The 45654-nt window shown below is 66.3% G+C and carries 42 protein-coding genes; 11 read left to right on the forward strand and 31 right to left on the reverse strand.

Annotation, left to right across the window (positions count from 1 at the left end):
* From SX243_07970 to SX243_08005, 8 genes are all read right to left on the reverse strand, one after another.
* A partial coding sequence (locus tag SX243_07970) for a hypothetical protein (protein ID MDY7092892.1) occupies positions 1-1115 on the reverse strand: 1115 nt, incomplete at its 3' end.
* Positions 1116-1325: 210 nt separating this feature from the next.
* Complete coding sequence (locus SX243_07975) at positions 1326-2318, reverse strand: MBL fold metallo-hydrolase (GenBank protein MDY7092893.1); 993 nt, start codon at positions 2316-2318, stop codon at positions 1326-1328.
* Positions 2319-2861: 543 nt separating this feature from the next.
* Positions 2862-4760, reverse strand: a complete 1899-nt coding sequence (locus SX243_07980; GenBank protein MDY7092894.1) for an alkaline phosphatase family protein — start codon at positions 4758-4760, stop codon at positions 2862-2864.
* A 65-nt stretch (positions 4761-4825) separates the two neighbouring features.
* On the reverse strand, positions 4826-5734 hold the full coding sequence (locus SX243_07985) for a farnesyl diphosphate synthase (protein MDY7092895.1): 909 nt from the start codon (positions 5732-5734) through the stop codon (positions 4826-4828).
* A gap of 64 nt (positions 5735-5798) precedes the next feature.
* Positions 5799-6140 carry an STAS domain-containing protein gene (locus SX243_07990; protein ID MDY7092896.1) on the reverse strand — a complete coding sequence of 114 codons (342 nt, stop codon included), beginning with the start codon at positions 6138-6140 and terminating at the stop codon, positions 5799-5801.
* On the reverse strand, positions 6137-6604 hold the full coding sequence (locus SX243_07995) for an ATP-binding protein (GenBank protein MDY7092897.1): 468 nt from the start codon (positions 6602-6604) through the stop codon (positions 6137-6139). Before SX243_07995 ends, SX243_07990 begins: the two co-directional genes overlap by 4 nt.
* Before the next feature lie 45 nt (positions 6605-6649).
* Positions 6650-7519, reverse strand: a complete 870-nt coding sequence (locus SX243_08000) for a CPBP family intramembrane glutamic endopeptidase (GenBank protein MDY7092898.1) — start codon at positions 7517-7519, stop codon at positions 6650-6652.
* A gap of 235 nt (positions 7520-7754) precedes the next feature.
* Positions 7755-8042, reverse strand: coding sequence for a hypothetical protein (locus tag SX243_08005; protein ID MDY7092899.1), 288 nt, complete (start codon positions 8040-8042; stop codon positions 7755-7757).
* A 112-nt stretch (positions 8043-8154) separates the two neighbouring features.
* Here SX243_08005 and SX243_08010 point away from each other — a divergent pair, with 112 nt between their 5' ends.
* The 4 genes from SX243_08010 (at position 8155) to SX243_08025 (ending at position 12380) form a co-directional block, all read left to right on the forward strand.
* Positions 8155-9393 carry an acyl-CoA dehydrogenase family protein gene (locus SX243_08010; GenBank protein ID MDY7092900.1) on the forward strand — a complete coding sequence of 413 codons (1239 nt, stop codon included), beginning with the start codon at positions 8155-8157 and terminating at the stop codon, positions 9391-9393.
* The gene (gene glpX / locus SX243_08015; GenBank protein MDY7092901.1) at positions 9393-10376 is read left to right on the forward strand and encodes a class II fructose-bisphosphatase; all 984 of its coding nucleotides are present in this window, start codon (positions 9393-9395) and stop codon (positions 10374-10376) included. The genes SX243_08010 and glpX overlap by 1 nt, the downstream gene beginning before the upstream one ends.
* Before the next feature lie 87 nt (positions 10377-10463).
* Complete coding sequence (gene dcd, locus SX243_08020) at positions 10464-10952, forward strand: dCTP deaminase (GenBank protein MDY7092902.1); 489 nt, start codon at positions 10464-10466, stop codon at positions 10950-10952.
* A gap of 36 nt (positions 10953-10988) precedes the next feature.
* Positions 10989-12380: a DUF4388 domain-containing protein gene (locus tag SX243_08025; protein MDY7092903.1), complete on the forward strand. Its 1392-nt coding sequence runs from the start codon at positions 10989-10991 to the stop codon at positions 12378-12380.
* A gap of 16 nt (positions 12381-12396) precedes the next feature.
* Here SX243_08025 and SX243_08030 read toward each other — a convergent pair whose 3' ends face one another.
* The 3 genes from SX243_08030 to dacB form a co-directional block, all read right to left on the reverse strand.
* The gene (locus tag SX243_08030) at positions 12397-12777 is read right to left on the reverse strand and encodes a helix-turn-helix transcriptional regulator (GenBank protein MDY7092904.1); all 381 of its coding nucleotides are present in this window, start codon (positions 12775-12777) and stop codon (positions 12397-12399) included.
* A gap of 53 nt (positions 12778-12830) precedes the next feature.
* A complete protein-coding gene (locus SX243_08035; protein ID MDY7092905.1) occupies positions 12831-14090 on the reverse strand; it encodes a PP2C family protein-serine/threonine phosphatase in 1260 nt (419 codons plus the stop codon).
* Between the two features lie 114 nt (positions 14091-14204).
* On the reverse strand, positions 14205-15773 hold the full coding sequence (gene dacB, locus SX243_08040; protein ID MDY7092906.1) for a D-alanyl-D-alanine carboxypeptidase/D-alanyl-D-alanine-endopeptidase: 1569 nt from the start codon (positions 15771-15773) through the stop codon (positions 14205-14207).
* 133 nt (positions 15774-15906) lie between these two features.
* On the opposite strand from dacB, the gene SX243_08045 reads away from it, so the two are divergent.
* Together SX243_08045 and SX243_08050 are read left to right on the forward strand one after the other, a co-directional pair.
* A complete protein-coding gene (locus SX243_08045; protein MDY7092907.1) occupies positions 15907-16881 on the forward strand; it encodes an alpha/beta hydrolase in 975 nt (324 codons plus the stop codon).
* Between the two features lie 128 nt (positions 16882-17009).
* Positions 17010-18707 carry a nucleoside transporter C-terminal domain-containing protein gene (locus SX243_08050; GenBank protein MDY7092908.1) on the forward strand — a complete coding sequence of 566 codons (1698 nt, stop codon included), beginning with the start codon at positions 17010-17012 and terminating at the stop codon, positions 18705-18707.
* Here the strand turns inward: SX243_08050 and SX243_08055 are convergent.
* The 3 genes from SX243_08055 to SX243_08065 form a co-directional block, all read right to left on the reverse strand.
* A complete protein-coding gene (locus SX243_08055) occupies positions 18676-19698 on the reverse strand; it encodes a serine hydrolase domain-containing protein (GenBank protein MDY7092909.1) in 1023 nt (340 codons plus the stop codon). The genes SX243_08050 and SX243_08055 overlap by 32 nt on opposite strands.
* 174 nt (positions 19699-19872) lie before the next feature.
* Positions 19873-20136, reverse strand: a complete 264-nt coding sequence (locus tag SX243_08060) for a hypothetical protein (protein ID MDY7092910.1) — start codon at positions 20134-20136, stop codon at positions 19873-19875.
* An 88-nt stretch (positions 20137-20224) separates the two neighbouring features.
* Positions 20225-20722 carry a GNAT family N-acetyltransferase gene (locus tag SX243_08065; protein MDY7092911.1) on the reverse strand — a complete coding sequence of 166 codons (498 nt, stop codon included), beginning with the start codon at positions 20720-20722 and terminating at the stop codon, positions 20225-20227.
* 724 nt (positions 20723-21446) lie between these two features.
* On the opposite strand from SX243_08065, the gene SX243_08070 reads away from it, so the two are divergent.
* Together SX243_08070 and SX243_08075 are read left to right on the forward strand one after the other, a co-directional pair.
* Positions 21447-21791 (forward strand): hypothetical protein, encoded by a 345-nt coding sequence (locus tag SX243_08070; GenBank protein ID MDY7092912.1) that lies wholly within the window; start codon positions 21447-21449, stop codon positions 21789-21791.
* A 189-nt stretch (positions 21792-21980) separates the two neighbouring features.
* A complete protein-coding gene (locus SX243_08075) occupies positions 21981-22475 on the forward strand; it encodes a hypothetical protein (GenBank protein MDY7092913.1) in 495 nt (164 codons plus the stop codon).
* Positions 22476-22530: 55 nt separating this feature from the next.
* On the opposite strand, the gene SX243_08080 is transcribed toward SX243_08075, so the two are convergent.
* From SX243_08080 to SX243_08155, 16 genes are all read right to left on the reverse strand, one after another.
* Positions 22531-22656, reverse strand: a complete 126-nt coding sequence (locus SX243_08080) for a hypothetical protein (protein ID MDY7092914.1) — start codon at positions 22654-22656, stop codon at positions 22531-22533.
* A 104-nt stretch (positions 22657-22760) separates the two neighbouring features.
* Positions 22761-24185, reverse strand: a complete 1425-nt coding sequence (gene ccoG, locus SX243_08085; GenBank protein MDY7092915.1) for a cytochrome c oxidase accessory protein CcoG — start codon at positions 24183-24185, stop codon at positions 22761-22763.
* A gap of 242 nt (positions 24186-24427) precedes the next feature.
* Positions 24428-25117, reverse strand: a complete 690-nt coding sequence (locus tag SX243_08090; GenBank protein ID MDY7092916.1) for a cbb3-type cytochrome c oxidase N-terminal domain-containing protein — start codon at positions 25115-25117, stop codon at positions 24428-24430.
* Complete coding sequence (locus SX243_08095; protein MDY7092917.1) at positions 25110-25313, reverse strand: CcoQ/FixQ family Cbb3-type cytochrome c oxidase assembly chaperone; 204 nt, start codon at positions 25311-25313, stop codon at positions 25110-25112. Before SX243_08095 ends, SX243_08090 begins: the two co-directional genes overlap by 8 nt.
* A 1-nt stretch (position 25314) precedes the next feature.
* The gene (gene ccoN / locus SX243_08100) at positions 25315-27750 is read right to left on the reverse strand and encodes a cytochrome-c oxidase, cbb3-type subunit I (protein MDY7092918.1); all 2436 of its coding nucleotides are present in this window, start codon (positions 27748-27750) and stop codon (positions 25315-25317) included.
* 62 nt (positions 27751-27812) lie between these two features.
* The gene (locus SX243_08105) at positions 27813-28007 is read right to left on the reverse strand and encodes a cytochrome oxidase (GenBank protein MDY7092919.1); all 195 of its coding nucleotides are present in this window, start codon (positions 28005-28007) and stop codon (positions 27813-27815) included.
* Positions 27995-30544, reverse strand: a complete 2550-nt coding sequence (locus tag SX243_08110; GenBank protein MDY7092920.1) for a heavy metal translocating P-type ATPase metal-binding domain-containing protein — start codon at positions 30542-30544, stop codon at positions 27995-27997. Before SX243_08110 ends, SX243_08105 begins: the two co-directional genes overlap by 13 nt.
* Positions 30541-32139 carry a cbb3-type cytochrome c oxidase subunit I gene (locus SX243_08115; GenBank protein MDY7092921.1) on the reverse strand — a complete coding sequence of 533 codons (1599 nt, stop codon included), beginning with the start codon at positions 32137-32139 and terminating at the stop codon, positions 30541-30543. The genes SX243_08110 and SX243_08115 overlap by 4 nt, the downstream gene beginning before the upstream one ends.
* Positions 32139-33164 carry a c-type cytochrome gene (locus SX243_08120; GenBank protein MDY7092922.1) on the reverse strand — a complete coding sequence of 342 codons (1026 nt, stop codon included), beginning with the start codon at positions 33162-33164 and terminating at the stop codon, positions 32139-32141. The genes SX243_08115 and SX243_08120 overlap by 1 nt, the downstream gene beginning before the upstream one ends.
* Positions 33161-33553 (reverse strand): hypothetical protein, encoded by a 393-nt coding sequence (locus SX243_08125; protein ID MDY7092923.1) that lies wholly within the window; start codon positions 33551-33553, stop codon positions 33161-33163. The genes SX243_08120 and SX243_08125 overlap by 4 nt, the downstream gene beginning before the upstream one ends.
* A gap of 10 nt (positions 33554-33563) precedes the next feature.
* A complete protein-coding gene (locus SX243_08130; GenBank protein ID MDY7092924.1) occupies positions 33564-34784 on the reverse strand; it encodes a quinol:cytochrome C oxidoreductase in 1221 nt (406 codons plus the stop codon).
* Between the two features lie 6 nt (positions 34785-34790).
* Positions 34791-35447: a cytochrome c gene (locus SX243_08135; GenBank protein MDY7092925.1), complete on the reverse strand. Its 657-nt coding sequence runs from the start codon at positions 35445-35447 to the stop codon at positions 34791-34793.
* 2 nt (positions 35448-35449) lie between these two features.
* Positions 35450-36004, reverse strand: coding sequence for a DUF3341 domain-containing protein (locus SX243_08140; GenBank protein MDY7092926.1), 555 nt, complete (start codon positions 36002-36004; stop codon positions 35450-35452).
* On the reverse strand, positions 36001-37473 hold the full coding sequence (gene nrfD / locus SX243_08145) for an NrfD/PsrC family molybdoenzyme membrane anchor subunit (GenBank protein MDY7092927.1): 1473 nt from the start codon (positions 37471-37473) through the stop codon (positions 36001-36003). The genes SX243_08140 and nrfD overlap by 4 nt, the downstream gene beginning before the upstream one ends.
* 2 nt (positions 37474-37475) lie before the next feature.
* Entirely contained in the window at positions 37476-40739 is a 3264-nt protein-coding gene (locus tag SX243_08150; GenBank protein ID MDY7092928.1) for a TAT-variant-translocated molybdopterin oxidoreductase, read from the reverse strand.
* Positions 40740-40803: 64 nt separating this feature from the next.
* On the reverse strand, positions 40804-41484 hold the full coding sequence (locus SX243_08155) for a cytochrome c3 family protein (GenBank protein MDY7092929.1): 681 nt from the start codon (positions 41482-41484) through the stop codon (positions 40804-40806).
* Positions 41485-41847: 363 nt separating this feature from the next.
* On the opposite strand from SX243_08155, the gene SX243_08160 reads away from it, so the two are divergent.
* The 3 genes from SX243_08160 (at position 41848) to SX243_08170 (ending at position 44020) form a co-directional block, all read left to right on the forward strand.
* Positions 41848-42309 (forward strand): hypothetical protein, encoded by a 462-nt coding sequence (locus SX243_08160; GenBank protein MDY7092930.1) that lies wholly within the window; start codon positions 41848-41850, stop codon positions 42307-42309.
* The gene (locus SX243_08165) at positions 42296-42961 is read left to right on the forward strand and encodes a sulfite exporter TauE/SafE family protein (GenBank protein MDY7092931.1); all 666 of its coding nucleotides are present in this window, start codon (positions 42296-42298) and stop codon (positions 42959-42961) included. Before SX243_08160 ends, SX243_08165 begins: the two co-directional genes overlap by 14 nt.
* A gap of 105 nt (positions 42962-43066) precedes the next feature.
* Positions 43067-44020 (forward strand): restriction endonuclease, encoded by a 954-nt coding sequence (locus tag SX243_08170; GenBank protein ID MDY7092932.1) that lies wholly within the window; start codon positions 43067-43069, stop codon positions 44018-44020.
* A 66-nt stretch (positions 44021-44086) separates the two neighbouring features.
* Here the strand turns inward: SX243_08170 and SX243_08175 are convergent, their stop codons facing one another.
* Entirely contained in the window at positions 44087-44959 is an 873-nt protein-coding gene (locus tag SX243_08175; GenBank protein MDY7092933.1) for a hypothetical protein, read from the reverse strand.
* Positions 44960-45654 lie beyond the last annotated feature (695 nt).

Genomic DNA, 45654 nt, shown 5'->3' on the forward strand with positions numbered 1-45654 from the left:
ATCGACGGAGTTGCAGTGGAGAGATCGATCTCCTCGGTGAACTCGACTTCAAGGACCGCGTCCCGGTACGCGACCTCATAGACCTCCGGGGTGCCGGTATCGAGAATGACGGCATCTTCGGATGGCCAAGTGAACGGAACGACTAGTGCCTCCGCGAGCTTGTTGTGGAAGCTGTCGAGAATCGCATCGGGTTCCACATGAAGCGTGACCGAAGTACCGGTTGCTGGGGGAGAGGAAAGCTCAAGCTCCACCCGGTGCCGCTTGGCATGGAGAACGGTCGTATCGAGCGACAGGGAGATGGTCTCCGGCGCCGCCTCCAAGCGAGCAGCTCCATTCTCGAGCGCGGTAGTGAGAGCTTGGCTGCTTACCAGATCTGAGATCTCCAGCCAGAGCTCACCTTGGACTACCCGAACCTGCTCGACTCGGGGAGGCGTGAGGTCGGCGTAGATCTTCCTTTCGCCATACGGTGAGTAGGAGTAGCGCTCGATGGGCTTGCCGTCCGTGCCCGTGACCAGCGCGAGGTTGCCGGAACTGTCGTAGATCGGCGTGTAGCGCTGCTCCAATACGCCGTCCCCGTCGGCGTCGTGCTCGATGCGAACGATCTCATCCAGCCCCGGGCCGTAGGTCCGTCGGGATTGAAGCGTGCCGTTGACGGAGGTCTCGATGGCGCGCTGGCCGGACCAGGCGGTTTGCACAACGTCCGTCCCAAGGCGCTGCTCGACCCGCCGGTTGAAGGCGTCGTAACCGTAGCTCGCCAGGACTGTTCCCTGAGTGTTCCGAACCTCCGTAAGCCGGTTGCGGAAGTCGTAGGCGAAGTGGAGGTCGCCCTTGCGCGTCAGGTTGCCGTTGGCGTCCCACGCCAGGGGCACATCACCGACGGACGAGGGTCGGTTGCGGCCCGAGCCGTCGAGGGGCAGAGCCTGCTCGGTGGCCACGCCGTCGCGGACGGCGGTGCGGGACAGGAGGTTGTCGGCGCTGTCGTAGGCGAAGCGGTGTTCGTCGGCCTCTTCTTGGACCTGCGCGGGCTGGCTGTGAGCAGATTGGCTTTCCGCTGGTTGCGCCAGGGGAAGGGTCACGAGTAGCGCTATTGCCAGGATCTGTTTGAGGCTCAGCATGGTCTCCTCCGAGAAAGGTCTCCCGAGAAAGTAACACGGTGACTGCTGGAATTCTGACGCAGCCCTCCGGTGTACCCGCAGGGTTGGCCGAGCCCAACCCCGGGATCCTTGCGAAGGTTCCGGAGGGTGAGAGGCTTCATTCCGCGAAACCCTCCTGGATTCCAAAAACCCGTTCATCAAACGGCCTCTCCACGGTCAAAAGCCAGCCCCTCACAACCCCACCACATCCCCCTCCCGAGCCACCTCAAAGCCCCTCTCCCTCACTTCTTCAGCAGCCTCACTCTCCGGATCGAGCAGAGGATTGGTGTGGTTGAAGTGGATGAAGTGAACTTTGGCCTTGTCTTCCGGCGGGAGGGATTGGAGGAGGGCCATGGTTTCGGGGACGTAGGGGTGAGGGATTTCGGACATGTCGCGGCCGGGGAGCTCGTCGGGGTGGTAGAAGGTGGCGTCGATGTAGGCGCGGTCGATGCGGTCGAGGAGGAGGGGGAGGGAGCCGCCCCAGCGGGACCATTTGTCAATGTCGGGGAGGAAGACCACGGTGCGGTGGGGGCCGTGGATCTCGAAGGCGACGGTTTCGGAGAATTCGTCGCGGTGGGGGACGAGGAAGGGGCGGACGACGAGATCCTCGCCGAGGGTCACGTTGGCCAGCACGGCGAGCTTCTCCAGCCGGATGTTGCCCAGCTCCACCAGCTGGCTCCAGGGACCGTTGTTGCGCAGAAAGTCGGCCATGCGGGGCATGGCGTAGACCGGAGCGCCTTGAGCACCCAGGGCCTCCCGCCCGAGGTACATGAGTCCGGTGTAATGGCCGATGTGGGCGTGGGTGAGGAAGACGCCGCCGAAGGTGCTGCCGGGCGGGGCGAGGGAGCGGAGGCGGTCGTATTGGGCAGGGAAGTCCGGGGTGGCTTCGAAGAGCCAGAAGCGCTTGGAGGCTGGATCCACCATTCCCAGACTCACCACGGAGCGGGATTCCCGCTGGCCGGCGCGAACGGCGCGGCAGCAGTCACGGTCACAGCCCAGCTGCGGGTAGCCGGCATCCTGGGCAACGCCGAGGACGACCAGGTAGGGGTCCGAGCCCGGTGGGGTCTCGTAGTCGGCGCCGGTGAAGGGCTCGGGGACAGGCGCGGGAGCGTCTTGGGCGTGGGCGCCAGCGAAGGCGCAGAGCGCGGCTGTGATCAGCAGCGAAACGAAAGGATGGAGCTTCATGATGCTTTGAAGCTAGTCCACGCTGGTGTGTGCTGGCAAGGGCTCAGGCTGGGGATCCAACTCCGGGGGGCTGTGATCACGAACCCCACCAGAGCCGGCTGGAAGCCGGCGCTCCCAGGCTCGCTGGTTCCCACGGTCCACCGTGGGAACCCAGGGGAGACGCTCCAGCGTCGGGGGTGGGGGTGAAAGGGCGGCACCGGGATCGTGCTTGACAACGCCAACCTGCCCCGCTGGAGCGGGGCCTCAGTCTCGGCGCGCGGCTCGACGTAGTTGGTTCCCACGCTGAAGCGTAGGAACCAGATGTAGTAGTTGACGACCGGGGCCCAGGCAACTCCGCCCGGGGATCCAATCCCCGGGCTACCCAGGGGCCGCCAGCTCCGCTGGCTCCGGAGGGACGGTCGTGACTGAACACATTCAGGGAGCCGGATTCATCCGGCGGTGGTCTTGGTAGCCCCGGGATTGATCCCGGGGCGAGGGCGGGGGCGCTCCCAGGGGGGGAGGCCGATGGAGTGGGCGAACCTTGACCGATGAGGAGATCGGAAATCAGAGATAGCCGAGGGAGCGCAGATTCCTCAGGTATTCCTCGCTGTCCAGGGCCGCCGGGGGCGGGAGGGGGCGGCGGCGGCCGAAGGAGGGGATGTGGTCCCGGGCCGCGGGCCAGGCGCAGACCGCCGGGGGGGCGGGGAGCTCTTCGCTGGCGGGCAAGCCCAACGCCAGCGACAGCCCGGCCGTCACGGCCTGGGGACTGAGGGCCTCGGAGGCCTCAGCGGCCTCGGAGGCCTCGGAGGAAAGTCCCGCGGCCCGGCAGCCGCCTTCACGGCGCCAGAGGAGAACTCGGCCCGCGACGCCGCCGCGACGCTCCGGAGCCGCACCGCGGCGGCCGGGGTCGAGGAAGAGGGCGACGGTGCCGAAGTCTCTGGCGTGGGCGGCGAGGAGGGCGTCCACTTCCTGGAGATGGGCTCGCACCAGATCGCTGAGGGCGATGTCGCCTCCCGGCCAGCCGTCCGCCGCCAGGTCCGGCGCCGGCAAGTAGAGGGCGGCAACCCGCGGCTCAAAAGTCAGGCTGTGCTCCAAAGCCTGGAGGTAGAAGCGGTCCGGCAGCACCGCTTTGTCGAGCACGGTTTGGCGACTCTCCGCGGGCAAGGCGGCCTGCACGATACTTTCCATGGAGCTGGGTTTTTCCTTGGAGCCTGGCCGCACTGGCGAATCCGCGATCGCCTTGCGCCCAGCTGCAGCCCATTCGATCAGGTCCGGCCGCGACTCGCTGGCCACGGCGTCGTGAGCTTCGTCCTGGAGCAGTTGGTAGGCGCCGTGGGCCACCACCAGTCCCGGCAGCGGCTCCGCCGGGTAGGTGGACCACCAATTCACCGCGCTCACCGGGCGGCCGCCGCGGGCGGCGAGCTCCCAGAGGGTGAAGGCGTGGCGGCGGTTGGCGAGCACCGGGCGGTATTCGGTCAGCCCCAGAGGCACCGAAACCCAGCGCCAGTAGAAGCGCAGCGGCCCGGTGCGCGCCAGCGGGGTGGCGACGCCGGCGGGGCGGAAACTGTCCACCGAGGTGACGCCGTGGCCGCCGGCGTCGAGCCCCGTGGCCACGGTGGTCCAGAACACCGCCGGCGCCGCCGGCGGCCGGCGGTAGGGCTCGAGCACCCCGCCGTCGTCGAGCAGGGCGGCCATCGCCGGCAGCGCGCCGCGGGCGAGGAGGTAGTCGAGCTCCGCGGCGAGCACTCCGTCGACCCCCACAAGCAGCACTCGCTCGCCGCCAGCGGTGGGCAGGTGGGCGGGTTCCTGTCGTTCGTGGCCGCGCACCGAAAGCACCACCGGCAGGGTGATGAGGGCCAGCGCCACCAGCACCGTGGCGGCGATCCAGCGGCGGGAGAAGCTGCGCACCCGGGGAGTGAGCTCGGTGAGGCGGATGGCCAGGGTCAGCAGCCCCGTCTCCACCAAGCGGATCAGGGCGTAGACCGCCAGCGGCAGCACCAGGGAGAAGATCAACGCCGTCCAGCGCTCGCTGCCGGACCACAGCTCCAGCAGGCGCCAGGAAGCCACCGCCGCCACCAGCAGGCCGGAGAGAAGAGCGACCCCGAAGCTCAGGACCTCGATGCGGCGCACCGGGTAGAAGCGCAGCACCAGCACCAGCAGCGCACACAGCAGCAGGAAGCCGAGACCGATGGCGCCGCCGGTGGCGGGAAGCAGGTGCAGGAAGAGAGCGATGAGATCGAAAGGGGAGGCGACGAGGTTGCCGTTCACCGCCGCCAGGGCGAAGGCCAGTACCAGAGCAAAGAGGGTGCCGCCGGCCAGCGCCACCTTGAGGGTCAGCTGGCCGAGGGTGCGCAGCGGCTGGCGCGGCCGCAGCGCGTCCTGGAGCAGGTAGCGGTCGTAGCTGTGGCTGAGGTATCCGAGGCGGCGCAGCTCGGAGCGGACCTGCTGGAGATCCTGAGTCACTGGAGGTCCTGAGTCACTGGAGATCCTCGGTCACTAGAAGTACTGAGTCACTGGAGGCTGGACCCTCAGCGTTCCCGATGGCGCACGAAGAGGGCGAGCTGGCGCAGAGGCTCTGCCCGCCGGCCCAGGGGCGCCAGGGAGGCGACGGCGAAGTCCAGAAGCTCTTCCTCCAGATGCCGTGCCCCGTCGATGCCGAGGAGCTTGACGAAGGTCACTTTGTCGCTGTCCTTCTGGGAGTCCTTGCCGGTCTGGGCACTGGTGGCGGTGGCGTCGAGGAGGTCGTCGGAGATCTGGAACGCCAGCCCCAGATTCTTGGCGAAACGGCTGATGGTTTCCAGGTGGCGCCGGCGGGTGTCCGCCGCCATCGCCCCCAACTCGCCGGCGGCGAGGAAGAGAGCGCCGGTTTTGTGGCTGTGAATGTACTCCAGCAGCTCGAGGTCGAGATCCTCCGGCGTGCTCTCCAGGTCCAGCGCCTGACCGCCGATCAGACCGCCGGAGCCGATGGCCGCCGCCAGGTGATGCACCATGTCCTCGGTGCTGTAGCGCCGCTGGGGCAGCCGCTGGCCGCTGGCCGCCACCAGGGCGAAGGCGCGGTTGAGCAGACCGAAGGAAGCGAGGAGGGCGATGTCCTCGCCGAACTTGCGGTGGGTGGTGGGACGGCCGCGGCGCAGGGTCGCGTCGTCCATGCAGGGCAGGTCGTCGAGGATCAGCGAGGCGGCGTGGACCATCTCCACGGCGCAGGCGAGGTCGAGCACCGGCTCGGACCGCTCACCGAAGATCTCCGCCACCACCAGGGTGAGCACCGGCCGCAGCCGCTTGCCCGGGCTGGTGAGAGCGTAGGCCATGGCCCGGTGCACCGACTCCGGGCGCTCCACGGCAGGGGGCAGAAGCTCCGGAAGGCGCTTCTCCACCGCCTGACCGAGCTCTCGGAGGCGTCCTCCAAGACGCGCCTGGGTGGTCTGGGCTTTGGCCATCGGGGAGATCACCACCCGCCGCGGACCGCCGGCGACGGCCGTCCGCGGCGACTGCTCGTCAACGTTACGGCTTCAGCGCTTCGACGGCTTCGGCCTCGTTGTCGTAGACGTCGAAAACGGTGATCAGCTGGGTGATCTGCAGGATGTCCGTGACCTTGGCGGGGAGATTCATCAGCGCGAGCCTGCCGCCGCGGTTGGTCACCGTGGTGTAGGCGGAGACCATCTCGCCGATGCCGGAGGAATCGATGGTGGTCACCCCCTCCAGATTGAGCAGGAGACGGCGCGCCCCGGCCTCCATGGCCTCGTGCACCGCCGAGCGGAGCGCCACGTCTCCGGCCCCGATGGTGATCTTGCCCGTGGGCTCGAGGATCGTCACACCTTCCTTCTGCCTGACTGCGATCTTCATGAATCGGATTCCTCCTGTAACTGCCCCTCGCCCTCCGGCTTGCGCTGGATCCGCTTCCTCAGCGTCACCACCGTGCCACCGTCGGAGCAAGGCCCACAGTCGATAGCGTCCATGCTGTTGCGCATGTACAAGAGTCCACGGCCTCCGGGGCGCAGAAGATTCTCCGCCGCCAGCGGATCCGGGACCTCCTCCGGGATAAAGCCTTCACCCTCGTCCTGTACGCGGATGACCACCTCGTCCCCGTCGAGCTCGAAATCTACGTCTACCTTCTTGGCCGGATCCTGCTGATTGCCGTGACGGATGGCGTTGGCCACCGCCTCGCGCACCGCCAGATCCACCCAATGCAGTGTGTCCTCCGAAACGTTCAGATTTTCCAGGGCATCCTGGAGCACCACCTGAACCAAATCGATGTTCTCGAATCGGCTCGCGATGGTGACGTGAAATCTATGTTGCTCCGGATTCATGCCGGTCTTGGCTTCGGGGAACACCGCGCGGGGAAGTCTAGCAGATCACGGCGCCATCCCCAGCAAGGCCGCGGCAGCATTCGCCGCAGGCTGGGGGGCACCGGCGACTTGCCAAGGAATCAACCACAGCAGCTGCACCGCGTCGAAGAGGGTGTGGGCGATGATCGCCGGCCAGACGCTGCCCCGCAGCTGGGTCATGCGGGCAAAGCCGAGGGAGAGCAGGGCCACCCCCAGGAGCATGAAGGGCTGGTCATAGCTGGCGTGGGCGAGCACGAAGAGCAGGCCGGAGATGGCGATCCCCACCCGGGGTTGGAGAAAGCCGCGGAAGAAGATCTCCTCCACCACGCCGGCGGACAAGCTCAGCCCCACCCGCACCAACACCGGCAGACCGGCCATGTAGACCACCAGCGGGGGCGCCTCGGTGGGCACCAGGCTCTCCCCCTTGCCCAAGCTGAGGAGGGCCGCCACCGCCATCATCATCGCCAGCACCGCGCCCCACAGGAGCAAGCCCCCGCCGACGCCGACGCGCAGATCCGTCGCCGGATCCTGGGAGCGTAGACCGCACTGACGCACAAGCTCCGTGAGGGGTCCCCCTTGGGAGGTCTCCCGGGAGCCGTAGCCGAGGACGAACCACAGCAGCAGGGTCACCAGGATGACCACGTGAAGAGCGAAGAGCTCCGGCGTGGTGAGGGCGGAGGGGTCCATTTCCCCGGCCTGGTCGAGCCAGGCCAGGGGCGAGAACAAGCCGATGTAGAAGAGCAGCGCCAGCAACGCCGTCATGGCGCTGCGGCGCAGCGGCAGATAGTAGCCCGGCGGCGTGAGCCCGCGGCGCACGGTGGCAAGGTCCACCAACATCGCCACCGCCAGCGCGGGGATCATGGGCAGAGCGGTGCGCAGGAGTAGATCGAAGGACATCACGGTGGGCTTGGAGGTAGAGGAGACTTGGAGGTGGTGGCGACGGGGAGGTGTCGGACTCGATCGAGCTCTCGAAGTCGGTGCTGGCAGTCGGCGCTGGCAGTCGGCGCTGGCAGTCGGCGCCGGGAATCAGTACCGCAGGTCGGCGCCGGAAGTCTGCAATCGGGCTAGTGGGTACGGCGCAGAGACCGTAGAACGCTCCCCACACCAGCCCGGTCCGGCATGAGGGGAAGGCTCAAGTCTTGAAGCGGATCCGGAATTGTTGAAGCATCATGCGCGCGCCGGTGAGCCGCTGGAGGCTGCGGTTGCGCATCTGCACCGCCTTGGCGTCCTCAGAGTCCGGCTGCTCCCCCCGGACGTGGCGGATATGACGTTCGAGCTCGTGGCTGATGCGGTCCAGGTCGCCGCGCTGGAAGCGCCGGAAAGTGCGCTCGTTGACCTGCAGAAATCCTCCCGCAATCTCGCGCACCATGGTGTAGGGACTACCCCCCGGGAAGCTCGCCATGGCCGCATGATACCCCATCCCCCCGTGCTATCATGGCGGTTCGTTTCCCGCGCGGAAACGAACCATCGAGCTTGATTCATCCACGCAGCCTTCTCGACCCTGCCGCTGCTCGCTGATAAGGAGGTTCGTCTTGAACCGTTTCTCTGGCGTTGATTTTATGGATATCGATCCCCTGCTCTCGGAAGACGAGCGCATGGTGCGCGACACCGTTCGGGCGTTCGTCGATGACCGGGTGATGCCGATCATCGAGGAGTGCCACCGGGACGGCCGTTTCCCCATGGAGCTGGTGCCGGAGATGGCCGCCCTCAACCTCTTCGGCGCGACCATCGACGAGTATGGCCTGCCGGGGCTGAGCAATGTCGCCTACGGCCTGACCATGCAGGAGCTGGAGCGCGGCGACTCGGGCATTCGCAGCTTCGTCTCGGTGCAGAGCGCTCTGGTCATGTACCCCATCTACGCCTTTGGCTCCCAGGCCCAGAAGGATCGCTGGATCCCTGCCCTGGCCTCCGGCGAAGCCATCGGCTGCTTCGGCCTCACCGAGCCGGACTTCGGCTCCAATCCCGGCGGCATGCGCACCAACGCCCGCCGCGACGGCGACGGCTGGATTCTCAACGGCTCCAAGCAGTGGATCACCAACGGCACCCTGGCGGACGTGGCGGTGGTCTGGGCCCACACCGAGGACGGCGTCCGCGGCTTCCTGGTGGAAAAGGGCACCGAGGGCTTCACCTCCTCGGACCAGCACGGCAAATTCTCCCTCCGCGCCTCCGTCACCTCCGAGCTCGGCTTCACCGACTGCCGCATCCCGGCGGACGCCATCCTGCCCAAGACCACCGGCCTCAAGAATGCCCTCATGTGCCTCAACCAGGCGCGCTACGGCATTGCCTGGGGCGGCCTGGGCTCGGCCATGGAGAGCTACCGCACCGCCCTCGAGTACTCCCAAGAGCGGATTCAATTCTCCGGCCAGCCCATCGCCTGCCACCAGCTGGTGCAGGAGAAGCTGGTGTGGATGGTGAGCGAGATCAGCAAGGGTCAGCTGCTGGCCCTGCGCCTGGGGCAGCTCAAGGACGCCGGCAAGCTGCGCCATCACCAGATTTCCCTGGGCAAGCGCAACAACGTGTGGGTGGCCCGGGAATCCGCCCGCCTGGCGCGGGAGATCCTCGGCGCCAACGGCATCGTCGACGACTACCCGGTGATCCGCCACATGCTCAACATCGAGTCGGTCTTCACCTACGAGGGGACCCACGACATTCACGGCCTGATCATCGGCGAGAAGATCACCGGCATCCCCGCCTTCAACGCCCCGGAACGCCCGGTGAAGGCGGCGAAGGCGGCTCCCGTCGCCGCGGCGGTGGGCAAGGGGAACGGCTGATGGCCTTGGCGGAGCTCGAACAGGGCCTGCTGCGGGTGACCGAGCTCGCCGCCGTCGCCGCCGCCCAGACCATGGGCTTCGGCGATGGTCACCACTCGGACCAGATGGCGGTGGAGTCCATGCGCAAGGAGCTCGACCTCCTGCCCATGGACGGTCGCATCGTCATCGGCGAGGGTGAGCGGGACAAGGCTCCCATGCTCTTCATCGGTGAAGAGCTGGGAGCTTTCAAGGAGCAGGACGATCCAGCGGAGGAGATCGACATCGCCGTCGATCCCCTGGAGGGTACCGCCCTCTGCGCCACCGGCGCTCCCGGCGCGGTGGCGGTGCTGGCGGCGGCGGAGCGCGGCGGTTTGCTGCAGGCCCCCGACGTCTACATGGAGAAGATCATCGTCGGCCCCACCGCCCGCGGCAGCGTGCACCTGGAGGCCCCGGTGGCGGAGAATCTGCGCAGCATCGCCAAGGCCTTCAAGCGCGACGTCGGTGAGCTGACGGTGGTGGTCCTCGAACGCGACCGTCACCAGCAGCTCATCGCCGACATCCGCAAGGCCGGCGCACGCATCCGGCTGATCGGCGACGGCGACCTGTCGGCGGGCATCTCCGCGGCGGTGCGGGGCACCGGCGTGCACGCCGTGATGGGCACCGGCGGAGCTCCGGAAGGAGTCATCACCGCCGCCGCCATGCGCTGCTTGGGAGGCGAGATCCAAGGCCGCCTCACCGCCCTCAACTCCGCTCAGGAACAGCGCCTGGCGGACATGGGCATCGACAACCTGCAGCACGTCTACAGTACCGAAGAGCTGGCTCCCGGCGAGAACATCATGTTCAGCTGTACCGGAGTCACCGACGGCGAGCTGCTGCGCGGCGCCCGCTTCTTCGGTGGGGGCACTCGGACCTCGACTCTCTTCATGTCTTTAGCAGCACGCAAAATCCAATTTGTCGATACCATTCACCGGGAGAAGCTCACCACGCCGGTGATCTTCCAGTAGAGTGAAGGGCGCGGAACGCTCGACAACTCATCCCTCCCAGGGCCCCGGTGGGTCCCGGGGAAATACCCGACCGTTCCCGAGAAGGCCATGATCAAGCCCGACCATTGGATCCGCAGCTGGGGCGAAGACGGCGGTGTCGACCCGTTCGACCCCGCCCAGGTCAACTCCGCCAGCTATGACGTGCGGCTCAGCGACCACTGGATCTGCCCGACCCGTGATCCGGAGGAGTTCACCTCCGACGCCGTCAAGCTCTTCCCCGGCGAGGTCGTCCTCGCTTCGACGCTGGAGTACGTGCGCATCCCGCGCAGCGTCGCCTGTGATCTGAAGCTCAAATCGACCCTCGGACGACTGTGGATCAACCACTCCATGGCCGGCTGGTGCGATCCCGGCTTCCAGGGGAATATCACCCTCGAGCTGCAGAACCTCGGCCCCCAGCCCTTCGTCCTCGACGCTGGCCGACGCATCGCCCAGCTGATCTTCATCACCATGGAATCGGAGCCGGAGATCGCCTACGGTGAGCCAGGCTCCTCCAGCCACTACCAGGGCCAAGAGGGCACCACTCGCGCCCGCAGCTGATCGGATCTCCTCCGCTCTGCCCGCCCCCCCTCTCTTATGAGCATCGCCGGCAATCTCAAGACCATGGACTTGGCGGAGCTGCTGCAGTGGCTCTCCCAAGCACAGAAGACCGGCACGCTGGTAATCCACAACGGCAAGGTGGAGAAACGCCTCTTTCTACAGGACGGCAAGATCGTCTCCTCGGCGTCGACGGATCCCCGGGAGTACCTCGGCCACTTCCTGGTCAGCCAGGGCCTGATCACCGAGCAGCAACTCTCCCAGGCCATCTCCCGCCAGGCCAACGAGAAGATGCTCCTGGGCAAGATCCTGCTCACCAACGGCGTCGTCACCGAGGAGGACCTGCAGCGCCTGCTGCGCCTCAAGGCCGAAGAGGGCATCTACGACATCTTCACCTGGCAGAAGGGTGAGTTCCGCTTTCTCAACGGCGAGTTGCCGGAGCACACCTTCGTCCCTCTGCGGCTGGATCTCACCGGCATCCTCATGGAAGGAGCCCGGCGAGTCGACGAGTGGAAGCGCATCCGCGAGCACATTCCCTCCAAGGACGTGGTGGCAGTGGGCTTCGGCAAGCTCGACGACCCCACCGCCAGCCCCGGCGCCCGGCGCATCCTCTCGATGATCAACGACGACCGCACGGTGGAGGAGATCCAGCTCCAAACCCACTCCAGCGAATTCTTCGTCTGCAGCGTGCTCTTCGACAAGATCCAGAAGGGCCAGGTGAAGGTGGTGCGGCCCCGGGTGGTGCGGGTGGAAGTGCCGGTCCCCGGTCCGCCAGCCCAAGGTCCGGCGCCGCAGGGCCAAGCCGCCCAACCCGCCCAGCAGCCGGCCTCGGGACAGGCTGCACCGGCGCAGGGCCAGCAGGGCGGAGGCTTCACACCGCCCAACCCTGCAGCGGCTCAAGCACCGGCGGGCCAGGCTCCAGCCGCCCGCCCCCAGGCCGGAGTCCCGCTCCAAGGAGCTCCCCCGGCGGCCCCGGCCCAGCCCGCGGCCAGGCCGACGACCGGTGCGGCGGGAGGCGGCCCGGGAGAAGGCGACGGCGACAGCTTCAGCCAGCTGGATCCCGACGCCTTGATGACCGCCGCAGCGCAGATGGTGCAAAAGGGGGATTTCGAGCGCGCTCTACGCTATCTGCGGGCCGCCCGCAGCCTTCGCCCCGACGACCGCAATCTGGAAGGAGCGGTGGCCTCCGCCGAGCAGCAGATCCGGCGGTCCTTGGAGCGGGGCGGCCTCACCGTCGACAAGGTGCCCAAGCTGGCGGTGCCCATGGAAGAGCTCACCAGCCTCAACGTCTCCGCCCAGGAAGGCTTCCTGCTCACCCGCATCGACGGTCGCTACGACATCAAGTCGATCCTCAAGATCAGCCCGATGCCGGAAATCGATGCGCTGGTGCTCTTCTTCCGCTTGATGAGGGCGGGGCATATCCGCTTCTGAGAAGCTGGAGCCCTGGCTACCGGCGGCGGCGAATCGCCATGAGCCGGCAGATCCCGCGCAGCATCTCGAGGTAGGCTCCCCGCTCCTCGGCGCTCAAGTCCGTCAGCCCCAGACGCTCCAACGCCGTCGCCTCCGGCTCCCGCGGCTGCAAGGGACGCAGGTCCCGGGGCGGCCGGTCGTTGACCTCCTCCAAAGCCTCCAACAGGTCGAAGCGATCCCGCCCTAGGGCCTGGAGAATGCTGTCGAGACTGGGAATCTGGGGCACGACCTTCCCGTGCTCGTAGTTGCTGATCATCGGAGCCGTCAGCCCGGAGCGCCGGGCCAACTGTTGTTGGCTCAGCCCGGCCTGCATGCGCAGCACCTTGAGCGCCTTGCCGATGCCTTTGAACTCTCCCATGACCTCAATCTACCAGCTCACTCGTACCTGCGAACCCCTCCCATCGCTGCGGCTCAACCTTCCTCCGCCGCCATCTGCTCCGAAGGCCGTTCCGGGAAGGAGATGACCACCACCGTGCGGTCGTCCATCACCTGGCGCCCCGCCGCGAATTTCTCCACCCCGGCGAAGACCGCATCCACCACCTCTCGCGCCGAACGCCCTCGATGGCGGCGGACCACTTCCAGAAGCCGGCGGGAACCGAATTCCTCATCGGCGTCCTCATCCCCGTCGCCATAGCTCTCCACAATTCCGTCGGTGTAGAGGATCAGCATATCCCCCGGGGCGACCCGCACAAAGCCTCTTTCGTACGAGGCTTCCGGTAACGGGCCGAGCACCGGCCCGCCCTCGCGCAGCCAGCGGTGGCGGCCGTCGGCCTTGAGGTGGATCGGCGGCGGGTGGCCGGCGTTGACGTAAATGAAGTTGCCGTTGACCTCCAGCTCCCCATAAACCAGCGAGACGAAGCGGCTGGTGAGGGTACTGCGATGGATGATGCGGTTGAGCCGCTCGATGGTGCGCACCATCTTGAAATCGCGCTCCGCGCCCATGCGCAGGCCGGTGTAGACATCCCGCACCTGCAGCGCCGCCGGCAGCCCGTGGCCGGAGACGTCGGCGATGGCGACGCCCATGATCTTGGAGGAGATGGAGATGTAGTCGAAGTAGTCGCCGCCGACGCTCTTCATCGGCTCGTTGCGGCCGTAGACGTCGTACTCGCCATAGCGGGGCGCCTTGCGCGGCAGCAGGGAGGCTTGGATCTTGCGCGCTTCCCGGAAGATCTCCTGCAGCCGCTGGTGGCGGATCTGCTGGCTGATGGCGTGGCGCAGGATGCCCAGGGAGAAGAGGATGTCCTCCCGGTTGTAGCCGGGAGCGACGTTGAAGGCCAGCACGTACTCCTCGTCCCCCACCTCGACGCAAGCGAACTCGTGCACCCCCAGGGTGGTCTCCAGCTCCGGATCCAGCGACGGATCGTCAGCGTCCATGAACGCCGTCCCCCGCAGGCAGCAGAGCTCCAGCGGCGGATAGGTGCTGGGCACCCGCAGCCCCGGCGCCAGCGGCTTGGCATCCCCGAAGGTGCGGCGCAGCACATAGCTACCGTTCTCCCGCTGGTACAGCCGGCCGCCGTAGATGCCCAACTCGTCGCGGAACTCGGCGATCAACTGCTCCGCCAACCGATGCACGGTCTTGAGCAAATCGTCGGTCTCGCCGATGGTGGCGACGGCCCGCTCGACTTTCTTCATCAGCATCCGCGGGTCTGCGCTGGTGGTGGCTGGGGTCACGGGGGGAGGCTCCGAAAGGGAAAAGGTGGGGTGGGTGCAGGGTGCGTCCGACCATCGCCGGACTATAGGAAGATTACCACGGCCGGGGCCTCCAAGCCCCTCCCCTCCCCCGACCTACCCGTGATCGATGAGCGCCCGGAGGATGGCGTCCTGGGCGCGCTTGGCGTGCCAGCTGCCGCGGGTGCCGTTGCACAGGATGGAGAACGCATACAGCCGGCCGGAGGCGCCCTTGGCGTAACCGCTGAGGGTGGAGACGCCGTTGAGGGTGCCGGTCTTGGCGAAAACATTGCCCCGATACGGCGGCTCCGCCAGCCGCTTGCGCCAGCTCAGATCAGCCTCGCCGCTGTAGGGCAGGGTGGCCACATACTCCCGGCCCCAGGGGTGGAAGAACATGTGCCGCAGCAAATCCGTCATCAACTTCGGCGTCGCCTGATTCTGCCGGCTCATGCCCGATCCGTCCGCCAGCTGCACGGCGTCGAGATCCAACCCGGCGGACCACAGGAACTCCTCCACCGCCGTCACGCCCCCCTGCCAATCTCCCTGCTGGCAGCGCTTCGCCCCGAGGGTCTTGAGCAACGCCTCGGCATAGAAATTCTGGCTCCGCTTGTTGATCACTTCGAGGGTGGTGAGCAGCGAGCTCTGGTGCTCCGCCACCTCGTTCCAACGCCCCGATGGCAGGCGATCGGCGGCGAAGACCTTGCCGGTGACCCGTACCCCCTCGTCGCCCAGGGCCTGGAGCAGCGCGGAGGCGAAATATTGCTTCGGGTCGTGCACCGAGACCCACTTCTCCACCGGCCACGGTCCCCGCCGCACCGTCCCCCGCACCGTCAGCACATTGGTGCCCCAGTTGCGGTCGATGTGCACCGTCCCCCGATTGCGTCCGCTGGCGGTGCGGGCGCTGTTCTCGACCTCGAAGATGCCCAGATCCGGCACCACCTCGACCCGCGCCGGCCCGCCGGGCCGCGCCGACGGCCACACCCGCACCAGGACGCAGTTGTCATTGAAGGAGAGGGAATGCACCGGCGCCTCGTACCAGCGGGTGAGCTGATCCCGCGGCCAATCCGGATGCACCAAGGTGTCATCGAAGAGGCCGTCGATGAGATAGAGGTTGCCGTCCACGGTCCGGACGCCGCTAGCGCGCAGGGCCCGGCCCCAGGAGCGGAAGACCGCCAGGGGATCGCCGAAGTGCTGGCGGCCGGAGATATTCGGGTCTCCCGCCCCCACCACCGCCAGGTCCCCCTCCAGGCGCCCCGCCCGACGCTCGCCGCGGGCCAGAAACGGCGTGCGGTGAACGAAGCTCGGCCCCAGCTGATCGAGGGCGGCGGCGGTGGTAAAGAGCTTGGTGTTGGAGGCGACGATGTACTTGCGGTCCGCCCGGTAGGTGTAGACCGGCTCGCCGGTGGCCAGGTCGACGATGTGCACCCCCACCTGCTGGGCGGCGCTGCGGGAAGCCCGGACCTTCGAGTTGAGCCCGGCCTTGAGCGCCGGCGTAGGCACCGGCGGCACCGCCGACGGCGGGGGCGGAGTACCCGCCGAAAGCACCGGCGGCGCCGCCGGTGCCGCCGCCCCGGGACCAGCCCAGAGGCCACCGGCGAGGAGTGCGACGGCGAGGAGAACCTGGAGAGAAGTAGGGATTCGCAAGCGAGGAAAGGGACGAAAGATGTGAGAGTTGACCGCGCGCATCGATACCTTTGTGATGATAAACTGAAGTGTCCACTGGCCGCCACCGATTGTTCGGGCCAGCTCATTCCACATCGCCCGGAGCCCACCTCCCGGCCACACTCTTTCGAACCGCTCCATGCGACGAATCCTTCCCATGCTTGCCAAATCCGACGCCTTCCCTCGGCTGATCCTGCTCTTCTGCCTTGCCGCCCTCTGCCTCCTCGGCGCTAGCGGCTGCGTCTCCCTCCAGCCCTACGAGGCCGTGGTCGAGGACCTGCCGGCGTCGAATCTGCTGTCCATCGACGGCCATCGAGTCTACGTCGAGGCCCAGGGCAGCGGCGAGCCGCTGGTGATGATCCACGGCTTCGGCGGCTCTACCTACAGCTGGCGTCAGGTACTGCCGGAGCTGGCCCGGAGCTACCGGGTCATCGCCCTCGACCTGCGGGGCTTCGGCTTCACCGAGCGCCCCGAAGACCTGGAGCTCTACACCCGCGACGCCCAGGTGCATTTGATCCTCCGCGTGCTCGATGAGCTAGGCATCGATCGCGCGCACCTCATGGCCCACTCCTACGGCGGCGGCCTGGCCATGACCCTGTCGGTGCGCCATCCCGAGCGCGTGCGCTCGCTGGTGCTGGCGGACAGCACCGCCCCCGACTACGCCCTCCGCCGGCGCAAGCCGGTGGCGGCGCTCCCGCCGGTGACCTGGCTCTTCACCCGCATCTACGCCCTGCGACCGCCAACGGTGCGCCGGGTCCTGGAGCGGGCCTGGTACGACGACCAGGCGGTGAGTCCGGAGGTGGTGGACGAATACCTGGAACGCCTGCGCATCGAGGGCGCCGCCCGCGCCTACCGCGGCCTCTCCACCCCCCTGGTGCACGAGCAGGAGAAGGCCCCCATCACCTACGAGGACCTCACCGTCCCGGTGCTGGTGATCTGGGGGGAAGAGGACCAGCTGATCAGCGTCGAGGCCGGCCGCTCCGCCACCGAGCGCATGCCCCGAGCCCGCTTCGTGGCCCTCCCCGACTGCGGCCACTCCCCCATGGAAGAACAGCCCGAGGCCTTTCTCCGCGCCGTCGAGCCCTTCCTCGCCGCCCCGGACCGCTCCGTGGCTTCGGCTACCGCGCGCTGAGAGCCTTTGGCTGCCGGGCCTCGTCATTCCCGCCGTCGCGAGAGCGATGGTAAAGTCAGCCGCCGAACGCCCGTGAACTCGCGACCTGCCACCTTCGCCTTCCGGCGATTGGGCTCGGGGGAACTACCATGAGCTGGATTAGCCTCGTCGGCCTCGTGACCTTGCTCGGCATCGCCTGGCTGATGTCCTACCACCGCCGCGATCTGCCGGTGCGGATCCTCGTTTGGGGTCTGGGCCTGCAATTCCTCTTCGCTCTGATCATCCTGCGGGAAGACTTCTGGAGCTTCGTCGGCATGGGCGTCTTCGCCGCCCTCCTGGTGGCCTACCTGCTGCGCGACCGCGAGCCGGAGGCAGCGGAGGCCGCCCGGAGCGCGGCGGCGGACGGCGAGGAGGCTCCCCAAGCTCCTCCCGCTCCCCCCTCCCGCCGCCTGAGCCCGGCCCTGGTGATCCAGCTGACCCTCTTCCTCGGCGTCGGCGCCGGCCTCACCGCGATTCCGAGCAACTGGATCGGCTTCCTCATGGCCGGCCTGCTGCTCTTCCTGCTGGTCAACAGCCGCTGGCGCTTCGCTGCCGGCGCCCAGCGCTACGCCGGGGCCCTGCTCATCGTCTGCGGCACCTCGTGGCTCATCGTTTCCGGTCTCTACGGCGAGCTCATCTTCGAGCGCATCAGCGGCAAGGTCGCCGAATTCCTCAATCTCTCGGACTACGGCGCCGCCTTCCTCTTCGGCAATCTCGCCGATCCGCAATACTTCTTCCCCGGCGAGGGCAGCGCCTGGCCCGGCTTCGGTTTCCTCTTCGCCTTCAAGGTGCTCCCCACCATCGTCTTCTTCGGCGGCTTCATGGCGGTGCTCTACTACCTGGGCCTGATGCAGAAAGTCATCGAGGCGGTGAGCCACTTCATGCGCTGGACCATCGGCACCAGCGGCGCCGAGACCCTCTCCTGCTCCGCCAACATCTTCGTCGGCCAGACCGAGGCGCCGCTGCTCATCAAGCCCTTCCTCGACGACATGACCGACAGCGAGCTGCTGACCATCATGGTCGGCGGCTTCGCCACCATCGCCGGCGGCGTGCTGGCGGGCTACATCGCCATGGGCGTCCCCGCCGGCCACCTCATCGCCGCCAGCGTCATGTCCGCCCCGGCGGCGCTGGTGGTGGGCAAGATCATCTTCCCGGAGAAGGAGCACTCCCAAACCGCCGGCGACGTCCGCCTGCCGGACATCGAAGCCGGCGGCAACGTCATCGAGGCGGCCTCCAACGGCATCACCGACGGCCTCAAGCTGGCGGTCAACGTCGGCGCCATGCTCCTCGGCTTCATCGCCCTCATCGCGGTGGCGGACGTGCTCCTCAACTGGCTCGACAGCCTCATCGACGGCCGCCTCCTGGGCGGCGAGTACATCGCCTACGCCACCGCCGGCATGTCCCCCGCGGTCGGGGAGTTCGCCGGCATTTTCCCCGGCTCGCTGCAAACTTTCTTCGGCACCGTCCTGCGTCCCCTGGCCTTCCTCATGGGCGTGCCCTGGCAGGACGCCGCCCAGGTCGGCAATCTTCTCGGCATCAAGCTCTCCCTCAACGAATTTGTCGCCTTCGGCACCCTCGGCACCTACATCCAGGAAGGCACCCTCGGCGACCGCGGCACCATCATCGCCACCTACGCCCTCTGCGGCTTCGCCAACTTCTCCTCCATCGGCATCCAGATCGGCGGCATCGCCGCCATCGCCCCGAACCGCAAGAAGGACCTGGCCCGGGTGGGCTTGAAGGCGATGTTCGGTGGAGCGATTGCCTCGTGGCTGACGGCTACGATTGCGGGGTTGTTGATTGGGGGGTGATCTCCGGGTCCTCTCCAAGAGCCAGAGCCCGTTGGGAGATTCGCTCAACGGGGGCCATGAACTCGTTCGATAGAAGGGTCAGGTTCGTCTCCTCCTTCACATATCGTCCCACCAGGACCGTCGAGCTCGTCCAGCTGCCTCCGTGGCCGCACCAGACCCGCCCGTCGTCGCTCCGCTCGACCTGCAGTCCCAGCCCGTAGTCGAAGGCCTCGCCGGAATCCAAGTGCCCGGGGGTTTGCATCAGCTTCAAGGAAGCCTCGCTCACCAGCTCACCCTTCCACAGAGCCGATTGCCAGGCCATCAGATCCCGCAGAGAGCTGAAGACGCCGCCGTCCCCCACGGTATCCAGAGCGAGTTCCTCCGAGAGCTCGAAGAGCGGCAGGCCGTAGCCGAAGTTTCGATATCCCTTGGCGATCCCTTTCGATTCGCTTCTACCACCCGCCACGAAGGTGTCGCGAAGGCCCAGAGGAGCGAATAGATGGGCCTTCAAAAATTCCGAGTAGGAGCAACCCGCAGCGGCTTCTAGAACCTTCGAGAGCAGGAAGTAGTTGGTGTTGGAGTAGCTGTGGCTCACCCCAGGCCGGGCCTCCCGCATCCACGCCGGCAGTTGTTGGTCCACGAACTCCGCGGAAGCCTCTTCAGGCGGCGTGTACATGCCGTCCTGCAGATAGTCCTGCAGGCCGGAGGTGTGCCAGAGGAGATCCCTCACCGTGATGGGCCGACCAACGCCCGAATGCTCGAGCTGCGGCAGAACCTCGACAACCGGCGTCGCCAAGTCCAGGCGGCCCTCCTCGGCCAGCAAGACAACCCCCGTTGCCGTGAACATCTTGCTGGCGCTAGCCAAGTCGAAGACCGTCTCCGGAGTGATCTCGACACCGGCTTCCCTATCTGCCAAGCCATAGCACTCGACCTGCGCCACCAGCCCGTCCGGCACCACCGCCAGCGCCGCCCCGGGGCCGTTGGTGCTGAAGTAGTGGGGGAGGATCTTCATGGGGTGGTCTTGGGTTGACTAGTCGGCGCTCCTACCTCGCGCGAGAGAGCTACCGGGGAAGATCCTAGTCGACATCTATCCAACGGTGCAGCAACTCGATGACCGCGACGCCCAGAAAGCCCGAGAACGGCAGCAGCGCCAGGGCAGTTGCCACCGACATCCACCCGATGCGCATCAATAACCAGCGTCGTCGGAGGCCCAACCAAGGGCTCGCTCCATGAGATCCGGCTCAATCCAGCGCGGTGCCAATCGGAGAGCCAGCGCTCGCTCGTCGGCGTCCGGGTGTCGGCGACGAATACTGATTAGCGCCAGCTCCTGCACGACCCTGGTGAGCTGGCGCACCCGCTCCGAATTCTGGGTAACCGACATGGCTCGGTATCCCTCAATCAGCATGGTCTCGGTGGCGGGATCTGTGTCGTTGGGAAGCTCGGATTTCACGGAAAACTCGTAGCACGGCGAAGATGGCCGGAGCCGCAGACACAAGCCGACAGTAAGAGTCCAACGACTCCGTGGTCAAGGGCCAAGGCTACCGCCTCCGATCCCTCCGCAGCAGGCGGTACCGGTTGAACGGCTCTTCGCCAATCAGGGCTTGGCCGTCCTCCCGGAAGCCGAGACGCCGCAGAGCAGCGACTCGCGTTCGGCTGGTGGGAAGTAGCGCGATCACGGACTCCAGTCCCAGCTCCCTGAAGGCATAGTCCAGAATCCGTTCGTAGAGAACCCTGCCCGCCCCCCAATGGGCCCGATGCAGCACCATCCCCACGTCCGCATCGTCCCCCTCCGGCTGCAAACCACCCCAGCCTACGAGCTCCCCCTCGAGAACAAACGCCCAGGGCCCATACCCCGCTTCTTTCCACATCTGCTCTTTCGCAGCTACAAAGCGCTCACAATCGGACACTCCAAAGTGTCCTCGGGCTAGCGGCAGATGCCGGCGGACGTCGGGATCGTTCATCAGCGCGATGAGAGCGTCCGGGCTGACCTCGGGGAGGCGCTGGAAGGTGATTTGGGTGTAGTCGGGGGCGGGCATGGTGGCGGCAACTACCCTGACACAAGCGGAGAGCGTGACCGGACCGGCAGAGACAAGAATCCGCCCTTTCGACACGGCGGAGCCCCGGAGGGGCGCAGGCATCTAGCCCGGGGCGAAACGGTTCGCAACCCGAAGACCCTCTAGCCCCGGAGGGGCGCAGGCATCTAGCCCGGGGCGCAAGCCCCGGGTACCCGCCCCGAAGGAACCCCAAGCCCCGGAGGGGCGACAGGAACCCTCGCTTCTCCTCGGAGCTCCAACACCCTTCGATCTTCTCCCGGCCTCACTTCCAGATACGGTCCTTATCGTAGTCGATGTCGTTCAACTCGAGCAGCTCCACGAGCTCCTTTTGCAACGTCCGCCACCGATGATGATGCGCTTGGTTCCGAATAGAGTGCTGTCGCCCCTCCGGGGCTTTCGTTTCTGATACTCCCAAACCCGGGGCTCGCGCCCCGGGCTAGATGCCTTCGCCCCTCCGGGGCTGGTTGGAGTTGCCTGAAATTCTACTACTGCATTTGAAGAAATAAAATACTGCTTAATTTGACTGGGAAATATCCTGCCCCGCGGTACGGGCGAGCTCCTAGCTGGCGGTGGCCCAGGGCAACGCAGTCGCAAGACGCTCCGTCGTCGAAGGCGGGGAGGCCTGCCATCGCATCCAGCCCCCAATACTCTACGAAGTTCCACGTGCTATAAATGCAGGAACATCTCAACTCTTGGAGGAAATCCTATGAAGCACCTCCCGCTGATCCTGCTCGCCTGCGCCCTCGTGGCCGTCTGCTGGAGTACCCCGGCCGTTGCCGAAGCCGAGACCACCACCGTCCTGCCCGACGCAACCCAGGTTCTCCCTGACCAGACCGCCGCAGCCGTGGGTCAAACCGCGTCCTGGGAGCTGAGCAGCAGCTTTGGGACCTTGCTCCAGGAGCAGCTCCCGGTCTCCGCACGGCCCTGCTCGACCACCTTCGGGTGCCTGTGCTCCCACGACTGCTCGGCGTGCAATGACAACTTCGATTGTCAGCAGGGGGGCTTCATCTACCAGTGCACGCAGATTCCGCTCTGCCGGCTGGGGATGTAGAGGCCTGGGCAGGCACCAGGCCTGCCGCTACTGTCTCGTCGAAAGAACCCGCCCTCAAGAACGGTGATTTGCCCGGTAGGGGCGATCCTCGGGGTCGCCTCGCCTGCTAAAATCCCCACCACAATGCCCACTCTCTCCCCAGGTGCTAGAGACGATCCCCGGCCAGCTTCTCTCGACCGGCGGGCGCATTTGCGACCGCGGTTCGAGCTGACGACGGAGCTGCCGTTGGGGGCGGTGCTGGAGCGGCTGCGGAAGCGGGTCGACGGGAGTGAGGATGTGTTGGGGTTGGTGCTCGACTCGGGGCGGATCGAGCTGACCTTGAACGAGAAGAAGATTCGCTTCTGGGCGCCGCAGTTGACCATCGATGCGGAAGCGCAGGAGGAGGGGGACGGGACGGTGCTGCGGGCTCGGTTCGGTCCTCATCCCCATGTCTGGACCCTCTACCTCGCCCTCTACGCCACCAGCGTGGCGCTGGCCATCGGCTGCGCCATGTTCGGGATCTCCCAGTGGATGGTGGACTCCGAGCCTTGGGGGCTCTACCTGATCCCCGTCGGAGTGGTCTTCAGCGCCCTGGTTTACGGCGCGTCCTATGTGGGACAGGGGCTCGGAGCTCTGCAGATGCAGGAGTTGCGGAGCCTGGTGGAGCGGGCCATCGCCAGGGACGACGACGCGCAGGGATCCTGAGCCCTCCGCCCAGTCAAGACCCGGACAGAGAACTCGGACTCTCTTCTATTGCGAACTACTTCGCGATCTCTTCCAGCGGCAGATCCAGGGCGATCTTCACGAAGATGATGTCGCCGAGGATGAAGAGTGCCATCAGAATCACAATCCAGATCCAGGGGTTCTTTCGCAGCCACGCTCGCATAAGGGGAAGTCCTCGGGAGATCAGGTCTTCGGAAGGTTACGGCTTCCGGAAGGTTACGGCTTCCGGAAAGTCACGGCTTCCGGAAAGTCATGGGCCTCGGAAGGTCATGGGCCTCGGAAGGTCACCGTGAGGTGTTTGCTCTCCCCCGTCTCCGGATCCGTCACGACGAGCTCCAGGGGGAAGGAGCTGTCGAAATCTTCCCGGCCTAGATAGACGAAAACCGGAGCTTCGTGATCCTCCAGAGGCTGCAGCGCGACGCTGGGCTGGGGGATGAGGAACTCGATGCTCGGCTTGGCGGTGGTGTCGCCCTCGATCTCCAGGGTCAAGGGCTCGTCGGTCTTGTTCTGGAGGTGGATCGAGTAGAGATTGCGGATGCGCTCGCCCTCGAGGGTGTAGGGCACGCCGCGGGCTCTCAGGACGTTGGCCTGGAAGGGATCGCGGCCGGCGATGGTGACGGTGGCCACCGCCACGCCGATGAGGGCGAGAATGGCGTAGAGAAAGACCCGCGGCCGCGCCAGCGAGGCTTTGGGGCCGCCCTCGAACGCGCGCTGGGAGTCGTAGCGCACCAGGCCTTCGGGCTTGCCGACCTTGCGCATGATGTCGTCGCAGGCGTCGATGCAGCGGGTGCAGCCGAGGCATTCCATCTGTAGACCGTTGCGGATGTCGATGCCGGTGGGGCAGACGGCGACGCAGCGGAAGCAGTCGATGCAGTCTCCCCCCTCGTTCTTCTTTTTGGACCGCGGCTCGCCGCGCTCGGCGTCGTAGCCGACGATGATGGTGTCCTCGTCGATGAGGGCGGATTGCAGCCGGCCGTAGGGGCAGATGATCAGGCAGGTCTGCTCCCGAAACCAGGCGAAATCGATGAAGAAGATGAGGGTGAAGAACATCGTCCAGCCGAAGGCGAGCATATGTTCGCCGGGGTGGCGCTGGACCACCCCGAGGAGCTCGCGGATGGGGATGAAGTAGGACAGGAAGATGTGGGCCACCAGGTAGGCGATGAGCAGGAAGACCACGTTCTTGGTGATCTTGCGCCAGGCCTTGTCGAAGGTCCAGGGCCCCTCATTGCGCCGGATGCGGGTGGTGCGGGGGCCTTCGATCCAGCGCTCGATCTTGCGGATCACGCCCTCCATGAACACCGTCTGGGGGCAGGCAAAGCCGCACCACACCCGGCCGAAGAGAGCGGTGGTGACGAAGAGGGCGAAGCCGCCGCCGGTGACCAGGAAGAACATCAGGAAGAAATCCTGATTGGTGAAGGTCAGGCCGAAGAGGTAGGCGTGGCGCGCCGCCAGGTCGATGTGGATGGCGGGGTGGCCGCCGATGGTGATCCAGGGCAGCCCGGCGTAGATCGCGATGAGCACCGCCCAGATGTAGGTCTGGCGTTTCTGCCAACGGCCGGAAACATCCGCGGGGTGCAGGTAGTTCCGCGATCCGTCGGCGTTGATGGAGTACAGGGTATCCAGGTCCGGGCGCCGCTGCGCCGCTGCGCCGCTGGATGGCTTTCCGCTGGCTGATGGGCCGGTCGCTGACATCGGTCTCGTCCTTTCGGTCGCCGGGGCCTTCTCGAGCTAGGAATCCAAGGTGCGAATCCGGCCGCGGCGACAGCGAGAATCTCTCGCGTTGAATCGAGGTGAGAACTGCAGGTGATGGAAGGATCACCGACGTTCGACGACGAAAAACCGAGCCCCTCGCAAGAGCAAGAGGGCTCAGGTCTGATCCCAGTGTTCTAGATATTGGGTGGTCTAAGAACTGGGTGTTCTAGGTACTGGGTGTTTTAGGTGCTGGCCGCCTCCCCTTCCACGACATCTTGGGTTTCCCCATCTGGGGTGTCGGCGCCTTCGTCCGAGGAATCGACGGCTTCGCCGCCGGCGACGTCGCCCTCGGCCTCTTGCTCCGACACCTCGCCTCCCGGCACATAGAGATCGCCTTCCGGCGGGCGGCCCTCCACGTGGGTGTTGCGAATGGTCAGCAGATAGGCCACCGCCTGCTCGACGCGGCGCGGCCCGAGCTGGCCGCCCCAGGCGGCCATGCCCTTGGAGGGAACGCCCTCCATGATCGTCTGCCGAATCTCCATCGGCGAGCCGCCGTGGAGCCAGTATTCATCGGTCAGGTTGGGGCCCACCAGGCCCTGGCCCTGATCGGCATGGCAGACCACGCAATAGGTCTGGAAGTGCGAGCGACCCTCCGCCACGGCGTCTTCCATGGTGGCCATCATCGCCAGGCTCTCGTTGGTCACGCCACCGGCTTCCAGCTGAGCCAGGCGGGCCTTCTCCGCCGCCCGCATGTCGGCCTCGTAGCGGCCGGTGGGATGGGGGATCACCGCCAGCGTGTGGAAGAGGATCCAGTAAGCGACGGAGAAGACGATGGAGCCGTAGAGGATCCACAACCACCAATTCGGCAGCCGATTGTCGAACTCCTGGATGCCGTCGTAGGTATGTTCGCGGACTTTGTCTTGTTCACTCATCGGTGGAATCCTCCGGGCTTACGTCGACGACGGAGCCGTCGGACAGGGGGAGGTGGGCCATGTACTCGGGCATGGAGCTGTGGCGAAGCTGAACGAAGACCCAGTAGAGGATCGCGATGAACGCCGCCACGAAGAGCCCCAAGGCGATGATGGGCAGGATCAGGAGATGACTGTTGGCGTAGAACTCTTGATACATCTCACTCTCCTCCCGAGGCCGAGGCCGTGCTGGCGGAGGCTGGCTCCGCCGGGTCAGCATCTGCGGACGGGGCCGGATCCGGATCCGCCGCTTCCGGGGACCCGCTAGTTGGAGGCCCGGCGGCCACCATCGGTTCCGGGCCGATGGGCTGCGGGCCCCGTCCCAAGCGTTGCAGGTAGGCGATCAACGCCGTCATTTGGGAGCCGGGGTCGAGGTCCACCGACTGCGCCGCCAGGTCGTCGGTGATCAGCTTGGCTTGACTCTGCTGCATCGCCATGGCGTCCTCGATCTCCTCCTCCGTATAGGGTACGCCGATCTTCTGCAGCGCCCTCATCTTGACCGCGGTGCCGGCCTGATCGACGCTGGTTTCGGCCAGGAAGTCATAGCTCGGCATGTTGGAACCCGGCGAAGTGGAACGCGGGTCCTGGAGATGGAGGTAGTGCCAGAGGTTGGCGTATTTGCCGCCGACGCGGTGGAGATCCGGGCCGGTGCGCTTGCTCCCCCACTGGAAGGGCGTGTCATAGACGAACTCCTGGAGGCGGGAGTATTCGCCGTAGCGCAACACCTCGTGGCGGAAGGTGCGGATCATCTGGCTGTGGCAGACGTAGCAACCTTCGGCGATGTAGACGTCCCGGCCTTCCAGCTCCAGCGGGCTGTAGGGACGCTGGATGAAGTCGTATTGCTCCGGCGGCTGGGTGTGGGCGACCATGGCCGCATCCGCCTTGCCGTATTTGACGATGGTGGGGATGAGCTCCACCAGGCCGCCGATGAGCACCGCCACCAGCACCAGCACCGTGAAGGCGGCCCAGTTGCGCTCGATCAAATCGTGCCAGTTGCCACCGGAGCGGTTCTTGGCGTAGACGAGGATGATGCCCACCACCAGGATCTCGATGAGCACCAGCGTCACGATGCTCGCCACGATGCCCGAGACGCCGAGCACGATGGTCGCCAGGATGACCACCAGCGAGACCAGCACCGGCGGCGAGAAGACCAGCCGGAAGAAACCCGGCTCCTTCGCGCGCTCCATCGGAACCTCGATCTCGACCTTCGCCGGGCTACCGGCGCGGATGGTGGCGAAGAGGTTGAACAACAGCATGATCCAGCCCGCGAGATAGGCGAGGCCGCCCATCAGGCGCATGTGGTACATGTAGCGGGAAGCCACCAAGCCCTCGATGAAGTCCGGGAACTTGAGGAAGCCGTCGGGGTCCATGGCGCGCCAGAACAGGCCCTGGCTGACGCCGCTGATCCACATGGAAACGACGTAGAGCAGGATGCCGAAGGTGCCGATCCAGAAGTGGGCTTCGGCGAGGCGCTTGGAGAAGAGCTTGGTCTTCCACATCCGCGGCACCAGCCAGTACAGCATGCCCGCCGCCATGAAGCCGTTCCAACCCAGGGCGCCGGAGTGCACGTGGCCGATGATCCAATCGGTGTAATGGCCGAGGGCGTTGACGCTCTTGATGGACAGCAGCGGCCCTTCGAAGGTCGACATGCCGTAGAAGGTCACCGCCACCACGTAGAACTTGATCACCGGGTCGGTGCGCAGCTTGTTCCAGGCGCCGCGGAGGGTCAGCAGGCCGTTGAGCATGCCGCCCCAGGAAGGAGCCCAGAGCATCAGGCTGAAGACCATGCCGAGGCTCTGCACCCAATCCGGCAGCGAGGTGTTCAGCAGGTGATGGGGCCCCGCCCAGATGTAGATGAAGACCAGCGACCAGAAGTGGACGATGGACAGGCGGTAGGAGTACACCGGGCGCTCAGCGGCCTTGGGCAGGTAGTAGTACATGATGCCGAGGATCGGCGTGGTCAGGAAGAAGGCCACGGCGTTGTGGCCGTACCACCATTGCACCAGGGCGTCTTGGGCGCCGGTGAAAATCGAGTAGCTGTGGAAGAGGGAGGTCGGGATCTGGAGGTTGTTGACGATGTAGAGCACCGCCACGGTGACGATGGTGGCGATGTAGAACCAGAGGGCAACGTAGAGGTTCTTCTCGTTGCGCTTCGCCAGCGTCCAGAAGAAGTTGACGGCGAAGGCCACCCACACCAGCACGACGGCGATGTCGATGGGCCAGATCAGCTCCGCGTACTCCTTGCTCTGGGTCAGGCCCAAGGGCAAGGTGACGGCCGCCGAGACGATAATCAGCTGCCAGCCCCAGAAGTGGAACCAGCTCAAGAAGTCGGAGCCCATGCGGGCCCGCGTCAAGCGCTGGGTCGAGTGGTAGATCCCCGCGAACATCATGTTGCCGACGAGGGCGAAGATCGCCGCGTTGGTGTGCAGCGGACGCAGCCGGCCGAACTGCAGGAAACTGGTGTTGAAATTCATCTGGAAGAAGGAGAGCTGGCTCGCGACGAGCACGCCCGCCAGGAGCGCCACCGCCCCCCAGATCATGGTAGCGAGGCTGAAGGCCCGAACGATCGCGTCGTCGTACACGATGCGTCGGGTCATCGGTTTCGTAGCTTCCATTGAGGCTTCCATGAGATCGGCCTTTCGTGAGTGAAAGATGGGTATCAGCTTCCCGAGTTGGAAGGTACTCGGGCGGGTTGTTCGTCGAGAGAGTTTTCGGGCTCGTCCTGCTCCAGGGGCAGGAGGGACAGTCGGTCGCCGTGCTCGAAGTCGCCGGCGGCCAGGCGCAGCACGAAGAGCACCAGGCCGGCCACCCCCAGCAGAAGGCTGACGAAGAGGGTGACGATCAGGATGTCCATCGCAGCGTCCTCCGGGCTAGGCGATGGCTGGTCAGCAGCACCACGGCGACGGAGCTGGCGGGCATCAGAATGGCGGCCACCACCGGGTCCACCACCCCAGCGAAACAGAGCGAGACCGCGGCAAGGTTGTAGACCGCCGCGAAGAGTAGATTGCCGCGCTGGACGCGGTGGAGGTGGCGGGCCATCTCGATGGCGTGGCGCACCGCACCGATGCCGTCCCCGAGGAAGTAGAAATCCGCCTTCTGGGGCAGGATGGCGCGATCCACCGCCGGCGTCGCCTTGCAGTAGGCGGCGTCGAAGCTCGGGCTGTCGTTGAGCCCGTCGCCCACCATCAGGGTGTCGTGCTCGTCCAGCGCTGCCACGGCGGCGGCTTTTTGCTCGGGGGAGAGGTCCCCCTGCACGCGCTCCCGCGGCAGCTGCAGCTCATCGGCGACCCGCGCCACCTTGGAGCTCGTATCGCCGCTGAACAGGTAGACCGCCAGGCCCAGGTCCTGCAGCGCCTCGACCTCGGAGGAGGCGTCGGGGCGCAGATCTTCTTCGAATTCGAGAGCCGCCAGCGCCTCCCCGTCGAGGCCCAGCACTGCCCCCGGAAAGTTGTCGTCGGACGGGGCCATTGGCTCGCCAAGTCCGGAATTCCCCTGGCCGAGCACGAAATCCGGGCGCCCGAATCGATACTCCCCCGCTGCTCCGCGCCAGGTCAGCCCCTGGCCGGTGACTTCCCGCAGATCGTCGGCGGAGACGGAGCTCCCGGCGTCTGCCGAGGCCAGCGCAGCGTCCGCTGACTCACGGAAAGCCAGAGCCTCGGCGACGCAACGGCTCACCGGGTGGTTGGAGCGCGCCACCATGCTCCGCAGCACGGCGCGGTGCGCCGGTTCCAGACCTTTCAAGGCTTCGACTGAAGCTCGGCTCAGCCGCAGCTGCCCGCGGGTGATGGTGCCGGTCTTGTCGAAGACCACCTTGCGCAGGGCCAGGGCGCGGTCCAGGAAGCCGTCGTCCCGCAGCAACACGCCGAGATCCCGCAGCCTCCCGTGGGCCAGCTCGCGGCCCAAGGGCAGGCCCAGGCCGAGGGCACAGGGGCAGGTGACCACGAGGATGGCGACGCTGGTTTCCACCGCCAGCTGAAGGCCGCCCCGCAGCCCCACCAGGAAGCCCACCGCCGCCACCGCAAAGACCAGCAGGACGTAGACCGACGCCACCCGATTCCACCACGCCTCGACGCCCCCCGCCGGGGCGGAGCTCGCTTTGGGCTCGCCTTCATCGCTGGTGATCAGATCGCCGCGGATCAGGTCCGTCAGGCGGGAGCCGGAGAAGTCCTCCCGGGCGGTGATGCGGAATCCGCGGCTGCCGGCGTTGAACGCCCCCGCCGGCACCACGTCCCCGGGGTGGGTCTCCACCGCCGCCGCTTCGCCGGTGATCCAGTCGAGGGAGACCGTCGCCGCCCGGTGCAGCAGAATGCTCGCCACCGGCACCAGGTCGCCGGGAGCGATCCACAGCTCGTCCCCCGCCTCGATGGCGCTGACGGGAATCGCCTCCGGCATGCCGCCATCGAAGCGCCGGGTGAAGAGATCCGCAATGCCGGCGGAGGCGAGGAGGGCGTTGCGGTTGCGTTCCACCACCCGCTCCTGAAGCCAGCGGCCCACCAGCATCAGGGTGACGAAGATGGTGATGGTGTCGAAGTAAGCGGCGTGGGGTCCGTGGGCGAGATAGGCCCAGGTGGAACCGGCGAAGGCCAGCACCATGCCCGTAGCGATGGGCAGATCCAGATGGGCGATGCCCCGGCGCAGGCCGCGCCAGGCCGAGAGGATGAACGGTGATCCCCCCACCGCCAGGGCGAGGACCGCCCAGCCCAGGCTGAGCTGGCCCAGGAGCTCGAAGAGCGACGTCTCGTCCGCCGCCAGCCCCAAGTAATAGGCCAGGCTGTAAGTCATGACGTTCATCGACGCCGCGGCGCAGATGCCGATGCGGATGAGCAGGCCGCGGGAGCGGCGGGGCGCAGCCTTGCGCGGCGGCCCGAAGCGATAGCCGAAAGATTCGACCTCGTGAAGATAGTCCCGCAGGTCGCTCTGGGACGGGTCCCACAGCATGTCGACGCTGCCCACCGCCGGGTTGATACGCAATTGGCCGGCACCGGCGTGGCGGGCGAAGAGCTTTTCCAGCAGCCAGATACACGCGGCGCAATGGACCCCCTGGAGGTCGAGGCGCAGCCGCCGCAGGTTGGAGCCGGGGAGCTCCGGCGCCTGCTCCAGCACGGAGTCCAGCCAGTTGAGGCTGTCGCGCCGCAGCTGGGCCGGCGGCGCGGTGGGGCGGCGCCGCAGATCGTAATAGCGTTCGAAGCCCTGATCGTGAATCAGCTGGTAGACCGTGCGGCAGCCGCGGCAACAGAAGGGGCCGTCCTCCGCCCGCCAATAGGCCCCCAGGGGCAGTCCGCAATGGGCGCAGGCGTCGGGCCGCGGGGCTTCCCCCGAAGGCGGAGGCGCCGCCTCCGGCATCGAGGGCAGCGGGCAGGTGGCCCGCAGCTCTGGAGCAGCCAGGCTCATGGGCTCGTCACCCTCGAATCGCCGCCGAGCTCCCCACGAGCCATCTCAGGCTCACGGGCCCGATCTCCATCGACCAGGGAGGAAAAATCGTAGGCCTCGGTCCGGCGCTCCCCCAGCCATTCGCGGGTCGTGGCTCCCCACGGATTGGGCTCCGCCGGCACCTCGTGGAGAATCGAGGCCAGCAGATCCCAGCAGACCACCCCGAGGCCGAGAATCAGGAGCACCGAGCCCAGCCCGCTCACCGGCTCGAGCCTCGCCGCCGCTTCGCTGGAGAAGACGGTCAGGGACGACAGGCCGCGGCTGCCGGCGACCAAGCTCGGAACGAAGGCGAGCAAATAGCCGCCGAAGAGCAGGGCGGCCCCCAGGCGGCCCAAAGTCTCGCTGGTGGCCCGGCCCGTGAGCAGGGGCCACCAATAGTAGAGGCCGGTGATCAACCCGGCGACGGCACCGCCGCCCATGAGGAAGTGCAGCTGAGCGGTGTCGAAGAGGGAGCCCTGGAGATAGCTGCCGGTGGACAGGGTGGCCAGGAAGATTCCCGCCAGGCCGCCGAGGGTGATCAGCACCACCAGGTTGAGGGCATGGAGGAAGGCCGCAGAGAGCCGGATGGCGCCGCCGGCGAGGGTCGCGAGAAGGTTGTAGAGGAGCACCGTCGCGGGCACCATGGCGAGCAGGCTGATGCCGCTCTGGGCAGCCAGGAGCGTCGGCGCGGTGCCGTCGTTGACCAGCGCCACCCCGCTACCGCCCAGGGAAAGGACCGCCAAGGCGGCCAGGGACAGGGGATTGGAGCGGCCACCGGCGGGGGCCTTGCGGCTGAAGGTGGCGAGGACCTCGAAGGCCACGCCGATGGCGGGCAGGACCACCACCGCGGCGCCGGCGTGGAGGATGAACTCGAAGAGCCGCTCGTAGGCGAGGGGATCCTGCGCCAGTCCTCCCGCCATCCCGGCACCGAAGACGCTGGCTCCCGTGACGCTCTCCAGGAAGAGCAGCAGGCCCAGGCTGGCCATGGCCACCGCCACCGCCAGCTGCACCGCAGCACCGCTCACCAGGGCCCACACCAGCACCGGCAACTCCGACAGCTGCAGATCCTCGGAGCGCTCGTAGACCACCGTCGCCAGCAAATTCAAGGCGCCGCAGACCAGGGCCAGGCCGAGAAGATGGAGCCCCAGGGCCGCCGCGGCGAGGGGCCAGGACAGACCGCCGTCGGCAGGGGGAAGGCTGCGCAGCGTGCGGTCCACCGATCCCCCGAGGAGCGCCAGGGCGATCAAGACCCAGGACGCGAGATAGAGCTGCAGAGTGATGCGGTTGAGCGCCGGAAAGGCGAAGTTCTTGGCCCCCACCATGGGCGGCAGCACCAGCCCTCCGATGACCAGCGGCAGCGCCGGCAGAGCGAAGAGGAAGACCAGCACCAGGGCGTGGGCGGTGAGGGCACCGCCGAGGGCGTCGGCGCTGACCAAGGCTCCCCCGGAGCCGAAGAGCCCCGCCCGCAGCACGAAGGCCAGCTGCGCCCCCAGGAGGAGCGCCGCCAGCACCCCGCCGAGCTGGATGCGCGCGATGCGCACCGGGTCGGTGGTGGACCACCAGGAACGAGCATCCATTAGAGTGCCTCCCCCCCGTCGCTCAGGCTCTCGAGATAGGTGATGATGGCGTCGATCTCCGCGTCGCGAATCTGGCCGGCGAAGGGAGGCATGACCGGCTCGAAACCCTCTACCACCTGCGAGGTCGGGTCGAGGATCGAGCGGCGCACATAGTCCCCGTCGGCGATCTGGCTGCTGCCGTCGGCGAAGCGGCTCTCCCGCCCCATCAGCCCCTGGAAGGAGGGCCCGGTGAGGGGCGAGCCGTCGACGGTGTGGCAGACCAGGCATCCCTTGCGCTCCACCAGCACGCGGCCGGCGTCGAGGGGCGGCAGGGTCAAGAGGATGTCCGACTTGGACATCAACCACTGATCGAAATCCGCCGCCGAGTGCACCGTGACCACGGCCGGCGCGGTGGGAGACGATGCCAGGCTGGGACCGGCGCTGAGGAGCTCGTAGCTCCCCGGCTGGCTGGCCGCAAACCAGGCCTCGGTACTGACCCCGGCCTTGGCGTTCCTACGCACCCGGAACGCCGGGATGGTGACGGACACCGGCGCGTCGGCGGTCTGCACCGTGAGGCGCACCGGGCGTTCGCTGGGAACGTGCAGCTCGTCCGTCTCGACGTCGGCGGAATAGCGGAAGGTCAACCCCTCCGGCCCCCGAAGGGCTTCCACGGTGAGGGCGTCGGTGGGCGCCACCGAGGCGTCCAGATAGCCTCTGACGCCCATGGCGAAGACGGCCACCACGAAGACCAAAGAGAGCAAGACCGCCAGGCCGCGGTAGAGGCCCCGGTCCGCCATCTGCCGCCCCACCTGGTCGTCGTCCCGGCGCAGATTCATGAACAGGATCACGTCGAGGGCGAAGAGCAGCCCCAAGAAGACCGTCGCCGCAAAGACCATCAGGACGGTGAAATGAAGGTCGACGGTCTCCGCCACCTGCGCCGCCGCCTCCGGCAACCAGCCGTCGGCGGTTACCGGCGCCGCGGCGAGAAGAGCGGGGATCGGGAGCATGATTCTGGCTAGCGTGCCGCCCGTCATCTGAGCTCTCATGGGCTGGCCTCCTGCGACTCCTCTGGCTCTCTTGACTCCTCTGGTTCTTCAGACTCCTCCGAGCTCGGCCCGGCGTCGATCGTTCCAGCCTGCTCATCCACGACCTGCTCTTCCAAGACGAGAGCCATGGCCCGCTCGATGGGCAGATGCACCGTCCCCGCCTCCTGGTCGATCCAGTGATAGTCCGCGGTGAGCTTCTGCTGCTGCTCTTCCTGGTAGGCCTCCAGCTCGGGATAGGGCCGCTCGAAGATCTTGCCGCGCTCCTCCTCCGCCATCTGCCGCTGCGTCCACCCCTGGAGGAAGATGCCCACCGTCAGCACCGCCACCAGCGCCGCCACGGCGCCGAGGATGGTGGTCAGGAGGGAGATTGTCCTGTCGTTCGTGCTCACGGCAGAGCTCCTAGGTGTTCTCGAAGGCCAGGGAATCGTCGATGCGCGGATCGCGGATCGGTACGAGGGAATGGCTCGACGCCAGACGGCCGATGCCCGCGATGAAAATGCCGCCGATACCGACGAAGGTGAGCAGGTCGAGCCAGTCCAGAGTCGGCGCCGACGGCCGCCACTGGGGCATGACGATCCAGTAGAGATCGATCCAATGCATGACCAGAATCCACACCGCCCAGAACAAGAGCGAAGGCCGCCGGCGCTTGGCCTTCTGCGCCAGCAGGCCGGCGAAGGGAATCAGGAAGTGGCCGAAGACCAGGGTCAGCCCAAGCCAGCCCCAGCCGTTGGACTGGCGGGCCAGGAACCAGGCCGTCTCCTCGGGGATGTTGGCGTACCAGATGAGCATGTACTGGCTGAACGCCAGGTACGCCCAGAAGAAGACAAAGGCGAAGATCAGCTTGCCGTAATCGTGCAGGTGCTCGACGTGGATGACCTGGCGCACCCGCCCCCGGCTCTGCAGCCAAAAGGTCATCAGGGTCAGGAAACACATGAAGGCGAGGAAGCTGCCGGCGAAGAAATACGGGCCGAACATGGTGCTGAACCACGACGGATCGAGGGACATCAGCAGGTCATAGGACGCAAAGCTGACGCTGAGGGCAAAGAGCAGCAGGCATAGGCCGCTCTTGCGAGACATGCGCACGCTGAGAGCCGGATCACCGCTGGTGTCCTGCTCCGCCGACCGCTTCCAGAACCACCAGGCGTAGCCGCACCAGATGGCGAAGTAGATCACCCAGCGGACGTAGAAGAACTCGAGATCGAGGAACGCCGCCTTGTGCTCGAGAAGCTCGGCGGGAGCGTGGCTGGTGCCGGCGGCCCACGGCATGATCCGGTGGGCCAAGACCAGCACCGGTACCGCCAGCAGCGCCAGGGTGGTCAGATTGGCCGCCGTAACCTCGGCGAGGCGGCGGCTGACGACGTTCCACACCGCCCCGGTGACGTGTCCCACGGCGACGAGGAAGAGAGCGCCCAGGGACAGGCTGAGGAAGAAGGCGAAGCTCAGCAGATAGGACCAGCCGAAGGACTGGAAGCCGTCGCCCCGGGCGGCGCCCAAGGCCACCGCAGCGCCGAGGCCGATCAAGCCCAGGACGCCCGAGATGCGGACCAGCCGCGGCCCGAGCTCGTCCAGCGTCAGGTGGTCGTCTGCGAGTGATGGAGTGGGGTGATCGTGGGACACCATGAGCTCCTACCTGAATTCGCTTCTGCGGCTGGCGGGTACGTCTTCCGGACGACCGTTGGCGCTGCGCTGCAGCGCCCGCAGATAGGCCACGATGGCCCACCGGTCCGCCACCGGAATCTGCGCGCCGTAAGCCGGCATGGTGCGAACGCCATGGGTGATGATGTCGAAGAGCTCGCCTTCGGGGCGGGCCAAGGTCGCCGCCGCCGTCAGATCGCTGGGCGGCGTCCAGGTTCCCTCCGCCAGCTGGGCGGCGCGGCGGGCGGTCGGCCCGTCCCCGATGCCGGTATCCCCGTGGCAGGGCGCGCAGAAGATCTGATAGCGCTCCCGGCCGCGCAGCATCTGCGCTTCGTCGACGCCCCGAGGCAGCCGGTCGACCCACGCTTCCGCGCCGTCCCTCCCGAGCTCTTTGCCCAGGTAATAGGCGTCGTCTTCCCGCAGCTCGCCCTGGGCCACCGTACCCTCCACCGGCCGCCGCATGGCGCGGCCGTCGGCGAAGAAGGAGCTGGCGCTCTGAGCCCGGTGATAGGCCTGATTGTCCATATCCGGCACCACGTGGAAGCGCGGCTTTTCCGACGGGTCCCCCTGGGCGCGGTAGAGCCAGGCCACGGGCAGCAGAGCCAGCGCGGCCAGCAGGATGCCGGAGTACACCAAGATGCGGGGCATGCTCATTCCTCCAGGCGCTCGACGTGGACGCCGCCGAGGGACTCGGCGAATTCCTGGGTCCGTTGGAGGTCGAAGCGCGAGTCGCTCGCTTCCAGCACGATGAAGAAGCGGTCAGCGGTGACGCGGCGGAACCGTTCGCTCTTGAACACCGGGTGATAGAGGCGGGGCATTCCAGTCCGCCCCCACAGCCCGAAGAAGGCGGTCAAGGCGGAGAACAGCACCGTCAGCTCGAAGGTCACCGGAATGTTGGCGGGCAGGCCGAAGAGGGGCTTGCCGCTGATCAAGAAGGGATAGTCGACGGCGTTCATCCACCACTGCATGAGCAGGGCGACGGTGAGGCCGGTGAGCCCCCCGGCGAGGATCAGCAACGGCAGCCGGGTCGGGCGGATGCCCATGGCCCGATCCATGCCGTGGATGGGGAACGGCGTGTAGGCGTCCCAGCGCTGGAAACCCTCGTCCCGCACCTGGCGGCACGCCGCCACCAACTCCTCCGGGTCGTCGAACTCGATGAGGAGACCGTAGGTCCCGAGATCCCCGGAGCTCGTTCGGGCGCTCATGGGTTCTCCTCCTGCTTACGGGGCCGGCGGTGCACGTCGCCGTGGTAATCCCCCACCGGCCGTCTCACGCCGTGGACGTGGGCCGCCGGCATCACCGTTTTCACCTCCGCCATGGCCACGATGGGCAGATAGCGAATGAAGAGCAGCACCAGGGTGAAGAAGAGACCGAAGGTGCCGACGAAGGTGAGGATGTCGACGAAGGTGGGAGAGTAATAATCCCAGCTCGACGGCAGGAAATCGCGGCTCAGAGACGTCACCGTGATGACGAAGCGCTCGAACCACATGCCGATGTTGACGAAGATGTAGAGGATCCACATCACCAACGTATTGGTCCGAATCTTCTTGAACCAGAAGAATTGCGGCGCGATCACATTGCAAGTGACCATGGTCCAATACGCCCAGGCATAGGGCCCGAAGGCCCGGTTGACGAAGGCGAAAGCCTCGTTGGGATTGCCGCCGTACCAGGCGATGAAGAACTCCGTGGCGTAGGCGAAGCCGACCATCGAGCCGGTGGCGAGGATGATCTTGTTCATGTTCTCCAGGTGGCGGAGAGTGATCAGCTTCTGGAGACCGAACCACTTGCGGGCCGGCACCAGGAGGGTGCCCACCATGGCGAAGCCGGAGAAGATGGCGCCGGCGACGAAATAGGGCGGGAAGATCGTCGTATGCCAGCCCGGCACCTGGGAGACGGCGAAGTCGAAGCTCACCACCGAGTGCACGCTGAGCACCAGGGGCGTGGCCAATCCCGCCAGGATCAGGTAGGTCTTCTCGTACCGGTGCCAGTGGCGGTGACTGCCCCGCCAACCCAGGGACAGCACCCCGTAGATCATCGCCCGGGTCTTGGTCTTCGCCCGATCCCGCAGGGTCGCCAGATCCGGCACCATGCCGGTGTACCAGAAGAGCAGCGAGACGGTGGCGTAGGTGCCCACGGCGAAGACGTCCCAGAGCAGCGGGCTACGGAAGTTCGGCCACATGGCCTGGTAATTGGGCACCGGGAAGAGCCAATACACCACCCAGATGCGCCCAACGTGAATGGCCGGAAAGATGCCGGCGCAGATCACCGCGAAGATGGTCATGGCCTCGGCGAAGCGGTTGATGCTGGTGCGCCACTTCTGCCGTAGCAGGAAGAGGATCGCCGAGATCAGGGTGCCGGCGTGACCGATGCCGACCCAGAAGACGAAGTTGACGATGGCCCAGCCCCAACCCACCGGATTGTTGAGGCCCCAGACGCCGATGCCCTCGAAGATCAGATAGCCGATCATCGCGAACATCATCACCGTCAGCGACGAGGTCACCGCGAAGGCGATGTACCACGCCCGCGGTGGGCGCGGCCGCTCGGCGATGCCGGCGACGGTCTCGGTGATGCTGGTGAAATCATGGTCCCCCAGCACCAGCGGCGTCGGCCGCGTGGGGTCGTCAGCGGTGTTGTCCAGCGGATCCGCTGCCAGGCTCTGGGTCAGGCTGCTCATCCTCAATGGCCACCTTCATGCTCGGAGTTCTGCGATTGGCCATCATGACCATTGGACGAGTGCCCTTCGGACGAGTGCCCCTCGGTAGCGGGACCGTGGGCACCAGCACCGTGGGCCGACGGAGCGCTCAGATCCGGATGCGGGTTGCGGATCCGGGCGAGATACACGGTGCGGGGCTTGACGTTGAGCTCGGCGAGCATGGCGTAGGCCCGAGGATCGGAGTGCTGCTTCGCCACCTCGCTGTCGGCGTCGGCCAGGTCCCCGAAGGTGATGGCCTGGCTGGGGCAAGCCTGCTGGCAGGCCGTCACCACGTCGCCGTCCCGCAGCTGCCGGTCCTCGTTCTTGGCCTCGATGCGGGCATGCTCGATACGCTGGACGCAATAGCTGCACTTCTCCATCACTCCCCGGGACCGGATCGTCACCTCCGGGTTCTTGCCCAGGGCTTCGAGCTCCGTGACGTCCTTGTTGAGATTGAAGAAGTTGAAACGGCGCACCTTGTACGGGCAGTTGTTGGCGCAATAGCGGGTCCCGACACAGCGGTTGTAGGCCATGACGTTGAGGCCTTCCTTGCTGTGCATGGTGGCGCCCACCGGGCAGACCTGCTCGCAGGGAGCGAGCTCGCAATGCACACAGGCCACCGGCTGGTGGGCGACGCGGGCGGTGTCCGGGTCGCCGTGGAAATAGCGGTCGATGCGAATCCAATGCATCTCCCGCCCCTTGCCGACCTCCTCCTGCCCCACCACCGGGATGTTGTTCTCCGCCTGGCACGCCGTGACGCAGGCGTTGCAGGCGATGCAGGCGTTGAGGTCGATGGCCATGCCCCACTGATGCCCTTGGCCCTCCCGCTCGTTCCACAGCGAGATCAGCGGCGGGTGATGGATCCCCAGGTGTTGAGCGAACTCCGGGTGGTGCTCGAAATCCTCCAGGGTTCCTTCCCGCACCAGCCCTTCCACCCGCCGCTCGCGCTCCGCCTTGCCGCGGTTGTCGATGGCGTAATGATTCTGGGTCGAGGTGAGGGTGCCCTTGCCGCCCACCGCCGTCAGCGCCACGCCGCGGCGGATCCACCGCTGGTCCCAGGTCTGCAGGGCATAGGCATCGACGCCGATCCGCCCGTCGCCCCCACGGCCGACCCGCCCCACCTGGCGGCGTCCATAGCCGAGGGCGACGGATACGGTGTTCTTCGCCATCCCCGGAACCACGAAGACCGGCAGCTCGATGGCTTCCACCGCCGTCGCGATGCGCACCAGATCCTCGTGCTCGAGGCCGAGCTCGTCGGCCAGGCTCGGAGCCAGCAGGGCCGCATTGCCCCAGGTGAGCTTGGTCAGAGCGTCGGGGAGCTCCTGCAGCCAGGCATTGTTGGCGTAACGGCCGTCCACCACCCGGGCATCGGGGCGTAGGTCCAGCTCCAGGCCGTCGTCCTCGCTCGTCCCGAAATCGTCGAGATCCAGATCCCCCCAGGCGATGGAGCTCACCAGCTGGGCGGAATCTCCGCCGGGCCCTTCACCAGCCCCGTCGAGCTCCAGGAATCCATCGTGGAGGAACCGGCGCCACGCCTTGCTCCCATTGAAGCTGCCGCCGATGAGCTCGGAGGCGCCGCTGGAACCCCCAATGGAGCTACCGCGGAGCTCCGCGAAGGTCTGCTGCACCATCTCGTGGGCCGTTCTCGGGGTCTCGTCCGCGAGCAGGGAGAGCAGCTCCGCCGCCGTCCGTCCTTCGAAGAGCGGGCGAATCAGGGGCTGGGTGGCGCACAGGCGGCCGTCCAGATCCCAGCTGTCGCCCCAGGACTCCAGACCGTGGGCCATGGGCAGATGCCACCGGCAGGCCGCCGCCGTCTCGTCGGCGGAGAGCCCAAGGTGCACGGTGCTGCCGGCCTTGTCCAGGGCGGCGGCGAAGTCCAGGTCCGGCGGAGCGTCGTAGACGGGGTTGCCGTCGAGAATCAGCAGACAATCGATCTCCCCCGCTTCGAGCCGGGCGGTGAGCTCCTTCAGCGTCCCCCGCTCCACCCGGCGTTCGGGGGCGGGGCGGTAGCGGAGCGGGGCGGGCTCTCCGTCATTCCCGTGCTCACTCCCTTTCTCATTGGCCAGAGCCAGATTCATCCGGTGCACCAGGGCATGGGCCGCGGCGGGATAGCGGTCCCCCAGGGCGATCAAGCCTTCGCCGGCATGGTCGAGGAGATCCTGGGCAGCGGCCTGGAGGGTAGCGCTCAAGTCCTCCGCGCCGTCGCCGGCCGGGCTGGTCAGATCGGAGCTGGTCAAATCGAGACTGGCCAAATCGAGGCCCGCCAAGGCCTCCGGTCGACGCAGCCGTCCGGAATTCTGCAGCTTCGCCGCCAGCGCCGCGAGGGCGCCGACGACCTGCGACGGCGCCACCGGCACCCGATGATCCGCCGCCGCGCCGGTGGCGCTCTGCAACGGCTCGAAGACATAGAGCCGATTCATCGCTCCAGAGACCGGCTTCCGCCCCTGGGCGAAACCCCGGGCGTTGCTCACGCCCTCGGGATGGCCCACCAAGAGGTCGGCGTCAAAATCTACGATCACCCGGGCTCGTTCGAGGTCGTGGCCGACGGTCACTGGCCGGCCGAAGACCGCCTCCAGCCCCTCCGCCTCCTCCGGACCGCGATTCGCCGCGAACTCATACCAGCCGAGCGCCGGGAAGCGCTGCAGAAGGCGCTCGGCGGCGCGTTCGAGGGTCGGCGAGGCGTGGGGACGACTGAGAACCGCCAGCCGAGTCTCCGCACCCGAGGCCATCAGGCCCGGGATCGCCGCCTCGAACTCCTGCCAGCTCGACCGGCGCACCAGCCCGTCCGCCCGGATCACCGGCTGACGACTGCGGTCGCGGTCGTAGAGCTCCAGCAGATTGGCCTGGGTCAGGGCGTCCGTCGCCCCGGCGCTGGCCGGGTGACCGGGATTGCCCTCGATCTTGATCGGGCGCCCGTCGTAGCTCGACACCACCACCGGCCGCACGGTGCCGGCCACGTCCAGGCTGGTGGCGTAGCGCGAAATCTTGCCGGGCTGGTAGCTCTCCGGCCGGCGATCGAAGGGAACGATCTCCTCCGCCGGCCAGCGGCACCCCGAAAGCCCCGCCAGCGCCACCGACGCCGACATCACCTGCAGTACCCGGCGGCGGGAGATGGAATCCAGCGGCGAATCTGCCTGGTCGCTGAACTCCTGCTCGAGGCTGCGCGCAAACGCCTCGTCGCCAGCTAGCTCCTCAAGGCTCTGCCAATAGCCGTGGGAATGGGTTTGGGACCGGGTGGAGTCAGACATCTTCTTCCTTCGGAGGGAAAACTCAGGATGCGTTAGCGATGAGCCTGTCTAGCGATGACACTGTCTAGCGATGACACGTGGAGCAATCCGTCGAGGGCACGATGCCGTGAATCTTGGCCAGCTCCGCCCCCACCACCGCCGGATCCTCCGACGGCTGCCAGCCCAGGTCGGTGATCCGCTCCCGGGGCCGCAGCTGGGCCTCGGGATCCCGGTGACAGTCGAGGCACCAGCCCATGGTCAGGGGCTTCTCCTGCCGGACGACGTCCATGCGGTCCACGCGGCCGTGGCAGGACACGCAGCTGACCCCCGCGGTCAGGTGAACGCTGTGATTGAAGTAGACGAATTCGGGCAAATCGTGCACCCGCACCCAGCGGACGCTCGTGCCCTCCTGCGCGGCCCGCCGCAGCGGCTCCAGCAGCTCGCTCTCGGTCTTCACCGAGTTGTGGCAGTTCATGCAGGTGGACACCGGCGGCAGGGCGGCCTTCGCCGCGGTCTCCACCGTGTTGTGGCAATACCGGCAATCCAGCCCCAGCTCGCCAACGTGCAGCCGGTGGCTGTAGGGAATGGGCTGCTCCGGGGCATAGCCGACGGCGAGGGTCGAAGGGGAGAATCCGCCCCAGACCAGGACACACGTCAAGATGATGCCCGCCAGAGCGCCCACCACCAAGACGGCCCGCAGTCGATTTGTCCAGGCCGGAAATACATAGAAAACCGGCCGGCTCGGGGATCTTTGATCCTCGCCCAAGGTCGACTCCTTCAGTCGCTAGCGATGCCTGGAATTACACGTTCAGTCAAACTTCAGGAAATCGTTCCACGAAATCAGCCTGTGGGCGCCGCCGCAGCCGATGGCCGCAGCACACGATTTCCTGCGTCAGAAGTATGCAAAGGCGCGCCTCCGTTGTCCTCACCCCAAGGGGTAGGCTCTTCTCCCCCTCTCGAAGGTAGGTCGGCCGATCGGTCAATTCCGCCCGGGGCGCCCTCGGCGCTTCGGGCCGCAGCTCCTCGGAAGCGCAAACCCCTGGGGGCAGTACACATCCACCGAGTAGCGGAGATATCCTCGTCCTAAGCCTCCTGCTCTGCGAACAGCAGCGCGCGAGAAGAGACGCAAATGGACAACCATCGAACCAAGGCCGTACTGGGATTTCTCGTCCTCGCCGCCGTGCTCGGCCTGGCCTCCTGGAGGCTGCTGGCTCCGGTGGCTGGCGCCGGCTCCTGCGACCTGAGCTCCCAGCCGTGCCCCCTCTCCCTCGGAGATCAGGAGCTCCTCGCAGAGCTCCTCCCCCGCTACCCCGCCCCAGGCGAAGAGTTCCTCCTGATCCTTCGTTCCGCCCCTGGGACCGCTACCGACTTCGACCCGGAAGCGATCAGCCCGGAAGGGGTCACCGTGGAGTTCTCCATGCCCGGCATGGATATGGGCGAGCACCAGATGCAGCTCCAGCCCACCGCAGACGGCACCCTGGGAGGCCGCATCGCTTTGCCTTCGTGCCCCATGGGCCACTCGCTGTGGCAGGCCACGGTGCGCGTCGGCGAGGAGCCCGTCGCCGACTGGGTGCTGCATGTTGGGCAGTGATTCGATCTTCGTGCTGATGTTGCTGGCGGGCCTCGCCGGCGGCCTCGGCCATTGCTCCGGCATGTGCGGCCCGCTGGTGATCCTGCTCTCCCCGCGGCAGACCGGCCGAGCCCACACCCTCCAGCTGCACCTCGGGCGCATCCTCTCCTACGCCCTCATCGGCGCCACCCTCGCCGTTCTCTCCGCCATCCTGGCCTTGGAAGTCGAAGTCTTCCCCGCCCGCCGCCTGCTCCTCCTCACCGCCGGCATCGTCCTGATCCTCAGCGGCCTCGCCACCCTGGGCCTCCCCTTCCTCCAACGCGGCTGGTCCCGCCTGGCCCTCAGCGCCACCCCCCTCCGCCGCGCCTCCCGACTGGCCGAAAAGGCCGGCCCCTTCCTCCTCGGCCTGTTCTGGGGCCTCCTCCCCTGCGGCCTCCTCTACTCCGCCTACACCGCCGCCGCCGCCACCGGCGCCGCCGCCCCCACCCCCCTCGTGGGCGCCCTGCAGGGCGCAGCGGTGATGGTGCTCTTCGGGCTGGGCACGACACCGACGCTGGTGGGGATCAGCTGGGCCGCGGGGCAAGTTCCGGTCCGGGCGCGGGTTTGGTTGCAGCGGGTGGCTGGGGGGGTGGTGGTGGTTTCGGGGGTGGTGATGGTTGTGGGGGCGCTGTAGGCAGATCGGAAGGATCACCGCCAGCTATATACTGAACACCAAAAGAATCTTAAAGCTGCGCACTCGCGAGACTTCAATCTCACGTTAGATCAAGGAGAGACGATCGTGGAACTACCGAGACATTGGGACATCATGCATCCAGCCCTGAATGTTCTCAGCGACCGATCTCCCAAAAGGGCTAAAGATCTTGAGCAGCCCCTTGCCGAGTTCTTCAGCCTGAGCGAGGAAGACCTCAATCAAATGTATGAGTCGGGCAACGGCCCGATCTTCTACGACCGCATTACCTGGGCTTTGAGCTACCTCGCCATGACGGAATTCGTCGACCGGCCCAAGCGCGGCCTCTACCAAATCAACGCAGACGGGCTTCGACTACTGGACCGCCCTAATGAGGTCAAAGAGCGCATTCGGGCTCGGATGGCCGAGCGCGAACAGGCCAAGCAGGAGGCGACCGAAACAGCATCCCAAGCATCAAGGGAGCTTTCGGGCGAAGGAAATTCGACCCTGACGCCCCAAGAGAGGATGTACGAGTCCTACGAAAAGATCCGTCAGTCCACCTACGACGCAATCCTCGACACGATCCTGAGCAAATCCCCCACGGCGTTCGAAACGCTGGTCGTCAAGCTACTCCAGAAGATGGGCTACGGAGGAGAGATCAAGGATTCCGGCCACGTCACACCGCCTGCTGGCGACGGAGGAATCGACGGCGTGATCAAGGAGGACATCCTCGGCCTGGGAAGGCTCCATATCCAGGCGAAGCGTTACGCCCGCAATCGGACCGTCGGGCGAGAAGAAATCCAGAAGTTCGTCGGCGCCCTGGCCGTCGCCCGATCCAAGAAAGGCGTTTTCATCACCACGTCGAAATACTCCGCCGAAGCCATCCAATACGCCGACAGCCTCCACGGAGGCACCACCGTCGTCCTCATCGACGGCGAGGAGCTCGCTCAGCACATCTATGACTTCAGCCTCGGCATGCAACCCGAGCAGATCATCGAGATCAAGAAGATGGACGTCGACTTCTGGGACTCGATGCAGGATGATCCTGGGGTGGGTGGTGGTTGAGGGGGAGCCTGGGAGCTGACGGGCTCAATCTGAGCAGCGGCGCAGTCGTTCGTTTCGAGGCGAATATTATATATCGAGCATATCTAATTTACTCTTCAGAGGTTCGTAGGAGTGCTCGGGCCGGACGCCCGCCTCCAGAACGTCTCGCAAATTAAGGAAGTAGGGCTCAACGCCTATATCCTCTCGGAACATCAGATTCCGGCTCACCTCAAAAGCGGTGAAGAAGTCGGAGGGAGCCACCGCAGCGTCTCGCATGGTCTGGACGACGGAATCGGCCACACCCTGAGCAGAAGAGTCACCTGCCACCTCTGCGGCTCGTGTAACGTCTGCAATCAGTCCAGCGACGCGAATCGGTTCTACCTTTGTCACTATTGAGACAGTCTCGGTCGCCTGTAGCGCTGCTTTCATCAGCGGCACGGGAATCCTCCTAAATGAGAACAAACGCAGCACATCGGCCTTCTCGGTAGGGCTCAGCATTCCAAGCCCCTTGAACCGCGAAATCGCCTGAAGTTGCTTTTCTCGCTCCTCCCACTCATCGGCGCCCGCTGAAAGCACGGCAGCCTGCCGATAGATGTCTTCGACCCGTGAAGCAAGACGAACACTGGACGAGAGGAAAGCTACTACGGAGAAGATGATCCAGATAGCTACAAAGGACAGGAAGTTCTTCAACGACCACTCGACGGAATAGACGCTAAACAGTCCGGCGGCAAGGGCCAGAGCTGCCTCGCCGTAGTTCTTGGTGCTGAAATAGACCAGAAGGGCTACCGCGAGTACGAGGAAAAGGACCGTGGCTTGTCTGGTTTCTGACCATCGACCTACCAATGCAATGCCAGGGATAACGACGATCAAGAGGCAGCCGACCGCAGCCGGAGCCAGTTGATAAGAACTCTTGATCACGGCCCCGAGCGAACGAAAGGCCTCGGAGAGGCTCTGACCCAACGCTCCCTTCTTGTTTGTCTTTGTCACGGAATCAACTCACTTGGTATCTCGATCCATATCCACTGATGTACAACGGGCTCACCCTGAGCAGCGGCACAGCCGTCCGCCTCAAGGTGGGTTTTCTGCGCCCGTGCAGATCTATTCATCATTGGCCCCGTTGAGCACTCCGCACCTGTTGCGCTCTATTTCTCTTCGAATTCGCTCGATCGTATTTGGGCCTAGAATCCCGTCCACGTAGTCTAGTTTCGCAGAAGTCTGAAAGTCGGCTACAGCGCGGCATAGAGCGCATGTGACCTCGTCCGAGAACTCTTTCGCCTCTTCCTCGCTTCTTCGATAGAAACCGAGAGCGTGTAGGTCTTTCTTGACCCCGGAAACTGACTCCCCCAAGCCTTCAAGGTGATGCTTCGTCAAAGCTTGCTGAACTTCGAGGCGGGCTGGCTCGGACACGTTCCCCAAGACAAGAGCAACGTCTTCCCAGACCTGCTCTCGCACGCGGTGCGCTTCACCAGTAACACTATAGATATCACCAGCGATGGTCCTTGTCGTGTGCTCCACTCTTTCCAGAGCCGACTCCACCTGATCGTTGCATAAACCCACCCCAGATCAAGCAGCTTCAAGCTGCCCGAGATACTCCACAAAATCCTCTTGGACAGCCGGCCCCACGCCCAGCGTCAGCGTCAGGACTCCTTGAGGCC

The sequence above is a fragment of the Acidobacteriota bacterium genome (genome assembly GCA_034211275.1).
Lineage (GTDB): Bacteria > Acidobacteriota > Thermoanaerobaculia > Multivoradales > JAHZIX01 > JAGQSE01.

Excerpts from the sequence above, each read along its gene's own strand:
- SX243_07975 (MDY7092893.1), bottom strand. The coding sequence starts at position 2,318 with ATGAAGCTCCATCCTTTCGTTTCGCTGCTGATCACAGCCGCGCTCTGC.
- SX243_07985 (MDY7092895.1), bottom strand. The coding sequence starts at position 5,734 with ATGGCCAAAGCCCAGACCACCCAGGCGCGTCTTGGAGGACGCCTCCGA.
- SX243_07990 (MDY7092896.1), bottom strand. The coding sequence starts at position 6,140 with ATGAAGATCGCAGTCAGGCAGAAGGAAGGTGTGACGATCCTCGAGCCC.
- SX243_07995 (MDY7092897.1), bottom strand. The coding sequence starts at position 6,604 with ATGAATCCGGAGCAACATAGATTTCACGTCACCATCGCGAGCCGATTC.
- SX243_08000 (MDY7092898.1), bottom strand. The coding sequence starts at position 7,519 with ATGTCCTTCGATCTACTCCTGCGCACCGCTCTGCCCATGATCCCCGCG.
- SX243_08005 (MDY7092899.1), bottom strand. The coding sequence starts at position 8,042 with ATGGGGTATCATGCGGCCATGGCGAGCTTCCCGGGGGGTAGTCCCTAC.
- glpX (MDY7092901.1), top strand. The coding sequence starts at position 9,393 with ATGGCCTTGGCGGAGCTCGAACAGGGCCTGCTGCGGGTGACCGAGCTC.
- dcd (MDY7092902.1), top strand. The coding sequence starts at position 10,464 with ATGATCAAGCCCGACCATTGGATCCGCAGCTGGGGCGAAGACGGCGGT.
- SX243_08025 (MDY7092903.1), top strand. The coding sequence starts at position 10,989 with ATGAGCATCGCCGGCAATCTCAAGACCATGGACTTGGCGGAGCTGCTG.
- SX243_08030 (MDY7092904.1), bottom strand. The coding sequence starts at position 12,777 with ATGGGAGAGTTCAAAGGCATCGGCAAGGCGCTCAAGGTGCTGCGCATG.
- dacB (MDY7092906.1), bottom strand. The coding sequence starts at position 15,773 with ATGCGCGCGGTCAACTCTCACATCTTTCGTCCCTTTCCTCGCTTGCGA.
- SX243_08045 (MDY7092907.1), top strand. The coding sequence starts at position 15,907 with ATGCTTGCCAAATCCGACGCCTTCCCTCGGCTGATCCTGCTCTTCTGC.
- SX243_08050 (MDY7092908.1), top strand. The coding sequence starts at position 17,010 with ATGAGCTGGATTAGCCTCGTCGGCCTCGTGACCTTGCTCGGCATCGCC.
- SX243_08055 (MDY7092909.1), bottom strand. The coding sequence starts at position 19,698 with ATGAAGATCCTCCCCCACTACTTCAGCACCAACGGCCCCGGGGCGGCG.
- SX243_08065 (MDY7092911.1), bottom strand. The coding sequence starts at position 20,722 with ATGCCCGCCCCCGACTACACCCAAATCACCTTCCAGCGCCTCCCCGAG.
- SX243_08070 (MDY7092912.1), top strand. The coding sequence starts at position 21,447 with ATGAAGCACCTCCCGCTGATCCTGCTCGCCTGCGCCCTCGTGGCCGTC.
- SX243_08080 (MDY7092914.1), bottom strand. The coding sequence starts at position 22,656 with ATGCGAGCGTGGCTGCGAAAGAACCCCTGGATCTGGATTGTGATTCTG.
- ccoG (MDY7092915.1), bottom strand. The coding sequence starts at position 24,185 with ATGTCAGCGACCGGCCCATCAGCCAGCGGAAAGCCATCCAGCGGCGCA.
- SX243_08090 (MDY7092916.1), bottom strand. The coding sequence starts at position 25,117 with ATGAGTGAACAAGACAAAGTCCGCGAACATACCTACGACGGCATCCAG.
- SX243_08095 (MDY7092917.1), bottom strand. The coding sequence starts at position 25,313 with ATGTATCAAGAGTTCTACGCCAACAGTCATCTCCTGATCCTGCCCATC.
- ccoN (MDY7092918.1), bottom strand. The coding sequence starts at position 27,750 with ATGACCCGACGCATCGTGTACGACGACGCGATCGTTCGGGCCTTCAGC.
- SX243_08105 (MDY7092919.1), bottom strand. The coding sequence starts at position 28,007 with ATGGACATCCTGATCGTCACCCTCTTCGTCAGCCTTCTGCTGGGGGTG.
- SX243_08110 (MDY7092920.1), bottom strand. The coding sequence starts at position 30,544 with ATGAGCCTGGCTGCTCCAGAGCTGCGGGCCACCTGCCCGCTGCCCTCG.
- SX243_08115 (MDY7092921.1), bottom strand. The coding sequence starts at position 32,139 with ATGGATGCTCGTTCCTGGTGGTCCACCACCGACCCGGTGCGCATCGCG.
- SX243_08120 (MDY7092922.1), bottom strand. The coding sequence starts at position 33,164 with ATGAGAGCTCAGATGACGGGCGGCACGCTAGCCAGAATCATGCTCCCG.
- SX243_08130 (MDY7092924.1), bottom strand. The coding sequence starts at position 34,784 with ATGGTGTCCCACGATCACCCCACTCCATCACTCGCAGACGACCACCTG.
- SX243_08135 (MDY7092925.1), bottom strand. The coding sequence starts at position 35,447 with ATGCCCCGCATCTTGGTGTACTCCGGCATCCTGCTGGCCGCGCTGGCT.
- SX243_08140 (MDY7092926.1), bottom strand. The coding sequence starts at position 36,004 with ATGAGCGCCCGAACGAGCTCCGGGGATCTCGGGACCTACGGTCTCCTC.
- nrfD (MDY7092927.1), bottom strand. The coding sequence starts at position 37,473 with ATGAGCAGCCTGACCCAGAGCCTGGCAGCGGATCCGCTGGACAACACC.
- SX243_08150 (MDY7092928.1), bottom strand. The coding sequence starts at position 40,739 with ATGTCTGACTCCACCCGGTCCCAAACCCATTCCCACGGCTATTGGCAG.
- SX243_08160 (MDY7092930.1), top strand. The coding sequence starts at position 41,848 with ATGGACAACCATCGAACCAAGGCCGTACTGGGATTTCTCGTCCTCGCC.
- SX243_08165 (MDY7092931.1), top strand. The coding sequence starts at position 42,296 with ATGTTGGGCAGTGATTCGATCTTCGTGCTGATGTTGCTGGCGGGCCTC.